Source organism: Herbaspirillum sp. CF444, from assembly GCF_000282135.1.
Taxonomy (GTDB): Bacteria; Pseudomonadota; Gammaproteobacteria; order Burkholderiales; family Burkholderiaceae_D; genus Herbaspirillum.
In genome coordinates this window covers 1-57,322 of the sequence record NZ_AKJW01000077.1, presented here as the reverse complement: position 1 = coordinate 57,322, position 57,322 = coordinate 1, and the positions used below count along the sequence as shown (strand labels likewise).

Below are 57,322 nucleotides of genomic sequence, written 5' to 3'. Positions count from 1 at the left end.
CCGCCGGGTCGTTCTGCAGTTTGTCGGCCGGGCCGTGTACGGAGATTTTGCCGTTTTCCAGTACATAGCCGTAGTCGGCGACGTTCAGTGCCGCAGCGGCGAATTGCTCCACCAGCAGCATCGTAATGCCCTGCTCTTTCAGACGCAGGATGATGCGGAACACTTCGTCGACCAGGATGGGCGCGAGACCCATCGAGGGTTCGTCCAGCAGGATGACTTCCGGATTGAGCATGACGGCGCGGGCCATGGCGAGCATTTGCTGTTCGCCGCCGGACAAGGTGCCGGCCAGTTGCGTCTGGCGCTCCTTGAGGCGTGGGAACAGTTCCAGCGCGCGTTCCAGGTCGTGGGAGATGTCGCCTTTGGGACGGGCGCGTGTGAAGCGCGGGAAAGCGCCCAGCAGCAGGTTGTCGGTGACGCTCATGGTGGCGAAGACGCGGCGGCCTTCGGGCGAATGGGCGAGACCGGCGCGCGCGATCTTGTGCGAGTCCTGGCCGGTGACGTCTTTACCGCCGAGGGTGACGGTGCCGCCCTTCGGCTTGATCATGCCGGAGATGGCGCGCATGGTGGTGGTTTTGCCGGCGCCGTTGGAGCCGATCAGGGTGACCACTTTGCCTTTCGGTACTTCCATCGAAATACCGTGCAGCACTTCAACCTTGCCGTAAGCGGCTTGCAAATTCGAAATCGTCAACATCTCAAGCTCCCGCGGTGGTTGGTGTGGCGTCGCCGGCGCTGCCGCCGAGGTAGGCTTCGATCACCTTGGGATCGGCCTGCACCTGGGCCGGCTTGCCTTCGGCGATCTTCTGGCCGAAATCGAGCACGGTGACGGTGTCGCAGATCGACATGACGACGTCCATATGATGCTCGATGAGGATGATGGTGATGCCGACATCGCGGATCTTGCGGATGATGGCGACCAGTTCCTTGATGTCGGGCGCGGTGAGGCCGGCGGCCGGTTCGTCGAGCAACAGCAGGCTGGGATTGAGGCCCAGCGCGCGGCCGATTTCGAGCAGGCGCTGTTTGCCGTACGGCAGGTTGCGCGCTTCTTCGTTGGCGAGGTCGGCGAGGCCGACGAACTCCAGGATGGCGGCGGCGCGTTCGCGTGCGGCTTGCTCTTCACGCTTGTAACGCGGACTTTGCACCATGACGTCGGCGACGTTGCTGTTGAAGGTGTGGTGCAGGCCGACCAGGACGTTTTCGGTGGCGGTCATTTCGCCGAACAGCTGGACGTTCTGGAAGGTGCGCGCCACGCCGCCCAGGGCGATGGCCGATGGCGTCTGTCCGGTGATGCCGCGGCCGTCGTATTCGACGGCGCCGTCGGTCGGACGATAGATGCCGGTGAGGACGTTCATCATGGTGCTCTTGCCGGAACCGTTGGGGCCGATCAGGCCGTGCACGGTGCCCTTGCGAACGTCGAGGTCGACCTTGTTCAGGGCTTTGAGGCCGCCGAACTGCATCAGCACCTGGTTGACCTTGAGCAGGGTTGCGCCGTTGTCCTTGACGGCGGCGGTGGTGATGACGGCTTCGGTTTTGTTGCCGGCGATTTGCTGCGCCAATGGGACGCGCTTGCTGAACATGCGGCCGAACAGGCTGCGGCAGAAACCGACGATGCCGTCCTGCAGGTAGTAGACCACGAACAGCGTCATCAGGCCGAAGATGGTGAGGCGCCAGTCGGTGATGTTTTCCAGCTTGTAGGAGAAGCCGGCCATCAGCACGGTGGCGACCACCGGGACGGCGATTTCGCGCGGGGTCTTGGTTTTCTTGACGACCGAGGCGATGCCGCCGACCACCACGATCACCGCCGCGACGGTGGCGATCTGGCGGAACAGTTCGATGTCCGACAGCAGGCTCGGCAGCATGACCACGATCAGGGCGCCGATGAGCGAACCGATGCGCGACTTGCGGCCGCCCATGATCACCGCCAGCAGGAACAGGATGGTCAGCTCGAAGTTGTAGGTATTGGGCGAGATGTACTCTTCCGAATACGCGTACAGGCAACCGGACAGGCCGGCCAGCGCGGCGCTGATGATGAAGGCGTAGACCTTGTAGCGATACACCGAGACGCCCATGCAGTCGGACGCGATCGGGCTGTCGCGCAATGCCTGGAAGGCGCGGCCGAGGTTGGAGCGCAGGATGCGATGGACCACGATCAGCGACAGCACCATAAGGATGGCGACGACGTAGAAGAACTGGACTTCCGTCATCTTGACGGCGCCGAGCATCGGCTTGGCGACCTTGATGCCCATCGGACCTTCGGTGAGGAAAGTCATTTCGTTGATGAGGATCTGGATGATGGTGCCGAAGGCCAGCGTGACCATCGCCAGATACGGACCGGTCACGCGCAGGGCAGGCAGCGCGAGGATCGCGCCGAACACGGCGGTGACGGCGATGCTGGCCGGCATCACGATCAGGAACGGCAGGCCGAGCTTGAAGTACAGCACGCCCGCGGTGTACGAGCCGATGCCGAACAGCCCGGCGTGGCCGAGCGACACCTGGCCGGTGTAGCCGACCACGATGTCCAGGCCGAACAGCAGGATCGCGTAGATGAGGATGGTTTCGGCCAGGTGCAGGTAGTAAGGATTGCGCACCACCTGCGGCAGCACCGCCAGCGCGGCGATGCCGAGGATGGAAATGAGGAGGATTTTCTTGTTCATGTTCATCAGACCTTCTTGATCGCAGTTTTGCCGAACAGGCCTGCAGGTTTGACCGCCAGCACGAGCAGGAGCAGCAGCAGCCCGGGGACTTCCTTGTAGCCGGTCGAGATGTAGAAGCCGGTGACGGTTTCGGCGATGCCGAGGATCAGGCCGCCGACGATGGCGCCCATGCCCGAGGTCAGGCCGCCGATGATCGCCACCGCAAACGCCTTGAGGCCGAGCGCGGCGCCCATCGTTGCGCCGGTCAGCGTCAGCGGCGCGACCAGCACGCCGGCAAAGGCTGCCGTTGCCGAGGACAATGCGTAGGAGAATGTGATCACCATGCTGGTGTTGATGCCCATCAGGCCGGCGGCGTCGCGGTCGTTCGATGTGGCGACGACGGCTTTGCCGTAGATCGATTTGCGGTTGAAGATTTCAACCGCGAGCATGATGGCGAGCGCGCCGACCACGACCAGGACTTGCATCGGCTGCACGTTGGCGCCGAGGATCTGGAACGGTGCGCCGGACAGCGGACTCGGGAACGGCAGGTCATCCTTGCCCCAGATGTTTTCCGCGACGTTCTTGAAGATGATCGCGAGCGCGATGGTCGACATGATCCAGCCGAATTCGGACTTGATCTTGATCGCGGGACGCACGCCTATCCATTCGACGAACATGCCTTGCAGCGCGCCGAACACCAGCACGATGGGGATCATCAGCCAATAATTGAGATAGGGGCCGCCGTGTATGTTGCCGACCACGGAAAGGCCGACCAGTGCGCCCAGCATCAACGCTTCGCCCTGGCCGAAGTTCAGGGTGCCGGAAGTGGCGAAGGTGAGTTGATAACCGAAGGCGATCACCGCGTAGATCATGCCTAACGCGATGCCGCTGAAAACCAGCTGTAACAGAATATCCATTATTTCTACCCAAGAAGCGGCTGCCATTGAATGGCGGGTTGAGCTTGCCGCGATTGTTAACCGGTAAGAACAGGAAGAACGGGAAGAATACTGCCGGGCGCCGGCAAGGAGTGGCGTACAAGCTGCTGCACGCATGCGCCCTGCCCTTGCCTTGGCGTTGCCCGACGCTGGACGCCGGACGCCCGGCCGTTTGAGCCGCTGCATTCCCGACGCCGCCGCGAACTTCCTTCACTTCCGATACAAGTTAAAAAATCGTCAACAGACCCTGCGAAAAAGGCCAGTCCCCGGATCGCAAGGACTGGCCTTTATGCTTTAACGACAAATCACACTGCCGTCAGATTTTTATTTGCCGAGGATGACGCGACCGTTTTTCACTTCGCCCATGACGACGTTGTTCGGCTTGATCGCTTCGTGGTCGGTATGGCTAAACGGTTTGTCATAGGTAGTCACGACGCCTTCGACCTTGGTGTTCAGGTTTTCCAGCGCTGCGCGGACCTTCTCGCCATCGGTGGTGCCGGCTTGCTTGATGGCGGCAGCCAGCAGGTAGATCGAGTCGTAGCCTTGGGCGGCGGACACGGCCGATGGAATACGATCGACCTTGTAAGCTTTTTGGTAGGCTTCGATGAAGGCTTTGCGCTTAGGCGTGTTGCCGTCCTGGATGAAAGTCTGCGGCATGCGGGCGCCGTTGCCGTTCTTGCCGGAATTGTCGATGAAATTGCCCATCGACAGCGGCCAGCTGCCGATGATGGGCACGTGCCAGTTCAGCTTTTCCATGCCGTTGGCGATTTGCGCCAGTTCAGGGCCGATGCCGTAGGTCAGCACGACTTGCGCGCCGCCTTGCTTCGACTTGAGCAACTGTGCCGTCATGTCGACGTCTTTGATGTTGTACTTCTCGATGGCGACCGGCGTGATCTTTTTGGCAGCCAGGACTTTTTCCAGATCCTCGCGACCGAGCTGGCCGTAGTTGGTGGAGTCGGCCAGGATCGCGACCTTGGTGAATTTTTGCTTGTCGACCGCTTCGTCGGCGATCATCTTGGCTTGAATGCCGTCAGCTGCCGAAGTGCGGAAGATGTAGTTGGCCGGATCTTTTTCGAATTGCTTGGTGATGACGCTGCCGGTGGCAACGTTATTGATCACGGGAATCTTGGCTTCCTGGTAGAAGCGTTGCGAGGCCAGTGCGACGCCGGTGTTGATGAAGCCGACGGTGGCGACGACTTTTTCCTTGTTGATCAGCTCTTGCGCAACCTGGACGCCGCGTTCGTTCTTGGCTTCGTCATCGCGCTCGATCAGTTGCAACTGACGCCCCAGCACGCCGCCGGAGGCGTTGATGTCGGCCACCGCCAGCTTGACGCCGTCGCGCATGGAGGCGCCCATCGGTGCGGAACCGCCGGTGAAGGGGCCGGACACGCCGATCTTGATCGGATCAGCGGCCTGGCTGGAAAGGGAAAGGCTAAGCAGTGCTGCTGCAACCAAAGCGTGGGTCTTGTATGACATTTGTCTTCCTCCTGGTGTAATTATCTTGGTTGGCCATCTTTATGTGGTCTAACTCAATTCTTGCCGGGCCGTCAGTTGTTTTGCGGCACCGTTATCGTCGCTGATTCTGTCCCATCTACCTTTCTCGAAACTTACAACTTCGTCAGGATTCGACGGATGCTGTCAGGCAGAGAAACCGATTTTTCTTCTTTGAAATTGACCCACACGATCTTGGCTCCGCCCTCAGCATAGATGATTTCCGGCTGGTCGACACGCCGGATCTCATAGGTAGTTTCCACACTCGAGCGGCCCGGCTCCAGGGCGAACATGCGGATCTCGATGTCGGCCGGATACTTGAGCTGGCGCCGGAAGGTGCACTGGGCATTGACGATCACCGGGCCGAGCCCGTCTTCCACCATGCCGCCGATGGCGGACTCCAGCCATTCGATACGGGTCTGCTCCATGTAGCGGAAATAGACGGTGTTGTTGACGTGACCGAAGGCGTCCATGTCGCCCCAGCGGATCTTCATGTTGGCAGTATGAATCAGGATTTTGTCGCTCATCGGGATCTTGCCTTTCTATCGAGTCGCCTGGCGGCTCAAGTCATTGTTGAATTTATTTCATCGTTGCTGCGTTTTTTCAAGACCGGAATACCCTTCGATTTTGCCGGACAGCATCATTGCCTTAATTCCATGCAAGGATAAGGGAATTGGCAAAAATCAAATAAAATATCGCGAGGCTTGGCGACGAGAACATATTTTGCGATTCAGACTAGCATTCTCTCGCAAAATACTGAACAATAGCACGATCGTTCGCAAATATTCCAACCAAAACATTACGGGACACTCCATGACTCAAACTCAAGACCTGCTGGCGCAATACGGTCCGCGCGAAGCGATGGAATACGACGTCGTCGTTGTCGGCGGCGGTCCGGCCGGATTGTCTTCCGCCATCCGGATCAAGCAACTGGCCGCCGAAGCCGGCAAGGAAGTGTCGGTCTGCGTGCTGGAAAAAGGCAGCGAAGTCGGCGCCCATATCCTGTCCGGCGCGGTCATGGATCCGCAGGCGATCACCGAATTGTTTCCCAACTGGAAAGAGCTCGGCGCCCCGCTCAATACCGAAGTCACCGAAGACCGCTTTCTTTTCCTCTCCGCCGGCAAGGCATACAAGACGCCGTCCTGGGTGCTGCCGGCTTGTTTCCAGAATCACGGCAACTACGTCATCTCGCTGGCCAACGTCGTGCGCTGGCTGGGCCAGCAGGCTGAAGCGCTGGGCGTGGAAGTCTTCCCCGGCTTTGCGGCGGCGGAAATCCTGTACAACGACGACGGCTCGGTCAAGGGCGTCGCCACCGGCAACATGGGCGTGGACCGCCATGGCGAGCCGACCGGTGCTTTCCAGTTGGGCATGGAACTGCATGCGAAATACACTTTTTTCGCAGAAGGCGCACGCGGCCATCTGGGCAAGCAGTTGATCAGCAAGTACAAACTTGACGCCGGCAAGGATCCGCAAACTTACGCCATCGGCATCAAGGAAATCTGGGAAATCGATCCGAAGATGCACAAGCCCGGCCTTGTCGTGCACACCGCCGGCTGGCCGCTCGATAGCAGCACTTACGGCGGCTCTTTCCTGTATCACCTGGAAAATAATCAGGTCGCCGTCGGTTACGTGATCGGTCTGGCTTATGAAAACCCTTACCTGTCGCCATACGAAGAATTCCAGCGTTATAAAACGCATCCGGAAATCCGCAAGTTCTTTGAAGGCGGCAAGCGTTTGGCTTACGGCGCGCGTGCGATCACGGCCGGCGGTTTGCAATCGCTGCCGAAACTGACCTTCCCGGGCGGCGTGCTGATCGGCTGCGATGCAGGCTTCCTGAACGTGTCGCGCATCAAGGGCAGCCATGCCGCCATCAAGACCGGCATGCTGGCCGCCGAGGCGGTTTTCGAGGCATTGAACGGCGGTCGCCAGTACGACGAGCTGACGGCGTACAGCGCGGCGTTTGAAAAGTCCTGGTTGCATGAAGAACTGTACAAGGCACGCAACTTCAAGCCGTCGATAAGCAAGGGCCTGTACACCGGCACGCTGCTGGTCGGCATCGACCAGGTGCTGTTCGGCGGCAAGGCGCCGTGGACCTTGCATCACTCGCATGCGGACCATGAATGCCTGAAACCGGCTGCGGACTTCTCGCCGATTGCCTATCCGAAACCGGACGGCAAGCTGACCTTCGATCGCCTGTCGTCGGTGTTCATCTCCAACACGAATCACGCGGAAGACCAGCCGATCCATTTGACGCTGAAAGACGCTTCAGTGCCGGTCGGCGTCAACCTGGCGAAGTATGCAGGCCCGGAAGCGCGTTACTGCCCTGCCGGCGTGTATGAGTTCGTGAAGAACGACGACAATACGGACCGCCTGCAGATCAATGCGCAGAACTGCGTGCATTGCAAGACCTGCGACATCAAGGACCCGACGCAGAACATCGTGTGGGTGACGCCGGAAGGCGGCGGCGGACCGAACTATTCGAACATGTAAATCAGTTTTTCGCTTCAAACAAAAAACGGCGCTTCGATCCAACGAAGCGCCGTTTTGGTTTCGGCACGGGCATGACAGCGAGGCAGTCGGATTTCATTTAGTATGGCCTTTCCCATAAAGACCACCTTCGCTGACGAGGACCATAAAAATGATACGGAGACTTGCCCTGGGCATCATCGTCCCCTTGCTGCTTTCATCTTCCCTGCTGCCTGCCGCGGCCTACGCCGCCGGCTATCCGCAGCAACGCGAAAGCGACTGGATTGCGCCCTCCTTCACCTTCCACACCGGCGAGACGCTGAACAATTTCAAACTGCATTACATCACCGTCGGGGATCCGGCCAATCCGGCGGTGCTGCTGCTGCACGGCACCTATCGCAGCGGCGCTGATTTCGTCGGCAAGGACTTCGCCGGCGAGATGCTGGGCCCTGGACAAGCGCTGGATGCAAGCAAGTACTACGTCATCATGCCGGACGCCATCGGCGTCGGAAAGTCGGCCAAGCCGTCCGACGGGCTGCGCGCAAAATTCCCGCAATACAATTACGCCGACATGGTGCTGGCGCAATATCGTCTGGTGACCGAAGGCCTGGGCATCAAACATCTGCGCCTGGTCATGGGTAACTCCATGGGCGGCATGCAGACGTGGATGTGGGGCGAGATGTATCCGTCGATGATGGACGGGCTGGTGCCGATGGCGTCGCAACCGATCGAGATGGCGAGCCGCAACTGGATGATGCGGCGCATGCTGGTGGAATCCATCAGGCAGGATCCGGCATGGAACGGCGGCAACTACACTACGCAGCCGCCCTCGCTGCGTCTGGCCAATACCATGTTCGGCATCGCCACCGCCGGCGGTACACTTGCCTACCAGGCATTGGCGCCGACGCGGGCGCAGGCCGACAAGATCGTGGATGACCGATTGAATGCACCGGTGACGGCCGATGCCAACGACTTCATCTATCAATGGGGATCGTCGGCCGATTTCAATGCCATGCCGAACCTGACGCGCATACAGGCGCCGGTGCTGGCGATCAATTCCGCCGACGACGAACGCAATCCGCCGGAGACCGGGACGATGGTCGCCGCCATGAAGCAATTGAAGAATGCCGAGTTGTATCTGATCCCGGCGAGCGCAGAAACGCGCGGCCACGGGACGACGAGCTTTTCGAAGTTCTATGCGAAACAGGTCGGCGCGTTTCTGAAAACACTGCCGCAGCGCTAAGTTGGCTGATCTCCAAAATGAAAAAGGCTTCGATGCGTATCGAAGCCTTTTGCTTTTGCGGCACGAGCGGATTGCGGATTACACACTTGGCAATGACCATTGCCCATTGATGATTTTTTCCAGCCAGAAGGCGCCGATCACGGTCTTGACGTCGGTTACCTTGCCGAGCCGGACTTGTTCCAGCAATTCGGACAGTGGCGCCTTGTAGATATCGAGGAACTCGCCTTCGTCGAGCTTGCGCTCGCCCGCAGTCAGGCCGCGCGCAAGATAGATGTCCAGATGTTCGTCCGAATAGGCGATGGCATTGTGGATGGTGCAGACGAATTGCCAGTCGGTGGCGGTATAGCCGGTCTCTTCCCGGAGTTCGCGCTTGGCGCACTCCAGATGGTCCTCGCCCGGATCGATCTTCCCTGCCGGGAATTCGATGAACACCTGATCGAGCGGATAGCGGAACTGTCTTTCCAACAGCACGGAGCCGTCTTCAAACAACGGGAGAATGACTACGGCCCCCGGATGCTTGATGTGTTCGCGCACGGCCTGCTTGCCGTCGGGCAGAAGAATCTTGTCGCGCTGGACTTTGAGGAAGTGCCCTTCGTAGACCAGCTCGCCGTCTACTTTGCTTTCTTTGAGATGAGTATCCATGCGGGACCGGTATGCAGTGAAGATGAATGAAAGAACCGAAATGCCTGCACACAGCGCACCGCAGGCGTTTCAGCATCGCTTCAAGAACTGGTTAGGCGTGACTCTTGCGCAGGTAGCGCACTACGTAGCCAGGATACGCCAGCACCAGAAACAGACAGCCGGTGACGGCATAAAATTCCCAGCCCTGCGCAAAAGCATTGCCGATGTTCGCTTCGAAGAAACGGGCAATGCCGCCGACGATGAAGTACAGCACGATGAGTTCAAGCAGTCGCACCCATACCGGCTTGCGGTATGCGGCGGACTTGCTCAGGGGAATCAGCGCGAACAACTGCTGATTAAAGAAAGGCAGGTTGGCGGCCAGGACCGCCAACAGGATGACGCACCAGCTCAGTAAGGATACGTTCACCGGTGGCTTCGCTCAGGCTGCGATGACTTTGCTCAGGAATGTCGCCAGCGTCGTGACGATGGCGCTGGTGCACGCATCCATCAGATGACCGGGCCACAGACCGATGACCAGCGCGGCCAGGCCGTTCAGGCTCAAGGCGATGCGCACGTCGAAGCTTGCCGTGATCTTGCCGCTGTCGGCAGGCTCGTCGAAGTACATGTTCTTGATGACGCGCAGGTAGTAGAACGCGCCCACCAGCGAGAACACGACTGCCAGCACCGCCAGCCAGATCTGACCGGTGCCCAGCACCGCTTGCAGCACCGACAGCTTGGCGTAGAAGCCGACCATTGGGGGAATACCCGCCAGCGAGAACATCAGGATCAGCATGATCGCGGCAAACCATGGGCTGCGTTGATTCAGGCCCTTGAAGTCGTCCAGCGTGTCGGCTTCGAAACCGGAACGCGCCATCAGCAGGATCACGCCGAAAGTGCCCAGCGTGGTCAACACGTAAGTGATGGCGTAGAACAGCGACGAGCTGTAGGCGTTGACGGCCTGGAACAGGTTGCCGTCGACCACGCCCGACATCATGCCGAGCAACATGAAACCCATGTGCGAAATGGTCGAGTAAGCCAGCATGCGCTTGATGTTGGTCTGCGCGATCGCCGTCACGTTACCGATGATGATCGACAACACCGCCAGCACCATCAGCATTTGTTGCCAGTCGATTGCCAACGGCAACAGGCCTTCGACCAGCAGGCGGAACACCATGGCGAACGCAGCCAGCTTCGGCGCGCCGCCGATCAGCAGCGTCATCGGCGTCGGTGCGCCGTGGTAGACGTCCGGCACCCACATGTGGAATGGCACTGCCCCCAGTTTGAACGCCAGACCGGCGACCACGAAGACGATGCCGAAGACCAGCACGTTGCGGTCAACGGTACCGGACACGATGGCGCGGAAGACGTCGTTCAGTTCCAGCGAACCGGTCGCGCCGTACAGCATCGAGATACCGTAGAGCAGGAAACCGGAAGCCAGCGCGCCGAGGATGAAATACTTCATCGCGGCTTCGGTCGAACCGACATTGTCGCGGCGCAGGGCAACCAGCGCATACAGCGACAGCGACATCAGTTCCAGGCCGAGGTAGATCGAGAGGAAGCTGTTGCCGGAGATCATGACCATCTGACCCAGCAGGGAGAACAGCGCCAGTGCGTAGAACTCGCCACCCAGATGACCGCCGCCGACGATGGCGCGGTCGCTGTTGTATTGACGGGCGTAGATCAGCGTCAGGCCGATGGCGAGGTAGGAGAACAGTTTCAGCAGGCTGGACAAGGGGTCCGAAACGAACATGTTGCTGAAGGTGTAGACCGTCTCGCCGCTGGCGTAGTTGGTGAAGGTCAACACTGCGCAGACCACCAGCGCCAGCAAGGACAGCAGGTAGGTGATGACGCGTTTTGCATCCGGCAAAAACATATCGATCAGCAGAATTGCGGAAGTCGCAATCAGCAGAAATATTTCCGGATAGACAGGGATCAGATTCATGTTGTTCATTTAGTTACCGCTTATTTTCGTCCGCGTATTTTGTCCGCTTACCGTTGCCGCCGTTTTCAGCCGTGAGAAACATGTGACCGGCTTGTATCGAAACGTCGTACCGAATTGCCAGTGTCGGCATAGCAATGCTGGCTATGCCGACACTTCTTGCTTAATTAATCTTGGATACCGCCACGTGCTTGAGCAGGTCCGACACCGAAGTCTGCATCGTGTCGGTCACCGGCGCAGGGTACAGACCCATCACCAATACTGCGATTGCCAGCAAGCCGAGGATGAAGAATTCGCGCTTGTTGACGTCGGTCAGTTCTTCAACATGATGATTGGTCACCGCGCCGAAGATCACGCGCTTGGTCAGCCACAACGAATAAGCAGCACCCAGAATCAGCGCGGTCGCCGACAACAGGCCGATCCAGAAGTTGAACTTGACGGCGCCCAGGATCACCATGAATTCGCCGACGAAGCCGGAGGTCGCAGGCAGACCGCAGTTGGCCAGCGAGAACAGGATGAAGAAAGCGGCAAAGCGCGGCATCTTGTTGACCACACCGCCGTACTGCGCGATTTCGCGGGTATGCATGCGGTCGTACAGCACGCCGATGGACATAAACATCGCGCCCGACACGAAGCCGTGGGAAATCATCTGTGCGATACCGCCCTGCACCGCCATGTCGTTGAACATGAAGAAACCCAGCGTGACGAAGCCCATGTGCGCAATCGACGAGTACGCCACCAGTTTCTTCATATCCTGCTGCACCAGCGCGACCAGGCCGATGTAGATCACCGCGACCAGCGACAAGGTGATCATGAAACCGGACAGCGCGTGGCTGGCGTCAGGAGCGATCGGCAGCGAGAAACGCAGGAAACCGTAGGCGCCGAGCTTCAGCATGATGGCCGCCAGCACGATGGAGCCGCCGGTAGGCGCTTCCACGTGGGCGTCCGGCAACCAGGTATGCACCGGCCACATCGGCACCTTGACCGCGAACGCCATCAGGAATGCGAAGAACAACAGTTTTTGCTCGATCATCGACAGCGGCAGTTGATGCCATGTCGGTATTTCAAAGCTGCCGCCGGAGACGATGTACAGATAGATCAGCGCGATCAGCATCAGCAACGAGCCGAGCAAGGTGTACAGGAAGAACTTGAACGCCGCATACACGCGGTTGGCGCCGCCCCACACGCCGACGATGATGAACATCGGGATCAGGGTCGCTTCGAAGAACACGTAGAACAGCATGCCGTCCAGCGCCGAGAACACGCCGATCATCAGGCCGGACAGGATCAGGAAAGCGCCCATGTATTGCGCCACGCGCTTCTGGATCACTTCCCAGCCGGCCAGCACCACGATGACCGTGATGAAGGCGGTCAGCGGAATGAACCACAGCGACAGGCCGTCGATGCCGAGGAAATAGCTGATGTTGAAGCGATCGATCCAAGGCGTCTTCTCGACGAACTGGTAACCGTGCGCGGCTGCATCGAAATGCATGACCAGCGGAATCGTGACCAGCAGGCTGACGACGGCGCCGAGCAGCGACAGCCAGCGCGCGATGGATGGATTTTCGTCGCGGCCCACTGCCAGGACGAGCACGCCAAACGCGACCGGACACCAGATCGCAAGGCTAAGGAGAGGAAAAGTTGACTGCATCATGGTTGTTTTTAACTTTACGCCAACTTATTTGGCAAACGGAAACGGCATGAACCAAACCAGGAAACCCAGCACCCCGATAATCATCACGAAAGCGTAATGGTAGATGTAACCGGATTGCCACAGGCGCGTGACTTTCGAGAACCAGTTGACTACCTTGGCGCTGCCGTTGACGACCAGGCCGTCGATCAGGCCCTTGTCGCCGACAGTCCACAGGCCGGTGCCCAGCAGGCGTGCGCCGCCGGCAAACACGACCTCGTTGAACTTGTCCATGTAGTACTTGTTGTCCAGGATGGTGTAGATCACGCTGAACTTTTCCTTGAACCAGGCCGGAACGCGCGGGTTGACCATGTAGAAGTAGTACGCCACGACGACGCCTGCAATCGCCAGCCACAACGGCGCCGATGTCAGCGAGTGCACCGCCATCGCGACAGGGCCGTGGTATTCCTCGGCCAGCTCTTCGAGCGCCTTGTGGTTTTCGCCAATGAAAATCACGTTCTTGAAGAAATCGCCGAAGATCATCGGCGAGATCGCCAGGAAACCGATGATGACCGAGGGAATCGCCAGCAGGATCAGCGGCAGCGTCACCACCAGCGGCGACTCGTGCGGCTTCTGCCCCGGGGCCAGACCGTGGTGCTCATGGTCGTCATGAGCGTGGTCGTCATGACCGTGCGCGTCGTGTGCATGATCCTCATGCGCAGCGTGTGCGGCAACCGGCGCATGGTGATCGTCATGACCATGTTCCTTGCCGAAACGCTCTTCACCGTGGAACACCATGAAGTACATGCGGAAGGAGTAGAACGCCGTCACGAACACGCTGGCCAGCACGGCAAAGTAGGCAAAACCGGAACCTGGCAGATGCGACGCGGCGGCGGCCTCAATGATGCTGTCCTTCGAGTAGAAACCGGAGAAGAACGGCGTACCGATCAGCGCCAGCGAACCGAGCAGCGACGTGATCCAGGTGATCGGCATGTGCTTGCGCAGGCCGCCCATGTTGCGCATGTCCTGATCATGGTGCATGCCAATGATGACCGAACCCGCGCCGAGGAACAGCAAGGCCTTGAAGAACGCGTGCGTCATCAGGTGGAACACCGCGACCGAATAGGCCGAGGCGCCCAGCGCGACAGTCATGTAACCCAGCTGCGACAGCGTCGAATACGCCACCACGCGCTTGATGTCGGTTTGCATCGTGCCGAGGAAACCCATGAACAGCGCGGTAATCGCACCGATCACCAGGATCACGGACAAGGCCGTATCGGACAACTCGAACAGCGGCGACATGCGCGACACCATGAAGATGCCGGCGGTGACCATCGTCGCCGCGTGAATCAGCGCGGAAATCGGGGTCGGGCCTTCCATCGAGTCCGGCAGCCAGACGTGCAGCGGGAATTGCGCCGACTTACCCATCGCGCCGACGAACAGGCAGATACATGCCACGGTCAGCAGCATCCAGTCGGTGCCGGGCAAGGTCAGTTGGGCCAGCTCGCCGCGCTTGGCGAACACTTCGCCGTAATTCATGGAACCGGCATAGGCCAGCAGCAGGCCGATGCCGAGGATGAAGCCGAAGTCGCCGACGCGGTTGACCAGGAAGGCCTTCATGTTGGCCTTGATCGCGGTCGGACGGGTGTACCAGAAACCGATCAGCAGGTAGGAGACCAGACCCACGGCTTCCCAGCCGAAGAACAATTGCAGGAAGTTGTTGCTCATGACGAGCATCAGCATCGAGAACGTGAACAGCGAGATGTACGAGAAGAAGCGGTTGTAGCCGTCGTCGTCTTTCATGTAGCCGATGGTGTAGACGTGCACCATCAGGGACACGAAGGTCACCACGCACATCATCATCGCCGTCAGGCTGTCGATCAGAAAGCCCACTTCCAGCTTCAGGCCGGCAACCGTCATCCAGGTGTACAACGTACCGTTGTAGGTCGCGCCGTCGACCACCGCCAGCAAGGTCTGGACGGAAATGATCAATGCAATCAGTACGCCGAGTATGGTCGCCGTGTGCGATACCTTGCGGCCGACTACGTTGCCGAAGAATTTCGTACCGAGCAGGCCTGCAATTGCAGAACCTGCCAACGGCGCCAGTGGTACGGCTAAAAGAAGATGTGGGTTAAGTTGCCCCGCCATGATGAACCTTATCGCTATTTGGGTTCTCTTCGAATCACGAGGACTCTCGGAGAACGCCCATCTTTAAATGAAATTTACATTCAATCCACGTGCACTGCGAATGCACCGCTACTCAACCAAGCTCAACCAGGCTGCTTATCCCTTGAGCGTATCCAGATCTTCCACGTTGATGGTGTCCAGATTGCGGAACAGCACCACCAGGATGGCCAGACCGATTGCGGACTCCGCAGCGGCGACCGTCAGGATGAAGAACACGAAGACCTGTCCGGCCGCATCGCCGAGGTAATGCGAGAAAGCAATGAAGTTCATATTCACCGCCAGCAACATCAGTTCGATTGCCATGAGCAACACGATGACGTTCTTGCGGTTGAGGAAAATGCCGACGATCGAGATCGCGAACAGGATCGCGCCGAGGATCAGGTAATGCGAGAGCGAGAGAGTCATGATTGCGCCGCTCCTTAAGATTGTTGTTCCGCGCCGGATGCCTGAGCATCGCCGCCGGTGTTGCCGTTGTTACGGGTGGATTCGGCCTTCATCTTGACCAGGCGCACGCGATCAGTGCTCTTGACCTTGACGGCTGCGGCCGGCGAGAAGTATTTGCTGTCCTTGCGGCGACGCAGCGTCAGCGCCACGGCGGCGACGATGGCGACCAGCAGGATGACGGCAGCGACTTCAAATGCGTAGACATATTCAGTGTAGATCTGCATGCCCAGCGCCTTGGTGGTGCCGATGGTATTGGATGCAGCCGGCACTTGCGCTTCAGGCGCCCAGAAGCTGCGCAGCAGGACCGCGGCCATTTCCAGCACGATGACCACGCCGATGGTTGCCGCCAGCGGAAAGTATCCCCAAAAACCCTCTCGCATCTTGTCGAGATTGATATCGAGCATCATCACCACGAACAGGAACAGCACCATCACCGCCCCGACATATACCAGCACCAGCACGATGGCGAGGAACTCCGCCTTCAGCAACATCCAGATGCCGGCCGCCGAGAAGAAGGCCAACACGAGAAACAGGGCCGCATGCACCGGATTGCGGGCCGTAATGACGCGTAGGGCAGCGAGCACGAGGACCGCTGAAAACGCATAGAACAAGACAGTTTTAAATTCCATAATCAACCAAAAGTTGGCTAAACCAGCATCAGATCATTCGATCGCTTGATCCATCGATCAAGCTACCCAACAAGCATCGGACTCAGCATCAGACTCGATCATCTCGGCGACATGCGGCAAACTAACAAGCCCGGCATGCCGTCCCGAACTCAATTAACGATATGCGGCATCTGCCGTACGCGCGGCGGCAATTTCATTTTCGTAACGATCACCGACGGCCAGCAGCATTTCCTTGGTGTAGTACAGGTCGCCGCGCTTTTCGCCGTGGTATTCGAGAATATGCGTTTCGACGATGGAGTCGACCGGGCACGATTCTTCGCAGAAACCGCAGAAAATGCACTTGGTCAGATCGATGTCGTAACGCGTGGTGCGGCGCGAACCGTCGTCACGCTGTTCCGATTCGATCGTGATCGCCATGGCCGGGCAAACCGCTTCGCACAGTTTGCAAGCGATGCAGCGCTCTTCACCGTTCGGATAGCGACGCAGCGCGTGCAGGCCGCGGAAACGCGGCGACTGCGGCGTCTTCTCTTCCGGGAATTGAATCGTGATCTTGCGCGCAAACAGATAACGGCCCGTCAGGGCCAGGCCCTTGAACAGCTCCGTCAGCATCAGGCTGCCGAAAAAATCCTTAATAGCTTCCATGCTTCTCACCTCAGCCTTTATCCATTACTTCCGAACTCATTTTCAAATCTACTTCCATATGTTCCACGGGGTCTGCATCCAGGTCGCAACGATGACCAGATACACCAGAGTCAGTGGAATGAATACTTTCCAGCCCAGACGCATGATCTGGTCATAGCGGTAGCGCGGGAACGATGCACGCACCCACACGAACAACGACACCACCAGGAAGGTCTTGATGCCGAGCCAGATCCAGCCCGGGATGAAGTCCAGGATATGAACCGGCGATGCCCAGCCGCCCAGGAACAGCAGCGATGCCAGGATCGAGATCAGGATCATGTTGGCATATTCGGCCAGGAAGAACATGGCGAACGACATGCCCGAGTATTCGATCATGTGGCCCGCAACGATTTCCGATTCGCCTTCGACCACGTCGAACGGATGGCGATTGGTTTCAGCGATGCCCGAGATCACGTAGATCACGAAAATCGGCAGCAGCGACAGCCAGTTCCACGACAGGAAGCTCAGACCGTGATCGGCGAAAAAGCCCTTGCTCTGGCTGGTGACGATATCGATCAGGTTCAGGCTGCCGGAAACCATCAGCACCACGACCAGGCAGAAACCCATCGAAATTTCGTAGGACACCATCTGCGCCGATGCGCGCATCGCGCCGAGGAAAGCGTACTTCGAGTTGGACGCCCAGCCGGCGATGATGACGCCGTAGACTTCCATCGACGTGATCGCCATGACGAACAACAGGCCGGCGTTCACGTTTGCAATTACCGCTTCAGGTCCGAACGGAATCACCGCCCATGCGGCCAGCGCCGGCATGATCGTCATGATCGGCGCGATGAAGAACAGCACCTTGTTGGCGCGCGACGGCGTCGTGACTTCCTTGAAGATCAGCTTGAGGGCGTCGGCGATCGGTTGCAGCAAGCCGGCCGGGCCGACGCGGTTGGGGCCCAGGCGGACGTGCATCCAGCCGATCAGCTTGCGCTCCCAGTAAGTCAGGTAAGCCACGCACAGCAGCAGTGGAACCATCACCACCAGAATCTTGAGCAAGCTCCAGACGAAGGTCCACACATACGGCCATGCCGTCCCCAGATAATTGGGGCCAACTGCATTGATATTGGCAATCAGTTGATCCATTACGCTTTCTCCACAACGATTGCGCCAAACATGCTGCCCAGATTGGCTGTGCTTGCATGGGCTGCCGCTACACGTACGACGTTTTCCGGCAATGTCTTGTCGATATCCGCAGTCAGCAGCGCGCTGCCCTGCCCTTGCTTGACGCTGACGCGGTCGCCTGCAGCGATGCCGAGCTTTTGCGACAAGGCTGCGGACAACCATGCCTTCGGCGCTTGGCCGTCTTGCGTTTGCAGCAGCGCCGGCGAACGGCGTGCGATGGCGTCGGCAAAGTGGATAGGCACGTCGGCGACGCGTTCCAGCGCGCCGTTGGCGGCACCGTTAGTACCGCCATCGGCTTGCAGGCTCAGCTTGGAAACGTTGTTCAGGCGTGCAGCCAGATTGGTTTCGGCGCCGATGACTTCGCTGCGGATAGCTTCCGATGTTTCGTAATCGAAGTTTGTCAGACCCAGCAGGTTGCCCAGCACGCGCAACACCTTCCATGCCGGACGGGCGTCGCCCAGCGGCTTGACGGTGCCGTTGAAGCTTTGCGCGCGGCCTTCGGCATTGACGAAGGTGCCGGAGGTTTCGGTGAACGGCGCGATTGGCAGCAAGACGTCGGCGTAATCCGCGCCGTGCTTGTATGCCGACATGACGACGACCATTTCGGCTTGCTTCAGCGCGGCTGCAGCGGCTTGCGGATCGTGGCTGTCGAGTTCTGGTTCTGCATTCAGCAACAGATAGGCTTTGCGCGGTTGTGCAAAGGCTTGCAGCGCGTTGGCGCCGTCCTTGCCCGGGATCGCGTTGGCCAGGTAACCGCCGACTGTGTTGCCGCCTTCCGTCAGATAGCCGAACTTGGCTCCGGTTTGCTCGGCGATCCATTGTGCGGCGGCGTGCAATTGCGATGCTTGCGGATGTTGCGCGGCGGCGTTGCCCAGCAAGACTGCCTTGGATTCGCCGGACAGCAGGCTGGCGGCTGTTTGCTTGGCCGCTTGCGATGCCTGCACGCCTTCGAAACCGACCGGTGCGGCGACGCCCTTGGCTTGCGCCACGGCGGCAACGACTTCGCTCAGCGCGGACAGCCATGCGGATGGCGCGGCGATGATCTTGTTGGCGATCGGCATCAGCAGATCGTCGTCGGTCGCATGCAGGATGCTGACCTTGGCGCCGCTCTTGACGGCCTGGCGCAGGCGCGCGGTCAGCAGCGGATGATCCTTGCGCAGGAACGAACCGATGATGAAGGCGCGGTTCAGTTGCGAGAATTCGACGATCGACATGCCCAGCCACGGATTGACCTGGTGGTCCAGCGCGAAGTCGGACTGACGCAGGCGGAAATCGATGTTTTCGGACCCCATGCCGCGCACGACTTTTTGCAGCAATGTCAGTTCTTCCAGCGTCGAGTACGGCGTACCCAATGCTGCGATGGCGCCGGCGCCGTGTTCGTGACGAATGTTACGCAGGCCGTGCGCGACGTATTCCAGCGCGACTTGCCATTCGACTTCCTGCCACTTGCCGTCTTGCTTGAGCATAGGCTTGGTCAGGCGCTCTTCGCTGTCCAGCGCTTCGTAGGCAAAACGGTCTTTGTCGGAGATCCAGCATTCGTTGACTTCTTCGTTTTCCAGCGGGAGGACGCGCATGACCTTGCCGCCCTTGACCTGGACGATCAGGTTGGAACCGAGGCTGTCGTGCGGGCTGACCGACTTGCGGCGCGACAATTCCCAGGTACGCGCAGCATAGCGGAACGGCTTCGATGTCAGTGCGCCGACCGGGCACAGGTCGATCATGTTGCCGGACAGTTCGGAGTTGACGGTCTTGCCGACGAATGTGGTGATTTCGGAGTGCTCGCCGCGACCCAGCATGCCCAGTTCCATGACGCCGGCGACTTCCTGGCCGAAACGCACGCAGCGTGTGCAGTGAATGCAACGATTCATTTCCTTCATGGAGATCAGCGGGCCGACGTCCTTGGGAGGAACGACGCGCTTTTCTTCTTCGTAACGCGAAGCCGAGCCACCGTAACCGACGGCCAGATCCTGCAATTGACACTCGCCGCCCTGATCGCAGATCGGGCAATCCAGCGGATGATTGATCAGCAGGAATTCCATGACGCCTTTTTGCGCCTTGACCGCCTTGTCGCTGGCGGTACGGACGATCATGCCGGCGGTCACCGGTGTGGCGCAGGCCGGCAACGGCTTCGGCGCCTTCTCTACGTCGACCAGACACATGCGGCAGTTGGCCGCAATGGATAATTTTTTGTGATAGCAAAAATGAGGAATGTAAGTGCCGACCTTGTTGGCAGCATCCATAACCATGCTGCCTTCTTGCACTTCAACTTTTTTGCCGTCTATTTCGATTTCAACCATGGCTTTTTGCCCAAGCTAAGTATTCTTTTGACCTTGAAGACATGCGCCCTGCGCTGTTGCCGGATGCATGTCTTGCCGCGCTGCTCAACTCTATCGTTTAACTCTGTCGCTCAACTCGCCGATCAGATATAAGCCGGCACCAAGCAGTGTTTATGCTCGATGTGATACTCAAATTCTTCGCGGTAATTCTTGATGAACGCACGCACCGGCATCGCCGCCGCATCGCCCAGTGCGCAGATGGTGCGGCCCTGGATGTTGTCGGCAACCGAATTGAGCACGTCGAGATCTTCCAGCTTGCCGTGGCCGTTTTCGATGCGTTCGACCATGCGGTACATCCAGCCCGTGCCTTCGCGGCATGGCGTGCATTGACCGCAGGATTCTTCGTAGTAGAAGTAAGCCAGGCGCAGCAAGGACTTGACCATGCAACGGGTTTCGTCCATGACGATGACCGCGCCCGAACCCAGCATCGAGCCGGCCTTGGCGATGGCGTCGTAATCCATGGTGGTGTCCATCATGACTTCGCCGCGAATCACGGGAGCGGACGAGCCGCCTGGAATGACCGCCTTGATCTTCTTGCCACCACGCATGCCGCCGGCCAGTTCCAGCAATGTGGAGAATGGCGTGCCGAGCGGAATTTCGTAGTTGCCCGGACGTTCGACGTCGCCCGAGATCGAGAAGATCTTGGTGCCGCCGTTATTCGGCTTGCCGATGTCGGCATAGGCTTGCGCGCCGATCTTGAAGATGAACGGAACGGCTGCGAATGTTTCGGTATTGTTGATCGTGGTCGGCTTGCCGTACAGGCCGAAGCTGGCCGGGAACGGCGGCTTGAAGCGCGGTTGGCCCTTCTTGCCTTCGAGCGATTCCAGCAAGGCGGTTTCTTCGCCGCAGATGTAGGCGCCGTAACCGTGGTGACCGTGCAGCTGGAAGCTGAAGTTGGTGCCGAGGATGTTGTCGCCCAGGAAGCCGGCTGCACGCGCCTCTTCCAGCGCTTCTTCAAAACGCAGGTAGGCGTCGAAGATTTCACCGTGAATGTAGTTGTAGCCGACCGTGATGCCCATTGCGTAACCGCCGATGATCATGCCTTCGATCAGCGCGTGCGGGTTGTAGCGAATGATGTCGCGGTCCTTGAATGTGCCCGGTTCGCCTTCGTCGCTGTTGCAGACCAGGTATTTTTGGCCCGGGAACTGGCGCGGCATGAAGCTCCATTTCAGGCCGGTCGGGAAGCCCGCACCGCCGCGACCGCGCAAGCCCGAAGACTTGAGTTCGGCGATGACTTGTTCAGGAGTGATGTTTTCAGACAGGATGCGCTTGAGCGACTCATAGCCGCCGCGCTTGACGTAATCCGCCAGGTGCCAGTTCTGGCCATCCAGATCCGCCAGAATCAGCGGGTTGATATGACGATCGTGCAGACAAGTCATTTCTTCAGTTCCTCCAGCAGCGCGTCGATCTTGTCGTTCGACATCCAGCTGCACATGCGGTGGTTATTGACCAGCATGACAGGTGCGTCGCCGCAAGCGCCCATGCATTCGCCTTCGACGATCGTGAACTGACCGTCGGCCGTGGTTTCCTTGTAGCCCACGCCGAGCTTGTGCTTCAGATGATGTGCAGCGCGCTCGCCGCCCGACAGCAGGCATGGCAAATTCGTACAGACCGTGATCTTGTGCTTGCCCTGCTGGCGGGTGTTGTACATGTTGTAGAACGTGGCGACTTCCTGCACCGCCACCGCAGGCATGCCGATGTAGTCGGCGATTTCCTGTTGCAGCTCGGCAGGCAGCCAGCCGTGTTCATCCTGGGCGATGCGCAGCGCGGACATGACCGCAGACTGGCGTTGGTCCGCCGGATATTTCGCGAGTTCGCGATCGATTTTCTTTAGAGCGTCTTGACTTAACAGCATATCGTTGGCCATCCGTGCGCATGGTTTTTTGAGAACCCGCGCGGGTTTATCGGACATTCCCCAGAACCTAATGGGTTTTCAAAAACATCCGGTGATCGGCTTTCATCACCGGTTATCGGTCGATCTCACCAAACACAATGTCTTGCGTGCCGATGATGGTTACGGCATCGGCAATCATGTGACCCTTGGCCATTTCGTTCAGACTCGACAAATGCGCAAAACCCGGCGCGCGAATCTTCATGCGGTATGGCTTGTTGGCGCCGTCGGACACCAGATAGATGCCGAACTCGCCCTTCGGATGTTCAACCGCGGCATACGTCTCGCCCGGGGGCACGTGGAAGCCTTCGGTGAACAATTTGAAGTGGTGAATCAGATCTTCCATGTTGGACTTCATGTCCATACGCGGCGGCGGTGCAATCTTGTGGTTGTCGATGATGACCGGGCCCGGATTGTTGCGCAGCCATTCGACGCATTGTTTGATGATGCGGTTGGACTGGCGCATTTCTTCCACGCGCACAAGGTAACGGTCGTAGCTGTCGCCGTTCTTGCCGACCGGGATGTCGAAGTCGAGCAGGTCGTAGACTTCGTACGGTTGCTTCTTGCGCAGATCCCATTCGATGCCCGAACCGCGCAGCATCGGACCGGTGAAGCCCATTGCCAGCGCACGCTCCGGCGAGACCACGCCGATGCCCACCAGACGCTGCTTCCAGATGCGGTTGTCGGTCAGCAGTGTTTCGTACTCGTCGACGTATTTCGGGAAGCGGTTGGTGAAGTCTTCAATGAAGTCCAGCATCGAGCCCTGGCGGTTTTCATTGAGTTGCTTGATGGCCTTGTCGTTGCGCATGATCGATGCCTTGTACTGCGGCATCGTGTCGGGCAGGTCGCGATAGACGCCGCCCGGACGGTAATAGGCGGCATGCATGCGCGCGCCGGAAACGGCTTCGTAGCAATCCATCAGGTCTTCGCGCTCGCGGAAAGCGTACAGCAGCACGCCCATCGCGCCGACGTCCAGACCGTGCGCGCCGATCCACATGAGGTGGTTCAGGAGACGGGTCATTTCGTCAAACATGACGCGGATGTACTGGGCGCGCAGCGGCACTTCGATGCCGAGCAGCTTTTCGATCGCCATGACGTAGGCGTGCTCGTTGCACATCATCGACACGTAGTCGAGACGATCCATGTACGGCACCGATTGCAGATAGGTTTTTTGCTCGGCCAGCTTTTCGGTCGCGCGATGCAGCAGACCGATGTGCGGGTCGGCGCGCTGGATGACTTCACCGTCCAGCTCCAGCACCAGACGCAACACACCGTGCGCTGCAGGATGCTGAGGACCAAAGTTCAGCGTGTAATTTTTAATCTCAGCCATTATTTGATCCCGTAGTTTTCTTCACGAATGACACGCGGCGTAATTTCACGCGGCTCAATCGTTACGGGTTGATAAACCACGCGTTTTTGTTCGGCGTCGTAGCGCATTTCGACGTAACCCGATACCGGGAAGTCCTTGCGGAACGGATGTCCGATGAAACCGTAGTCGGTAAGGATGCGGCGCAAGTCGTCGTGACCATCGAACAAAATGCCGAAGAAATCGAAGGCTTCCCGCTCATACCAGTTCGCCGCGGACCAGATACCGGTCACCGACGCCACCAGCGGCAATTCGTCATCAGGAGCAAAAACACGGACGCGGACGCGCCAGTTGTGGCTGATCGACAGCAGATGGGACACCACGGCAAAACGCGGACCATCCCAGACGCCGTCGCCATACGTGGAGTAATCCACGCCGCACAGGTCGATCAGTTCTTCGAAACGGGTGTCGGCATGATCGCGCAGGACGCGCATCGCCGACAGGTAATCGGCCTGCTTGACCACGATCGTGATCTCGCCCAAAGCCGTTGTCAAATTCTGAAGATACCCCCCAAGCGCATTGCGCAAGGCAGCTTCGAGAGTTTCCAATTTTGTCGTCATTCTGACCCTTCCACTCTCTTCTTAGCGCGCAATGGTATTGGTACGCTTGATCTTGTTCTGCAACTGGATGACGCCGTACAACAATGCTTCCGCTGTCGGCGGGCAACCCGGCACGTACACGTCCACCGGCACGATGCGGTCGCAGCCGCGCACAACGGAATACGAGTAGTGGTAATAACCACCGCCGTTGGCGCAGGAACCCATCGAAATGACCCAGCGCGGCTCGGCCATCTGGTCGTACACCTTGCGCAAGGCCGGCGCCATCTTGTTGCACAGCGTGCCTGCCACGATCATCAGGTCGGACTGACGCGGCGACGGACGGAACACCGCGCCAAAACGATCCAGATCGTAACGCGATGCGCCGGCGTGCATCATTTCAACCGCACAGCAAGCCAGACCAAAGGTCATCGGCCACAGAGAGCCGGTGCGGGTCCAGTTGATTACCTTATCCAGCGAGGTGGTAACAAACCCTTCGTTTAATACGCCTTCAATTGACATGGCTTACTCCCAATCCAGGGCACCCTTTTTCCAGATGTACCAAAAACCGACAACAAATTCGGCGATGAACACCATCATCGTCGTGTAGCCAGACCAGCCCAAGTCGCGCATGGAAACGCCCCAAGGGAAGAAAAATGCAGTTTCGAGATCGAACAGAATGAACAGAATGGCGACGAGGTAATAACGCACATCGAACTTCATGCGCGCATCTTCAAAAGCCTCGAATCCGCATTCGTAGGGAGAAGTCTTTTGCGGGTCAGGCCTGTGGGGGCCAAGCAAACGACCGAGTAACTGAGGAGCGACACCGACACCGATGCCGACTAGGATAAACAATAGAACTGGAAAGTAATTTTCGAGGTTCACGATTAGGCGTAGGTTTGTTGATAGTTTGTGAAATAATTCGCGGAATGATTCTCAATATCAAACAGCTTTTTCCTCGACAAAAAGCCAGCTCGGGATTGTGTCCTTTGCTGGCTTTTCTCAGTATTTCAATGGTGCCGACGACGAGACTCGAACTCGTACAGCTTTCGCCACTACCCCCTCAAGATAGCGTGTCTACCAATTTCACCACGTCGGCTTGAGTCTGCAATTGTAACCCGTTTTGATGCTCTTGTTCAATGCACAATCGCACTAAAACTTCATAAACTGCTTTAAGTTTCGCGCATTATTACACCATGCGCAAAAGACTATTTCGGAATCTGATTTGATTGATCTGCAGGATTCGCAGGCGCCGCGGCCGGCGCGCCCGATGCAGCCGGCGTTGCCGGAATTGCTGCGGCCGGAGCAGGCAGATTATCCATGACGCCGCCGCTTTGCGAAACGTGGTGATTGCCGACGAATGCCAGCGCAAGCGTCGCGATAAAAAAGATCGCAGCTGCAACGCCGGTCGACTTGGACAGGAAGTTGGAAGAACCGGTGGCGCCGAACAAACTACCCGACGCGCCGGAACCGAAAGCAGCCCCCATATCAGCCCCTTTGCCGTGCTGCAGCAACACCAGACCGATGATCGTCAGCGCCGCCAGCACCTGGACCACAACAATAACAGTAAATAAAGTATTCATATAGCCATCTTCAATTTAAAACAACAACGATCAGTTACCTTGGGCAGCCTGGACAATCGCCAGGAAATCCGCCGCCTTCAAGGCCGCACCACCTATGAGACCACCGTCGATATCCGACATGGCCAACAATTCTTTTGCGTTATCCGGCTTCATGCTGCCGCCATACAGAATCTGCACTTTGACCGCGGCGTCAGCATTCCTGGCCGACAATTTCCCGCGCAGTTTCGCATGCACGTCCTGCGCCATCTCCGGCGTCGCCGTCTTGCCGGTGCCGATCGCCCAGACCGGCTCATAAGCCACCACGATCTTTTCGACTTCCGCGGCATCCAGCGCCGCCAGCACCGCATCGATCTGGCGACCGACCACTTCATCGGTCCGATCGGCCTCGCGCTCGGCAAGCGTTTCCCCGACACACACAATCGGCGTCAGACCCGCTTTCAGCGCCGCCACCGCCTTGGCAGCCACGACGGCATCGGTTTCGCCATGATAAGCGCGACGCTCCGAATGGCCGACGATGACATATTGGCAGGCAAACTCCGCCAGCATCGCGCCGGACACTTCGCCGGTGTAGGCACCGCTTGCATGCGCGGAAACGTCTTGCGCCCCCAGCGCCAGCGCAGAACCCGCAACCGCTGCCTGCACTTGCGCCAGATAAGGCGACGGCACGCAAACAGCGACATCGGCCTGCGCACCTGCGACAGCCAAGCCTGTTTTTACGTCGGCGATCAAGGCCGCATTGGCGGCCAGTCCGCCATTCATCTTCCAGTTACCGGCAACTAATTTACGGCGCATAAGAATGAGTATTTTGAATAACCCCGCATTCTATCGCGCCGCGGCAAACCCGGTCAAACCAATAGCCCGGTATTTCCTCATCAGATCTGCCGCTGAAGCAGCGTATTTCAGCTTACTGTCAGCATGATCTTGCCGACATGGGCGCTCGACTCCATCAGTGCATGCGCCTGCGCAGCCTGCGCCAGCGGGAAAGTCCGGTAAATCACCGGCTTCACCTTGCCGTTGGCCAGCAATGGCCACACGCGCTCTTTCAACTGCGCGGCGATATAGGCTTTGAACTCGACCGGACGCGGGCGCAATGTCGAGCCCGTCACCGTCAGACGCCGGCGCAAGATCTGACTCAGATCCAGCTGCCCCTTGGCGCCGCCGAGCAAGGCAATCACTACGAGCCTGCCGTCATCGGCCAGTGTCTTTATCTCGCGCGGCAGATAGTCGCCGCCCACCATGTCCAGAATAACGTCGACGCCGCGCCCTTGCGTTGCCGTTTTGACGACTTCTTCAAAATCCTCGGTGCGGTAGTTGATGCCCAGCTCAGCCCCCAATTCTTCACAGGCGCGGCATTTGTCATCGGAACCGGCCGTGGCGAAGACGCGGTGCCCCAAAGCGGTAGCGATCTGAATCGCCGTGACGCCGATGCCCGAACTGCCGCCCTGGACCAGCAAGGTTTCGCCCGGCGACAGGCGCGCGCGCTCGAATACATTGCTCCATACGGTAAAAAAAGTCTCCGGCAACGCCGCCGCCTGCAATGCAGTCAATCCGGCCGGCACCGGCAGACACTGTGCCAGAGGCGCCGCGCAATATTCGGCGTAACCGCCGCCCTGCACCAGCGCGCAGACCAGATCGCCCTTGCGGAAACCGCTATCGCCCAGTTCGCCGTCGACGATTTCACCCGCCACTTCCAGCCCCGGCAGGTCGGACGCTCCGGGCGGCACCGGATAATTGCCCTGACGCTGGAAAACATCGGGGCGATTCACGCCGGCCGCATGCACCTTGATCAATATTTCGCCGCTTTTCAGTTGCGGCAACGGGCGCTCGCACAATTGCAATACTTCAGGAGCACCGAATTTGGTGATTTCGATGGCCTTCATGTCTGTCCTTTTTTACCTGATTCGCGCACGAACAGCGCCCCGGCCGTCAGAGCGAAGCCGCCGCACGCGCCGCCGTGTCGTACAAGCCGGAAGCGCTGCGCAGCAGTTGGGCCGCCTCGCCGATCGCCTGATTCTGGATACCGCTGTCGACCTGCACCTCGATCAGGCAGCGCTCGCGCACTTCCTTGTATTTCATGCACAGCGCCTGCCCCTCTTCGGTGGTCGAAAACAACAGCTCCTTGCCGGCCTTCTCGCTCTTGACGTAACCGGCCTTGACCAATTTCTTCAGCGCGTAAGTCACAACGTGGGTATCCTCGATATTCAGGACAAAGCAAATGTCGGCAAGTTTCTTCTTCCGCTCGCGGTGGTTCACGTGATGCAACAAAGAGACTTCGATCGCCGTCATGTCTTTTGCACCCGCAGCAAGCATGCAGCGCATCATCCAGCGATTGAACGCATTGCCGGCCATGATCAGGGCATATTCGAGTTCGGACAGCTCGGCGCTGCGCTCGGAAACGAGATGATTCGACGAAACGATTTTGGTCGGCGATTTTTTGGTCACAGCCTTCTCCGGCGTGAATTCTAGGGATTTGTCATTCATAAGCTATTTTCTACATTTTGAAGATATTCGTACATATTCGTACAACCAACGACACTATATAGCAATCTTAAATAAATAATTTATCCATATATTGTTTATACCTTGCTGAAAATGTATGATCCACGGGGATTAACAGGCCCCGCCCACGCACGATCTGGATGACAATGATTCAACCGCAAATTCATTTTTTGGGCGACAGCGCGTTGCTATGCAACCTGCCTTCTCCTGCCACGCTCCCCCATCAGCAACGCATCTGGAGCATCGCCGAACAAGCGGCAGGCTGGCCCGAGGTCAGCGAAGTGGTTCCCGGCATGAACAACCTGACGCTCATCCTTTCCCGGCCGGTAGTTGACATGGATACCGTCTCCCAGCGCATTCTGGCACTGTGGCCGCAAGTCGACGCCAGCCATGTGGCGGGACGCGAAATCGACATTCCGGTCGCCTATGGCGGCAAGGACGGCCCCGACCTGGATATCGTCGCGCGCCATACCGGCTTGTCCACCAAGGAAGTCATCCAACGTCACAGCGACGCCGACTATGTCGTTTATTTCATCGGTTTCATGCCCGGGTTCGCCTACATGGGCGGCCTCGATCCTGCACTGGCCACGCCGCGCCAGGACGAACCCCGCCTGTCCATCCCTGCCGGCTCGGTCGGCATCGGCGGCGAACAGACCGGCATCTATCCGCTCGCGTCGCCCGGTGGCTGGCAACTGATAGGCCGCACCACACTGCCGCTGTTCGATCCGACCCGGACCCCACCAACCCTGCTGCGTCCGGGTGACCGTGTCCGCTTTACCGTGGAGCGCATCGCCAAATGATACAAATCCTCCAACCCGGCATGCTCACTTCAGTGCAAGACCTTGGCCGTCCCGGCCACCGTCAGCTCGGCATCAATCCCGGCGGCGCATTGAACGGCCTGGCGTTGAGTGCCGCCAATCTGCTCGTCGGCAACGCCATAGACGCCGCCGGCCTTGAAATCACCATGGGCGCTTGCGAAATGCGCTTTACCGTCGATACGCGCATTGCACTCGGCGGCGACGACTTCGATGCCCGGCTCGACGGCAAATCAATCACTCCTTACTGGAGCGTGCCGGTTCGCGCCGGTCAGATTTTGAAGCTGGCGCACGCCGGCCCCAACGCCACGCAAGGCATGCGAAGCTATCTGGCCATCGCCGGCGGCATCGACGTTGCAGAAGTCCTCGGCTCGCGCAGCACGGATTTGAAAGCCAACTTCGGCGGTCATGAAGGACGCGCCTTGCGCAAAGGCGATCGCTTGCCCCAAGGACCTGCGACCATGGCAATCGCAGGCCCGGCTTTCGGCGTTCGTTCGCCGGCATGGAGCGGCGTCGGCACACAGACGCAAGACGGCAGCAAGCTGATTCACCTGCGTGTTTTACCTGGCCCTGAATTCGAACAATTCACTATCGCAGCAAAAAATGCGCTGTGGCTCGACAAATGGCGCATCACCCCCAACAGCAACCGCATGGGCTATCGCCTCGAAGGCCCGGAACTCAAACGCAAGCAAAGCCGCGACCTGCTCTCGCATGGCGTAGTACCCGGCGTGATTCAGGTGCCGCCATCGGGCCAGCCTATCATCCTGATGGGCGATGCACAAACCACCGGCGGCTACCCCAAGATCGGCGTCGTCATCCAGGCCGACATGTGGAAGCTGGCGCAAGCGCCTCTGAACGCGCAGTTGCAATTGCAGCCCTGCGATCTGGAACAAGCCTTGCATGCATGGGAAGAACAGCAGGCCTACCTCGAAGGCATCCGGCAGACGCTCGCCGCCCTCGACTGGTCGCGCGCCACGCAATACAAGAAGTAGGCCCGGAAGCAAAAACAAAAGTAACGGCGAGACAAGAAGGAGTAGACAAGGATCATGCAAATCGACCTCAACGCCGACCTCGGAGAAGGTTGCAACAACGACGAGATGCTGCTGACGCTCGTCAGCTCGGCCAATATCGCCTGCGGCTGGCATGCCGGCGACGCCAACACCATGCGCCAGAGCGTGCGCTGGGCGATCAAGAACCATGTCGCCATCGGCGCCCACCCCAGTTTCCCCGATCGCGAAAATTTCGGCCGCAGCGCGATGCAATTGCCGCCGGAAGAAATCATCAGCGGCATGCTGTATCAATTGGGTGCACTGGACGCCATCGTGCGCGCCGAAGGCGGTCGCATGGTGCACGTCAAGCCGCATGGCGCGCTATACAACCAGGCAGCAAAAGACGCCGTGCTGGCCCATGCCATCTGTTGCGCCGTACGCACGTTCAATCCGGAACTGGCGTTATTCGGCCTGGCCGGCGGCGAGCTCATCAACGCGGCCAAACAAGCCGGCCTGACCGCCATTGAAGAAGTCTTCGCCGATCGCGCTTATAACGCCGACGGCAGCCTGGTCAGCCGCACCTTGCCCGGCGCCATGATCGAAGACGAAACGCAGGCCATCGCGCAAACGATTTCACTGGTCAAGGATAAACAAGTCACCGCTCTGGATGGCAGCGTCGTCAAGGTGAATGCGCAAACCGTCTGCCTGCACGGAGACGGTGCGCACGCCCTGGAATTTGCACGCCGGATTCGTGCGCGCCTGAACAGCGAGCACATCGCCATCCGCCCGCCGTCCTGAATTCTTTTTCGTCGTGTTTCGGCTTTTCGTCGTCGGCAGTCAATTAACAACAACCATTCTTACCTGGGAGATAGTCCATGGATAGCTCGATTTTGCTACCGTTGATCGGGATTCCGATCGTCGTTGCAGGCTTCGCACTCCGTTTCAATCCGCTGTTGGTCGTCACCGTTGCAGGCCTTGCCACCGGTCTTTCTGTCGGCATGGATTTCGGCATGCTGCTGGAAACCTTCGGCGAAAAATTCGTCAACAGCCGTTCGCTGGCGACCTTCCTGCTGATCCTGCCGATCATCGGCCTGCTTGAACACTATGGCCTGAAGGAACGGGCTCAAGCCTGGATTTCCAGCATCGCCAGCGCGACCTCGGCGCGCATCCTGATGCTCTACTTCCTGGTGCGTGAAGGTACTGCGGCATTGGGCCTGATCTATCTCGGCGGACAAGCGCAAACGGTACGTCCGCTGCTGGCGCCCATGGCCGAAGGCGCCGCCGTCAGCGCCTACGGCGAAGACCTGCCGCAACATATCCGCGACAAGATCAAGGCGCACTCGGCGGCCTGCGACAACATCGCGGTGTTCTTCGGCGAAGACATCTTCATCGCCTTCGGCGCCGTCTTGCTGATGGACGCCTTCCTCAAGGAAAACGGCATCACCAACATCGAACCGCTGCACATCGGCTTGTGGGCCATCCCGACCGCATTGAGCGCACTGATCATCCACATGTTCCGCCTGACCCGCCTCGACGCCAGCATCCGCCGCGATGTCGATGCATGGAAGAAAACCGACAACAACCAAAACAAGGTGCCGGCATGACAACTCTGATCACCATCAACCGCATCTATTATCTGGTCGGTTTCATCGTCATGCTGCTGGTCGGCATGACGCTCAAGGACAAGGGCAATCCCAAACGCTACACCACGGCCTTGTTCTGGTTCCTGTTCGGCTCGATTTTTCTGTTCGGCGACATCATGGTCGACCAACTGGGCAAATCGCTGGCGTATCGGCTGATCGGCGTCATGGTCATCCTGATCGCATTGATCGCCGGTACCGGCATGCTGTCGACCGGCTCCTATCAGACCTCCACCGACGAAGAGCGCAAGGCGTCGTCGGGCCGTTTCGGCAACTGGCTGTTCTTTCCGGCAGTGCTGATCCCAGTGATCACGGTAGCCTGTACCGTACTGCTCAAGGGCGTTTCGGTCGGCGGCATGTTCCTGCTGGATCAGAAACAACTGACGCTGGCTGCGCTGTGCGTCGCCTGTATCTGCGCGCTGCTGGCAGGCTGGAAACTGACCGGGGGCACGCCTTTGCAAGCGGTGCGTCAATCGCGCCGGTTGGTGGACTCCATCGGCTGGGCGGCGATTCTGCCGCAAATGCTGGCGATGCTGGGCGGCGTGTTCGTCGCGGCAAAAACCGGCAACTCGGTGCAGCAGGTCGTCAGCATGTTCGTCGATCCGGACAACCTGTTCCTGGTGGTGGCGATCTACTGCGTCGGCATGGCCTTGTTTACGATGGTCATGGGCAATGCCTTCGCGGCCTTCCCGGTCATGAGCGCCGGTATCGCGCTGCCTTTCCTGATCGTCGGTCACCACGCAAATCCGGCACCACTGGTTGCCATCGGCATGTACTCCGGTTATTGCGGTACCTTGATGACGCCAATGGCGGCCAACTACAACATCGTCCCCGCGGCGTTGCTTGAGCTCAAGGACAAGTACCAGGTTATCAAGGTGCAAATCCCGACTGCGCTGACGCTGCTGACCGTGAATATTTTCCTCATGTACTTCCTCGCGTTCCGTTAATGCATGCCGCGGCCGGTCGGCTCCCGCCGGTCGCGAACACGCTTCAACAACGTTGATCTGAAAACCGGAAACTCCCATGCAACTCACTATCGAACTGGCCACTGCATACACCGAGATGCCGCTGACCTATCTCCGCCAGGAATATCCCAATCACATCATGCACGTGCTTAACAGCGCCGACGACGTCTTGTCGCCGCGCGCCTTGCATCCCGTGTTTTACGGTTGCTACGACTGGCACTCGGCCGTCCACGGCTACTGGCTGCTGCTGCGCTGCGCCAGGCTGTATCCGTCTTTACCGACGCAAGACAAGATCACGGCGATCTTCGACGAGCACTTCACGCCGGAATTGATGACGCAGGAAACCGCCTACTTCCAGGTCGGCGGTCGCGCCTCTTTTGAACGCCCTTACGGCTTCGGCTGGATTCTCGGACTGGCGCAGGAACTGGCGGAATCGCGCCATCCGCGCGCGGCAATCTGGCATGCCGCCATGCAGCCGCTGACGTTGGAAATCCGCAAGCGCCTGCTGGAATATCTGGGCAAACTGACCTATCCGATCCGCGTCGGCACGCATTACAACACCGCGTTCGCGCTGGCATTGGCAATCGACTATGCACGGGCGGCGAAAGATGGCGAACTTGAAAGCGCCATCGTGCAAGCCTCGCAACGCTACTACGGCAAGGACGTCGACTATCCGGCGCACTACGAACCGGGCGGCGACGAATACATCTCCGCAGCGTTGACGGAAGCGCTGTTGATGAGCAAGGTATTCGATGCATCGGCATTCCCTGCATGGTTCAGCCGGTTCCTGCCGCAGATCGACAAGGTCGGGCAGTTGATGCAGCCGGCCCAGGTCAGCGATCGCACCGATCCCAAGATTGCCCATCTCGACGGCCTCAATCTGAGCCGCGCCTGGTGCATGAAGCATATCGCCCGTCATTTGCCGTCCGACCATCCGGCGCAAGCCGCGCTGGCAGGCGCCGTGCAGCGCCATCTGCAAGCCAGCCTCGACCATGTCGTCGGCAGCCACTACAGCGGCGGCCATTGGCTCGCCAGCTTCGCATTACTGGCGCTGGAAGGTTGATTCTTTCATCCATAAAAAAGGCCGGCGCAGATGCAGGCCTTTTCATTTCCGCTGGCAAGCTTTACTGGCTTGGCGCGTCGTCGGGCTTTTCCACCGGCGTATCGATGGCACTGGAAATCACGCGCGCACTGCGCTTGAAGGTCAGATACGCCCACGCCCAGTCGCTCATCACCAACAGACGATTGCGGAAACCGATCAAAAAATATACGTGCACGAACAGCCAGAACAGCCATGCCGGATAGCCGGAAAACTTGAACTTGCCGACCATTGCCACTGCCGCCTTGCGACCGATCGTCGCCAGCGAGCCGTAGTCCTGATAGACAAAACTTTCGAGCGGTTTGCCGTTGATCCGATTGAGGATGTTGCGTGCAGCGACACGTCCCATTTGCTTCGCCGCAGGTGATACGCCAGGCACCGGCTTGCCGTCCGATATGGCGGCAGCAAGGTCGCCGATGACGAATACTTCAGGATGATCCGGGATCGACAATTCGCTGCCGATGATGACGCGCCCCGCCCGGTCGAGCGGCACGTTAAGCGACTTGCCCAGAGGCGATGCCGCCACGCCAGCAGACCAGATGACCGTACGCGAAGCCAATCGCTGCTCGCCGCCTTGATCGGCATAGCGCACGCATTCCTCATCGATATGCGTAACGCGACTGCCGGTGCGCACGTCGACGCCCAGCTTGAGCAATTGCGTTCTCGCCTTCTCGGACAAATCGGGAGGATAGGCGCCGAGCACGCGCTCGGAACCTTCCAGCAAGACGACTTTCGTCTGTTGCGGATCGATACGGCGAAACTCGCCGCGCAAGGTATGGCGCGCGATCTCAATGAGCGTGCCGGCCATTTCGACGCCGGTGGCGCCGGCGCCGATGACGGTGAAGGTCAGCCATTCCGCGCGACGCACCGGATCGGCTTCGCGCTCCGCGCGTTCAAACGCCATGAGGATGCGGCGCCGGATGTCGAAAGCATCGGCAAGCGTTTTCAGGCCAGGAGCCAACGGCGCCCATTCGTCATGACCGAAGTAGCTGTGCGTGGACCCTGCCGCCACGATCAGATAGTCGTAGGCAATCTCGCTGCCATCTTCCAATGCGATCGTCTTGCGCGTGACGTCGATCTTGCTGACGGCCGCCATCAGGCTGGTGAGATTGCGCTGCGTCGCCAGGATGCTGCGTATCGGCGCGCTGATGGCCGGCGCCGACAAGCCTGCCGTCGCCACCTGGTACAACAGAGGCTGAAAAAGATGATGATTGCTGCGATCGATGATGGTGATGTCGACCTTGGCATCGGCCAGTGCGCGTGCGGCGGCGAGGCCGCCGAAACCGCATCCGACGATGATCACGTGAGGCATGGGACTCCTTTCAGATTCTGATGAAATGATGCTCCCCAATCGTCCTGATTATTTCCCAATCATTCTGCGATGACATCCGCATTGTCTCAAAAGAACAGGAATCAGCCTAATGCCGGTTTGCGTTGCGGACAAGGTGTAACGAACCGAATCTGTGTACCGCCGATGGCGGCGATGGCGGCATATGACGCTCTCCGGCAAATGCTCCGCATAAAGACGTACATAAGCACGCGCAGAAACACGCGCAAAAAAACAAAATCCCCCGGGACTTTCGCCCCGGGGGATCCGATACTACGTCAGCGTTGCCAGCGGATGAGGAGTTAGCTGCATCCGGCTACACATTACTGTGCGTCTTGCGACGCAGGCGCTTCCGCACCTTCTTCCGACTGGGCTGCCTTCATCGACAGTTTCAGACGGCCGCGGTCGTCGGTTTCCAGAACCTTGACACGGACTTGCTGGCCTTCCTTCAGGTAATCGGCAACGGCGTTGACGCGCTCGTTGGCGATCTGGCTGATGTGCAGCAAACCGTCTTTGCCCGGCAGGACCTGAACGATCGCACCGAAGTCCAGCAGCTTCAGCACGGTACCTTCGTAGACCTTGCCGACTTCGACGGAAGCGGTCAGTTCTTCGATACGGCGCTTGGCTTCCTGGCCGGCGGCAGCGTCGACGGAAGCGATGGTGACCACGCCTTCGTCGCTGATGTCGATCTGGGTGCCGGTTTCTTCGGTCAGCGCGCGGATGACGGCGCCGCCCTTGCCGATCACGTCACGGATTTTTTCCGGATTGATCTTGATGGTGATCAGGCGCGGTGCGAAGTCGGACAGTTCTGCCTTGCCGGCCGGAACGGCTTCCTGCATCTTGCCCAGGATGTGCACGCGGCCTTCCTTGGCTTGTTCCAGCGCGACCTGCATGATTTCCTTGGTGATGCCCTGGATCTTGATATCCATTTGCAGTGCGGTGATGCCGTTGGCAGTGCCCGCCACCTTGAAGTCCATGTCGCCGAGGTGATCTTCGTCGCCCAGGATGTCGGTCAGGACGGCGAACTTGTTGCCTTCCTTGATCAGGCCCATGGCGATACCGGCAACGTGCGATTGCATCGGCACGCCGGCGTCCATCAGTGCCAGGCAGCCGCCGCAGACCGAAGCCATCGACGAAGAGCCGTTGGATTCGGTGATTTCCGAGACCAGACGCACCGAATAGCTGAACTCTTCAGCCGGCGGCAGTGCCGCGATCAGCGCGCGCTTGGCCAGACGGCCGTGACCGATTTCACGGCGCTTTGGCGTACCAACGCGGCCGGTTTCGCCGGTAGCGAACGGAGGCATGTTGTAGTGGAGCATGAAGCGGTCCGAGTACTCGCCCATCAGCGCATCGATCTTTTGCTCGTCGCGCGCAGTGCCCAGGGTCGCGATGACCAGCGCCTGTGTTTCGCCGCGGGTGAACAGTGCCGAACCGTGGGTGCGTGGCAGCACGCCGGTGCGGATGGTGATCGGACGCACGGTGCGTGTGTCGCGGCCATCGATACGCGGCTCGCCGTCGAGGATCTGCGAGCGCACGATCTTGGCTTCCAGATCGAACAGGATGCCGCCGACTTCTGCGGAGTCCGCTGCCGATGTGCCCGCTGCCGCTGCATCTGCCGCCAGTGCTGCGTTGACTTCGGAAGTGACGGTCTTCAGCTTTTCGGTACGCGCCTGCTTGTCCTTGGTCTGATACGCTTCGCGCAGCTTGCCGTCAGCCAGTTCGGTGACGCGTGCGATCAGCGGCTCGTTCTTCGCAGGAGGAGCCCATTGGACTTCCGGCTTGCCGCCGTCGCGCACCAGCTCGTGGATGGCGTTGATGACAGCCTTCGATTGCTCGTGACCGAACACGACTGCGCCCAGCATGACTTCTTCGGACAGTTGCTGCGCTTCGGATTCGACCATCAGCACGGCGGTTTCGGTGCCGGCGACGACCAGATCCAGTTGCGAGGTCTTCAGTTGCGTTGCGGTTGGGTTCAGGATGTACTGGCCATCGATGTAACCGACGCGTGCGGCGCCGACCGGGCCGTTGAACGGGATGCCGGCGATCGACAGGGCAGCCGACGAACCGATCATCGCGGCGATGTCCGGATCGATTTCAGGATTGACGGACAGAACGTGCACGATGACTTGCACTTCGTTCAGGTAACCCTCCGGGAACAGCGGACGAATCGGGCGGTCGATCAGGCGCGATGTCAGTGTTTCCTTTTCGGATGGCTTGCCTTCACGTTTGAAGAAGCCGCCGGGGATGCGACCCGCAGCGTACGTCTTTTCAATGTAGTCGACGGTTAATGGGAAAAAGTCCTGACCTGGCTTGGCATCCTTGCGCGCCACGACCGTTGCCAGCACAACAGTGTCTTCAATCGAAACGACGACTGCACCGGAAGCCTGGCGAGCGATTTCGCCGGTTTCCAGCGTGACCTGGTGTTGTCCATACTGGAAGGTTTTAGTAACTTTATTAAACACGGTATTTCCTTTCTATATTGAACCCCTGCGTTGCCTTGCTTGGCGGGGATTCTTTTTTGCCGACAGATTTTCAGGCGCTGTCGTTCACCTCACCACGGATGCCCGTCACCGGCAAAACGACTGCCGTTGCAAGACACCTTACGAATCACGATCATTGGATGGGATCGCGGTACTGCAAAGAAGTTTTGCGAACCGAAATAAACACCAACACAAGCAAAACGGAATCGCAAAAAACAAAATGCCCGCGTCAGAGACTGACGCAGGCATTTTGGCTATGAACCCTGAACCGGAATGGTACGAGGGAACAAGATTACTTACGCAGACCGAGTTTTTCGATCAGTGCGCGATAACGGTCGGCGTCCTTGCCCTTCAGGTAGGACAGCAGGCTCTTGCGACGGTTAACCATCTTGATCAGGCCACGACGGGAGTGGTGATCCTTGCTGTGTTCTTTGAAGTGACCGTTCAGGTCGTTGATGCGTGCCGTCAGCAGCGCAACTTGAACTTCCGGGGAGCCGGTGTCGTTTTGACCACGGGCGTTATCAGTGATAATGGCAGCCTTGGCTGCTTTTTCGATCGACATGCTATACCTTTCACAAGCGGTGTGCGGAGTGCTTACCCTGCATACCGTGAACAAAAATTAAAACTGGCCGAAATGACCAGAGGCGCAAGTATATAGCAAAAGGCCAGCAGATTCAAATACTTACCGGAAAAGCGTAGAATCGTAGTCCTGCCGGGAAATTATTCCCACAAACTTTTCTCCAACTGTTTATGAAACGCATCATTCTTCCTGTTTTAGCCGCTGCCGCCCTGTCCCTGAGCGGTTGCGCCTCCCTGCTCGCGCCGCCGGTCAATCCCGGCGATACGGAAGAACAGGTCGTCGCCCGCCTCGGCCGGCCGACCGGCGTGTATCCCGACGGCAACACGCACCTGCTGGAATATGCTGCCGGCGCTTTCGGCCAGTACAGCTACATGGCGCGCATCGGCCCGGACGGCAAGTTGATTTCTTATCAACAAGTCTGGACCATGGAGAACTTCCAGTCGATCAAAGTCGATCAAGCGACCAAGAACGATGTGCTGCGCCTGGTCGGCCGCCCGACTGAAGTGACGCGCTATGCGCGCATCCCATTTGAAGCGTGGAATTACGGCTTCAAGGAAAGCGGCGTCTGGAACTCGCAAATGACCGTCTACTTCGACGACAACGGCATCGTCCGCAAAGTGGAAAACGGTCCCGATCCGCGCTTCGACGACAGTCGCATGCGCTTCTGATTGTCATTGCCACATAAAAAAAGCCGCTTCGAAAAGCGGCTTTTTCTTGCCCGAAGAAACTGAACAAATCAGAGCACGGTCGCCAATGCCAGGGTGAACAGCAAAGCCAACACCGAAATGAGCGTTTCGCACACCGTCCAGGTCTTGAAGGTTTGCGGCACGGTCATGTTGAAGTACTCCTTGACCAGCCAGAAACCGCCGTCATTGACGTGCGACAGGATCAGCGAACCGGCGCCGGTTGCCAGCACCATCAATTCCGGACGCGTACCGCCGACCGACGACACGATAGGCGCCACGATACCGCAAGCGGTCGTCATCGCGACGGTCGCGGAACCGGTCGCCACGCGAATCAGCGCCGCCACGAACCAACCCAGTAGCAACGGCGACAAGTGCGCGTCGGTGGCGATGCCGACGATGGCCTTGGAGACGCCGCCATCCATCAGGATACGGCCAAAGCCGGCGCCGGCGCCCACCACCAGCGTGATGCTGGCGATCGGGCCCAGACATTCGTTGGTGAACTTGAGAATCGCTTCTCGATTGAAACCGCGCAGCTTGCCGAAGGTATAGAAGCTCACCAGCGTGGCAATCAGCAGCGCGATCACCGAATTGCCGATCAGACGCAGGAAGTCGTTGGCGAAAGTCTTCGGTGCGAAGAACAGGTCCGCCCAGCTGCCGATCAGCATCAGCGCCACCGGCAACAGGATGGTGAACAGCGTGATGCCGAAGCCCGGCAATTCGCGCTTAGCGCCGCCTTGGTCAACGAACTGGCCGATCAACGGATTGTCCGGATCGGGAAACACCACCTTCGACATGAGTTTGCCGAAGATCGGACCGGCGATGATTGCAGTCGGAATACCGACGATCAGCGCAAACAGGATCGTCCGGCCGATGTCCGCGTTATACGCAGTCACCGCCAGCAGCGCCGCGGGATGCGGCGGGATCAGCCCGTGCACCACCGACAAGCCCGCCACCATCGGAATACCGACCAGCACCATCGAAGTGCCGGTACGCTTGGCGACGTTGAAGGCGATCGGGATCAGCAGCACGAAGCCGACTTCGAAGAACACCGGCAAGCCGACGATGAACGCCACTGTCATCATGGCCCAATGCACGTTCTTTTCACCGAAGGCATTGATCATGGTGGTGGCGATGCGCTCGGCGCCGCCCGACTCCGCCATCATCTTGCCCAGCATGGTACCCAGCCCGACCACCAGTGCGATATGTCCCAGCGTGTTGCCGACGCCGGTTTCAAACGATTTGACGATCGCGCCCATCGGCATGCCGACCGACAAACCCAGGATCAGCGACACCACGATCAGGACGATGAACGGATTCATCTTGAACTTGGCGATCAACACGATCAACGCGATCACCGCGACCAGCGCGTAGATCAACAACATGCTTCCTTGTACTGCTTCCATTTTTTGGTCTCCTCACCCCAACCAGGGCGTCACTCAACTAGGCGATCAGCGCTTGAAATCAGCGCATGAACTTAGCGTTTAAACGCCACGCAGTCCACTTCAACCTTGCAATCCACCACCATGGCCGATTGCACGCAGGCACGCGCAGGCGGATTGGCGCCGAAGTATTCCTTGAAGACTTTGTTGAACGACTGAAAGTCGCGGGTGTCGTCCAGCCAGACGCCGCAACGCACGACGTGCTCGGGACCGTAGCCGGCTTCCTTGAGGATCGCCAGGACGTTTTGAATGGTCTGGTGCGATTGCGCGACGATGCCGCCGTCAATCACTTCGCCGTTGACCATGGCCACCTGGCCGGAGACGTACAGCCAACCGTCCGCTTCCACCGCGCGTGCAAAGGGCAGATGCTGACCGCCGGTACCGGTGCCGCCGTCGACGCCATATCGTTTGATGCTCATTGTGTCACTCCTTCAGAAAAATGATCCGGAGCGCGGCGTGTTGATCGCCCCGCCCCGACGTTGCAAAGAATTAATTTGCTGCGGCTTCCGCCGCTTCCACCGGTATGCGGTTGCGCGCGAGGAAGCGTCCTGCGCGTTGACCGGTTGCCTTCTTGTCCGCGCCGCGATACGACAGCACGCCGTTGACCCAGACCGCTTCGATGCCGTGCGCCGGTTGCATGGGATCGGTGAAAGTCGCGGCGTCGCGGATCGTCGTCGCATCGAACAGCACCAGATCAGCCCAATATCCCTCTTTCACCAGGCCGCGGTCGCTCAGGCCGAAACGCGAGGCCGACAAGCCCGTCATCTTGCGCACCGCCACGGTGAGCGAAAACAGTTGCTGTTCGCGGCTGTAGTAGCCCAGCACGCGCGGGAAGGCCCCCCACAAACGCGGATGCGGCAAAGGATCGTTGGGCAGGCCGTCGGAACCGATCACGGTCGAGGGATGACGCAGGATGCGATTGACGTCGTCGTCGGACATGCAGTGATAGACAGCGCCTGCCGGCATCAGGCGACGCGCAGCTTCGGTCATGTCGACGCCCCACTCTTCGGCGATCCTGGCCAGCAGCTTGCCGCCCTGCTCCGGATGCGGCTCCGACCAGGTCACCTGGATGTCGTAGGTGTCGGTCACTTGCTTGAGGTCCAGCGTGGAAGAGCTTGCGGTATAGGGATAGCAATCGCAGCCGACATGCTGATGCTTCTCGGCCTGCTCCAGCGCGGCCAGCACTTCGCTGCTGCGCCCCCAGTTTTCCACGCCGGCGCATTTGAGATGGGAAATCACCACCGGCACGCGCGCGTGCTTGCCGATGCGGAAGGCCTCGTCCATCGCATCGAGGATGTCGGCGAATTCACTGCGCAGATGCGTGGCGTACATGGCGCCGTATTGCGCCAACGGCTCCGACAGCGCCAGCACTTCCTCGGTCGGCGCATTGATCGCGTTGCCATAGGCCAGACCGGTGCTCAAGCCCAGCGCGCCATGCTCCAGCGCCTCGGTCAGCTGATCGCGCATGCCCTTGATTTCAGCATCGGTCGCGGCGCGGTCCAGGCGGTCCATATGATTGCTGCGCAGCGCCGTGTGGCCGATCAGCGCGGCCACGTTCACGGACGGTTGTGCCGCTGCGATCGCTTCGACGTAGCTGGAAAATGTCGGGTAAGAAAATGCGCTCGACTGCCCCAGCAGATTCATCGGATCCGGCGGATCGCCCTTGAGCGTCACCGGTGCCGCACTGATGCCGCAGTTGCCGACCACGACCGTGGTGACGCCTTGCGACAGTTTCGGGAACATCTCCGGCATGCGGATGACGTTGGTGTCGTCATGCGTGTGCGCATCGATGAAGCCCGGGCTCAATACCTTGCCGGCGGCGTCGATCACATGATCGGCTTGCCAGCCTGCCAGAGAACCGATGGCGGCGATGCGACCGTCGACAACAGCCACGTCGGCGACGACCGGATCGGCGCCGCTGCCGTCAATCACGAAAGCATTGCGGATCAGCGTATCGCAATGTTGGGAAGATGAGGAAGTAGTCATATCAGTCTCCGAGCGGCTGGCGGTCGCCGCCGCCGCGATGCATGTCGAGTACATACTTGAGGCGCCGCAACTGCTCCTGGCTGCGATCCTTTTGCAGCAGCGCCAGTTCCAGCACCAGCATGTCCAGCGCCATCATCATGGCGTAGCGCGATGACGACGGCTTGAAAATGAAATCGGTCTCCAGCGCCTTGATCGGCAGCAGCACGTCGACCATGCCCGCCAGCGGCGAACCCAATGCGGTGATGGCGATCATCTTGACGCCGTACTCCTTGGCGACCTCGCAGTTGGTGAGCAGCTCGGGCACGTTGCCCGTGGTGGAAAACACCAGCAAGACGTCATTCTTGTCCAGCGTGGCGGCAACCATGCGCTGCAACAAGGCGTCGTGGTAAGTCGCCACCGGCCGGCCCAGACGCACCAGGCGATAGCGCGCTTCATCCGACATCATGGTGGAACCGCCGCCCATGCCGAAGGAATAAATCATGCGCGCGTCGCGCAACAGTTCGGCGGCGCGCTGCAGGGCCTCGGGATTGAGCAAGGCGCGGTTCACCTCAAGCACTGCATGTATGTCGTTATAGACCACATCGGCGAGCTCAGGGGGTTGCCCCGGCGGGATGGTCTTAATGCCATCAAAAAATCGTTGCCCGACGGCAACCGCCTGCGCCAGCATGAACTTGAATTCGCGTACGTCGCGGCAACCCATCGCTTTGGCGAAGCGCGTCACGCTGGCCAGACTCACGCCAGCTTTTTGCGCCAGTTCGCCGATGCTGGCGCTGGCGGCGGTGGACAAATCGCTGAGAATCGCTTCGGCGACTTTTTGCTCCGCCAGACGCAATTGTCCGCTACGCTCGGTAATGCGTGAAACAATGTCGAAAGCTTGTGCCATGGCGTTGAATGAAGTCTCGATGGTGATTCCGTGCTTTCCCGAGCAGGCTTCACGAGGCTTGAACGGGGCATGGAAGAATTTTTCGTGTTAGTTTATAACACACTTCCAACATAGTAAATTCAGGACTATCATTACGTCAAATCAAATTTTCGAGGAGAAATTCAAGATGAGTGATACAAACTACCAGAACACTTGGCAAAGCGGCATCATCGACCCGCTCAACAAGGGTATCGGCACGCTGGTCGCGCCTGTGGCGCCGAATGCGGCCAACGCCCTGCCCTGGAATCTCCTCCAAGAAGACCTGAGCCTGCCGACCGCCGTCTTGTATGAAGAACGCCTGTCGCACAACCTCGACTGGATGCAGCGCTTCGTCACCGAATACGGCGTCAAGCTGGCGCCGCACGGCAAGACCACCATGGCGCCCAAGCTGTTCGCCCGCCAGTTGGCCACCGGCGCCTGGGGCATCACGCTGGCGACCGCGCACCAGACCAATGCAGCCTATCACCATGGCGTACGTCGCGTTCTGATGGCCAATCAGCTGGTCGGCAAACAAAACATGGCGATCATCTCGCGCCTGCTGGAAGATCCCTCCTTCGAATTTTTCTGCCTGGTCGATTCGGCCGATCTGGTCGATCAGCTCGGCAGCTTCTTCTCCGAGCGCAGGCAAACCCTGAACGTCTTGCTGGAACTCGGCCCGGTGGGCGGCCGCACCGGCGTGCGCAACAACGAACAGCAGGACACCGTGCTGGCTGCCGTCAAACGCTGGCAAGGCAGCATCGCATTGTCGGGCATCGAAGTCTACGAAGGCGTCCTGAAAGAAGAAGCCGACATCCGCCTGTTCCTGCAACGCGCGGTGCAATGCGCCAAGGATCTGGCCGGACAAGGCTATTTCAGCCACCGCTCGGCGCAAAAACCGGTCGTGCTGACCGGTGCCGGCTCGGCTTGGTATGACGTGGTCGCCGAAGAATTCGCCAGCGCCGACATCGGCGTCCCGCTGGATGTGGTGCTGCGTCCCGGCTGCTACCTGACGCACGACGTCGGCGTCTACCGCGCCGCCCAGGAACAGATCCAGACGCGCAATCCGGTGGCAAAAAAGATGCGCAGCGAATTGCTGCCTGCGCTGCAATTGTGGGCTTACGTACAATCGATTCCGGAATCCGACAAAGCCATCATTGCACTTGGCAAGCGCGATGCCGCCTTCGATGCCGGCCTGCCGCTGCCGGTCAAACGATTCCGCCCCGGCCTGGATACCATGCCGGTCAATTCGCCGTTGCACTGGGAAGTCACCGGCATGATGGACCAACACGCCTACCTGAAGATCAACGCAGGCGACGACATCAAGGTCGGCGACATGATCGCCTTCGACATCTCGCACCCCTGCCTGACCTTCGACAAATGGCGTCACCTGCCGGTGCTGGATGGGCAGTTCAACGTCATCGACATCGTACAAACCTTCTTCTAAGCAACGGCATCGCATCATGAGCAAGAAAATCCTCGCCTACGGCGAAGCAATGGTGGAATTCAATCAGAGCATCGAAGACCCGCGCTATTACCTCGAAGGTTTCGGCGGCGACACGTCCAATTTCTGCATCGCGGCAGCGCGTCAGGGCGCAGACACCGGCTACGTCAGCGCCGTCGGCGACGACCATTTCGGCAAGAGCCTGCAGGCGCTGTGGCAAACCGAAAAAGTCGACACGACGCATGTCGGCGTGATGCCGGGCGTGGCGTCCGGCGTCTACGTCGTCACGCACGACGACGCAGGACATCATTTCAACTACCTGCGCACCGGCTCCGCCGCCAGCCGCTACACCACCGCGCAATTGCCGCTGCAAGCGATTGCCGACGCCAAGGTGCTGCATCTGTCGGGCATCAGCCTGGCCATCAGCGAAAACGCCTGCGACGCCGGCCTGGCTGCCATGGCGCATGCGCGCAAGAACAACACCCTGACCTCGCTCGACACCAACCTGCGTCTGCGCCTGTGGCCACTCGAACGCGCGCGCGCCAAAATGGCCGAAGCTTTCGCTTTGTGCGACATCTGCCTCCCAAGCTGGGAAGACGTCAGCGCGCTGACCGGACTGGACGACCGCGACGCCATCGTCGATAAATTGCTGGCCTACGGCATCAAGCTGGTGGCGTTCAAGCTGGGCAAAGAGGGCTGCTATGTCGCCACGCCGACGGAGCGCCGCCTGGTGGCGCCGCACATTGTCGATGCGCTGGACGCCACCGGCGCCGGCGATTGTTTCGGCGGCGCTTTCATTGCGCAGATCGTCGAAGGCAAGGATCCGTTTGCAGCAGCGCGCTACGCCAACGTCGCGGCAGCCATTTCAACCACCGGTTATGGCGCAGTGGCGCCGATCCCGATGGCGGACCAGGTCAATACCGTAGTGAGCCGACTGGGTTGATCGTCACGATTGCCGCAATAAAAAAGAGCGACGAGGTGCAAACCCGCCGCTCTTTTTTGTTCGCAGACGCCTGCCGGAACATCAACTCCTGCGCTGCGCCACGGCCACCATGCCCAGCACCGGTTGCCGGATTTCCTCCCGCAGCACCACGTCCTTGATGCTCAGCAACTCAAAACCGAACTGATTCAGGCAGCGCGCGACATATGCCGGATCGTGGCGATAGCGGCCGCTCGGGTGCAGCGAAAACCCGACGCTTTGCGCCCCCTCTTCTGCGGCCGTCTCCACCGTGAACAGAAAGTAGCCGTTCTCCCTCAGCGTACTTGCCACTTTCCCGAACACTTTTTCCAGATCGCCGAAATAAATCATCGTGTCAGCCGACAGCACCACGTCGGCGGTTCCCGGCTTTCCAGCCATGTACTCGGTGATTTCCTGCTTGAACAGTTGATCGTAACCGCCACGCGCCTCGGCCTGTTCGAGCATCTTTCCGGACAGATCGACGCCGATCAGCGAGCGCGCGTAGGGCGCGATGATCGGCTCGCACAAGCCGGTGCCGCAACCGATGTCGAGTACGTCGAATTGTTTTGCCGGCGCGCCGATGATTTGCAAGGCCTGCTGCATCAGTTCCGGGCCGCGATACGCCAGGCTGTCGAGCAGATTGGCGTTGAAGGTTTCGGCATAACGGTCGAAATGCTTTTCGATGTAATTGTCCGATGCGCGCTCCGGCACGTCCTGCTGGGCGCAGGCGGCAAACATGTGTGCGGCAATCGGATTGTCGGGCTCTTCCCGCATCCACTCGCGGTAATGGTCGGCGGCTTCCTGCAGACGGCCGAGGAAGTAATACGAAATGCCGAGCATCTGCTTGGACTTGCCTTCATGCGGGGGCAGCACGAACGCGCGGCATTGGTAATGCGCGCTATTCATTTTGTCGCCGGCGGCTTCGTAGATATTGCCGAGATGAATCAGGGCCGGGCCGAAATCGGGCGCCAGCTCAAGCGTCTGTTTGAACGACTGTATCGCGTCTTCGGTGTCGCCATGCTGGAGTTGCGACGAACCCAGATTATTCCAGACGATGTGGTCGCCCGGATCCGCGTCCAGCGCTGCCTGATAAGCCTCGGATGCTTCTTCGAACTCGCGCAAGGCAAACAGCACATTGCCGAGATCATTGTGCCAGCTGGCGTTTTCCGGTTGCAATGCGCAAGACAGGCGGATATTCTGCACGCCCTCTTCGTCCTGGCCGTTCTGATAGAGAAAAATACCGAGATAATGCAGCGCAATCGGATGGACCGGATCCCGCGCCAGCACGTCGCGATAAATTTTTTCCGCCTTCTCGAGATCGCCGGCGGTATGAAAACCGATTGCCTGCTGCAAGGACTGCAGCAGCGCATCACTACCAGTCCCCACCTGGGAAAGAGACTCCATAAGCATGTTCCTGTGACTTATTCCGATTCGGAGATACGTTTGCCCGGCAGCAACACACTGAAATCTGAACACCTCAGCACAATGCATCAATCGCAAGACAAGCAGCTGGTGGTTCGTCGCAGGGACACGCCACATTCTTACAATATTTTCTGCAAGAAGCAAAAAAAGCTTTCGGACGCGAGTCGGAAAGCTTTTTGGATGGCAGGCGAGTCGGGCTAAGCCAGAAGTTGCCCGGTGATCACGCCGAGCTTGCGCAAGGCTTGGTCGAGCTCGCGCGTGAACGGCTTGCCGCAGCACAGCCGCAGATAGTGGTCAAAGCGGTCCGAGTTGGAAAAAATCACGCCCGGCGATACGCCGATGCCCTCATCCAATGCTGCAGTAAACACTGCATTCGATGACAATCCACGCGGCAGTTCCACCCACAGGCCGACGCCGCCATTGGGAACGCTCAGACGGGTTTCATCGGGAAAGTATTCGGCGATCGCCTCGGCCATCTGCTCGCGCTGATCCTTCAGCGTGCTGCGCAGGCGGCGCAGATGACGATCGTAGGCCGGCGATCCCATGTAGTTGGCGGCGGTGATCTGGGTCCATTCTTCGTTGGCGCGGGTGTAGGCGAACTTGAGCATCTTGACCCGCTCATTCCATTTGCCGCAAGTCATCCAGCCCAGCCGCATGCCGGGCGCCAGCACCTTGTTCAGGGAGGAGCAATAAATGACGTTGCCGCTCTTGTCCCAGATTTTTGCCGCAGAAGGAGCGACCTCGCCATCGGCCAGTTCGCTGTAGGCGTCGTCCTCGATCAGCGGCACCCCTTGCCGTTCGCACAGCGTGACCAGACGCTCCTTGTGGCTGTCCGACATGATGCAGCCCAGCGGATTTTGCAGGGTCGGCACCACCACCACCGCCTTGATGTTGCCGTAGGTCTGCATCGCCAGTTCCAGCGCTTCGATGGAGATGCCGGTATGCGGACTGGTCGGGATTTCCAGTGCGCGCATCCCCAGGCTTTCCAGCGTCTGCAACAAGCCGAAATAAGTGGGCGATTCCACCGCAATGGTGTCGCCCGCTTGCGCCACGGCTCGCAACGCCAGATTGAGCGCTTCGATGCAGCCGTGCGTGACCACCACGTCGTCGGCGCCGATGCGGATGCCGGCATTGAGCGCGCGCCGCGCCACCACTTGCCGGAAATGGATGTTGCCGTTGATCGGCATGGGACTGGTGAGCAAGGTCGGCTGCTCGCGCAGCGCCTTGATGGCGGCATTCTTGAGGGCATCGACCGCATACAGTTCAGGCGCACAGCTCATGCCGCTCAGGTCGATGGCGGGCATCTTCAACTGGCGGCGCGCAATGAAGTCGGAGACCTGTTCGTGGATGCCGACGTACTGTGCCGGGTCCAGCGGCGTAGAAATATTCGGCTCGCCCACCGGTCGGATCACCGCGCGGCGCGGCTGGCGGACGAAATAGCCGGAACGCGGACGGGCTTCGAGCCAGCCGCCTTCTTCCAGATAACGCAAACTTTGCAGCGCCGTCGACAGGCTCACGTGGTGCTGGCGCATCAGATCGCGCACCGATGGCATGCGGTCGCCCGCGACCAGCGTCCCGGCCTGGATCGCAGACAGATAGTGCTCGGCAAGGCGCCGGTAAATCGGCTGGCCGGCGGAGATCAGTGCAGAGGCGGCAGGTGCGGTAACCGCGGTAACAAGAGGTGGTGGTTGCATGTCCATGGTTGAATCTTCAGCTTTCCCCTGTTGCGGCGATAGATACAGAGCCGCCGAAAACAGACGATAACAGATCAAAAAAATGCCCGCTGTTTCGATTCACATCGCTACCGCCTGTGTCTGTTTCGCAAAGCCTGTGCTGCCTAGACTATCCCTACGCCAACCAAACAGGAAAAGACCATGCGCACCGAAGACAGGCAAGCCGCTCCCAGCAAGATTCAACTGAGCGCCGGACAGAGCCACTATCTGTGGACCGGCCGCGATACCGTTCTGTTCATCCAGTCGGGCAGCATCCGACTGCGCGAATCGCCCGAGTGGATGAGCGACACCATTCTGAGCACGCTGTCGACCTTGCGGGAAGGCCACCACTACCAGATCGAACGCGGCGGCCGGACTTGCCTTTACGCAACACAAACGGCAGAAATATTGTGCTACCCCAGCATGAAGCCGCGTTATTTCTTGCTGGATTTCGTGGTCCGCCTGCTGAGTGCGCCAACCCGGCGCTTGCGCACCATGGCGACCCGATTCATGGCGTCGAAATAGCCGGGCAAGGGCCGCACAGGCAGACCCTGAGCGGCTTGCCTGTGCCACATCAAAAAATCGCCAATCAAGCCTGAAGAATGCGTGCCCATTGCAATAAAGGCATTACACTACCGCATCGCCCATCCATCTTCATCGTTATGCAGAATGAAATCCGCTCCTCAGACGCTGCCGCAGCAAGCACACCAAGCAGCGACGACTTCATCAACGCGGACATGTTTGAACTGGCTCCCGTTTCCATGTGGCTGGAAGATTTCAGCGGCGTCAAAACACTTCTCGAAGAATGGCGCGCCGCCGGCGTCACCGATTTGCGCAGCTATTTGCAAGCCGATTTGTCGCGCGTGCATGCCTGCACACTCAACATCCAGGTATTGCACGTCAATCAAAAAACGCTGCAGCTGTTTGAAGCGGATGACATCGCGCACCTGATCGCCAACCTCGACAAGGTTTTCCGCGACGACATGCTGCACACCCATATCGAGGAACTGTTGCAGGTATGGGAAGGCAAAACCGAATTCTCCAGCCACAGCGTCAATTACACGCTGTCCGGAAAGCGCCTCGACATCCAGCTCAATGCACGCATCCTGCCGGGCTACGAAGACAACTGGGGCCGCGTGCTGCTCGCTGTCGAAAACGTCACCGAGCGCGAAACCGCCCGCCGCAAACTCACGCACAGTGAAAATTACGCGCGCGGCCTGTTCGAGTACTCGCCGATTTCCCTGTGGGTCGAGGATTTCAGCCAGGTCAAACGCCTGTTTGGCGATTTGCGCCAGATCGGCATCAAGGATTTTCGCGTCTTCACCGATGTGCACCCCGAGTTCGTCGAACGTTGCATGCAGGAGATCAGGGTCATCGACGTCAATCAGCAAACGCTGACGATGTTCCACGCGCCGGACAAGACTACTCTGCTGTCGCGCCTGGGTGAAGTGTTCCGCGACGACATGCGTCCGCATTTCAGTGAGCAGCTGAGCGAGCTGTGGCATGGCAATCTGTTCCATCAGCGCGAGGTGGTCAACTATGCGCTCAACGGCGAACAACTGCATGTGCATCTGCAGTTCTCCGTATTCCCCGGCCATGAAGACGACTGGAGCCTGGTGCTGGTGGCCTTGACCGACATCACCGCCCGCAAGAAGGCCGAAGCCTATCTGGAGTTCCTCGGCAAGCATGACGAACTGACCAAGCTGCATAACCGCGCTTTCATGGTCGATGAAATGAACCGGCTTGAGCGCAAGGGGCCGTTCCCTGTCAGCGTCATCATGATCGACCTCAACGGCCTCAAGGAAATCAACGACCAGCTCGGTCACGCCGCCGGCGACGCGCTGCTGCGCCGCGTCGGCGAAGTATTGGGCAAAGCCGCCGACAAGCCGGTCTATGCCTCACGCATCGGCGGCGACGAGTTCGCCATCCTGATGCCTGCCACGGACGAACGCGGCGCCGCGGCCATGCTGGAAAACATCCAGAAGCTGATCGATATCAACAACCAGTACTACTCGGGCTCCCCGCTCAGCCTGTCGATAGGTTACGCCACCAGCCAGCATGGCGAACGCCTGGAGGCGACCGTGCAACGCGCCGATGCCTTGATGTATGAAGACAAGCGCTCGTATTACGCCAAAGTGCCGACGCATGACCGGCGCCAGCCTGCCGACGAATGAGCGCGCCTCGTTTCGAACTGCAAGTCGACGATGAAGCCATCGTCGGCGATGTCTTGGGCGACCAGCATCAGTTGCGCGCACTGTTTCTGCACGGCGCGGGCCAGAGCCATCGGTTGCGCCAGCGGCAACTGCGCGAGGAACTGGCGCGCTCCGGATTCGGCAGCGTTGCGCTGGATTTTTCCGGGCATGGCGAGAGTAGCGCCAACAGCGCCGGCTCGTTGAAAAAACGCCTGCGGCAAGCGCAATGCGCTCTGGATCATGCCGACGCCGGCCGCACCATCCATACCGTCGTCGGCACCAGCATGAGTGGCGAGATTGCCCTGCGCCTGGCCTGCCGGACGCAAAGTCGCCTTGGTCATATCGTCCTGATTGTCGGCGCCATTTACGACCGCGCCGCCTTCCCCATTCCTTTCGGGGCGGAGTTTTCAAACGTGATTCGCCGGCCGCAAAGCTGGCGGCAAGCCGAGACGCTGGAAATGATCCGGGATTATCGTGGCGGCCTGACATTGATCCGGGCGCTGGAGGATGCCGTCATTCCGCATGAAGTCGCTGATTTGCTGGAGCAAGCTGCCGTATCGGCGCGTTTTCGGCGCATCATCGATCTGCCCGGAACCGATCATCGCGTCAGTGAAGCAATGGCGAATGACATGGCGCTGCTTCAGCGCATTGCCGCCGCAATCAAAGAAGAAAAGTAGAATGTTCAGGCGCTGGTGCTGACCAGCGTACCCACCACGCCCTGCGCGACCGCATCGCTGACGGCCACGGAAGACAAACCGGGATTGCTGCTCAGGACATCGGCGAAATTGGCGGAAATGCCGCTGGTCGGCGTGAAAATACCGCTGCCGTCATAGACGCCGTCCGTCGAACCAGAAGAAGTCGAATCGGAATTGTTCAGGGATGCCAGGATGCCCTTGCCGAGGGCCGCAGTTTCTTCGTCAGGCGTGGTCGGCTTCGAAGTCGCCGTGCCGGCACGGGCAAGTATATGCAGAAGACCCGACGCGGTGTACGTCACCGCTCCCTTGGGTGCACCTGGCAGACTCAACACCACGGATCCCGCATCGGCGAGTGCAACGGCCGTACTGATCACTCCCGGACTTTGGCCGAGATCGATGACCGGCGCATTCCCTCCGAACACATAGGGAACGGTAGCGGTGAACGAACTGTTGACTGCAATTGCCATAAAACAATTCTCGCGAAAAATGCGTAGTTGTTAATGTAGATTAGCAGCAATTAGGGCGAATTTCGATACCATGATGGCAACATCACACCTGCTGCGGGTTCAATTTGTCCGATTTTGAATACAGTTTGTTCAATGCCGACAGGTAGGCTTTTGCCGAAGCGACAACAATGTCGAGGTCGGCGCCCACGCCATTGACGATCCGCCCCGATTTGGCCAGACGCATGGTCACCTCGCCCTGCGATTGTGTGCCTGTGGTGATCGCATTGACGGAAAACAGCAACAGCTCGGCGCCGCTGGCGGCGTTCGATTCGATGGCGTTGACGATGGCGTCCACCGGACCGTTTCCTTGTCCGGAGCAACTCACCTCCTTGCCGCCGACGGTAAAGACGATCGTGGCGCTCGGGCGCTCGCCGGTTTCCGAATGTTGCGACAGGGAGACGAAGCCATAATGCTCGCCTTCGTGACTATGCTGCTCATCGCTGACCAGCGCCATGATGTCTTCGTCAAAAATCTCAGATTTGCGGTCGGCCAGTTCCTTGAAGCGGGCGAAGGCGGCATTGACCTCGCCTTCCGACTCCAGCGCGATGCCGAGTTCTTCCAGCCGCTGCTTGAACGCGTTGCGGCCCGACAGCTTGCCCAGCACGATCTTGTTGGCGGTCCAGCCGACGTCTTCGGCGCGCATGATTTCATAGGTATCGCGCGCCTTGAGCACGCCGTCCTGATGGATCCCGGACGCATGTGCAAAGGCATTGGCGCCGACCACGGCCTTGTTCGGCTGCACGGCAAAACCGGTGATCTGCGACACCAGCTTGGAAGTCGGCACGATCTGCGAGGCATCGATGCCCAACGTCAGGTTGAAATGATCGCGGCGCGTCCTGACCGCCATGACGATTTCTTCCAGCGCCGTATTGCCGGCACGTTCGCCCAGGCCATTGATGGTGCATTCGACCTGGCGCGCGCCGCCGATCATGACGCCGGCCAGCGAATTGGCGACAGCCATGCCGAGGTCGTTGTGGCAATGCACAGACCAGACCGCCTTGTCGGAATTGGGAATGCGTTCACGCAGGCTCTTGAGCATGTTGCCGTACAGCTCAGGCACGGCATAACCGACGGTATCGGCAAAGTTGATGGTGGTCGCGCCTTCGGCGATCACGGCTTCGAGTACCCTGCACAGGAAATCCATATCGGAGCGGCTGCCGTCTTCCGGACTGAACTCGACGTCGTCGGTGAACTGGCGCGCATAGCGCACCGCCAGCCTGGCCTGCTCAAAGACCTGATCGGGCGTCATGCGCAACTTCTTTTCCATATGCAGCGGAGAAGTTGCGATAAAGGTGTGAATGCGCTTGCGTTGCGCCGGCGCCAGGGCCTCTGCAGCACGCGCGATATCGCGATCGTTGGCGCGCGACAGGGAGCAAACGACGGAATCCTTGATCAGCCCGGCGATGGACTTGATCGCCTCGAAGTCGCCGGGAGACGCGGCGGCGAAACCGGCTTCGATCACGTCGACCTTCATGCGCTCAAGCTGGCGAGCGATGCGGATCTTCTCTTCCTTCGTCATCGATGCGCCAGGCGACTGCTCGCCGTCGCGCAAGGTGGTGTCGAAAATGATGAGCTTTTCTGCTGACATGGCAACTCCTCGGGCTAGTCTGCAATCCATTCTATTCCTCTCGCATAATGTTGCAACAGCGGTGCAGTAGCAGCGCGATAACGATAGCGGGAAGCAGGCGTAAAAAAACCGCCCGATGGTACGTGGGCGGTTTTCGGAGAGTAGTACAGGGACGTTTATTTTTCCTCGTGTTCCGTCTGGACGATGCTGACGGGCTTGCCTTTGATCTTGCGCCAGGCATAGACGATGTAGCCGGAAATCCCATACAGCACGAACAAGCCGAACAATACCTTGGACGGATCGCTCGAGATCGCCACCAGCACCACGACCACCAGCAATGCCGCAATGAAGGGTACCGGCTTGCGGAAGTTGATGTCCTTGAAACTGTAGAACGGCACGTTGGTCACCATGGTGATGCCGGCATACAGCGTGATCACCCAGGAAGCCCAGCTCAGGTCCGTGCCGGCAAAACGCAAGTCGTCCATCAGCCAGATAAAGCCGGCAACCAATGCAGCAGCGGCCGGGCTCGGCAAGCCCTGGAAATAGCGCTTGTCGACCACCGCGATGTTGGTGTTGAAACGCGCCAGACGCAAGGCGCCGCCGACGCAATACACGAATGCCGCCAGCCAGCCCAATTTTCCCATGCCGCGCAACGACCATTCATAGACCACCAGCGCCGGTGCAGCGCCGAAAGACACCATGTCCGACAGGCTGTCGTATTGCGCGCCGAATTCGCTTTGCGTATTGGTCATGCGCGCCACGCGGCCGTCAAGACTATCCAGTACCATCGCCACGAAGATCGCAATCGATGCATGGTCGAACTTCAGGTTCATGGCCATCACGATGGCGTAGAAGCCGCAAAACAGCGCCGCCGTCGTAAAAGCGTTCGGCAACAGATAGATGCCGCGCGAACGCCGTGGACGCACGATCGGCGCACCGTCTGCGTCTTCCAGCTGGGCCGGATACATCGGTGTTTTATGGCTGCGCAAGGATTTCGGGAAAGGAATCGCGCCCTTGTTTTTGCGTCTGCGGAAAGTTGCCATGTAGAGTCCGTCTCAATATGCGTCAGGTGTTCAGAATTCGGCCAGGATCGTTTCCGTCGCCGAAACCTTTTCACCCACGCTCACTTTCGGTGTCGCAGTCAACGGCAGATAGACATCGACGCGCGAACCGAAACGAATGAAGCCGTAACGCTGACCGCGCGCCAATACGTCGCCGGCCTTCACATAGCAGAGGATGCGGCGGGCAATCAAACCTGCCACTTGCACGCATGTCACGCTCTGGCCATTGGCTGCGGTGATGGCCAGCGCGTTGCGTTCGTTTTCCAGCGAGGCCTTGTCCAGGTCTGCATTGACGAATTTGCCGGGGAAATATTGCACGGTCTCGATCTTGCCATCCACCGGTGCGCGGTTGGAATGGACGTTGAACACATTCATGAACACGCTGATCTTCAGCGCTTCACGATTGGTGTAGGGATCATGGGCCTTGGCGACCACCACGATGCGGCCATCGGCAGGCGACAGCACGGCATTCGGATTTTGCGGAATCGTGCGTGGAGGATCACGGAAAAACTGCAATACAAACAGCGCGATGATCCAGAAAGGAAGCGACCAGGCGCCGCCAATCAGCGTAACGACAACGGCGACAACGACAGCGATGCCCAGGAAAGGCCAGCCTTCGCGGGCAATAATAGGATGTGGGTAATGATTGTTCAACGTTGCTCCGATAGTCGCTGATGGATTTCAAAATGGTAAAGCGTGCTTATTCTAGACGAGCGCCTAAGAAATGTAACGCGCCGCAAATCAAATCAACGGATATTTACCCGTTGAAAGCGAATGACAGCCAGGGATGCCAGCTTATGCCAAGGCGGAGGGACCTGTTGGCCTGAAAGAGCCATTCTTTTTTTGATAAGCGGGTATTTTATCGCGAACCGCGGCAAAACAGGACAGGAACGGCAAATGAGTGGGGTTCAGCGCCTGTTTCCGGAACTCGGAACGAAGCAAACGGCGGGCACAGGAAAATAGCGAATGATGGCAAGATCGCCAGCCCACCATTCTGCAAAACAGGCGGCAAGGACAAGTGCCCTGCCGCCGTTTCGATACGGCGCTTACTTGAATCGCACCTTGCCGACCAGATGCATGCCGACCGTCGACTCGCCCGGCTCGAAGCTCGGTTCCGCCACGGCTTCCTGAGGAGCATCCGCCATCGCGCGCATCATCATCGCCTTCGGAGCTGCTGCCGCCTGCACATAATTGCCGGAACCCTCGAAATCGACCGTTTCCACAACGGCGTCGCTGCTGCGGCGGCCCATTGCAGTCGCAATCGAGGAAATGCGCTCGTTGAGGTTTTTGTAAGTAGCATTGATCAGGTCAGCGTCCAGTTTCTTGCTGGTCGCGGGGCTCAAACCGAATTGCAGATTGTTCAGCCCCAGGATGTTCTGCGTCGCAGCGACGGTCTTCGGCAAGCCGTCCAGATTCGTCGTCGTCACTTCCAGATATTGACCGACGCGCCAGCCGACGATCGTGCGCGGCTTGTTGTTGGAACGCGGAGCCTCTTCGGAATAAACGGCATAGGTATAGTAGCCGCGCGTCTTCAGCTGCGCTTGAGGATCCTGCTTCTTCACGATCTCGATGCCCTGCTTCATCTTCTTGTTGACGCGCGAAGCGGCAGCGCCCTTGTCCTTGTCCTGCTCCTCGACATTCAGCGTGGCGCGCGCTTCATCGTTCGGCACCACCAATTCCCCCGATGCCGGAACGACCACAAGAGTCCCTCCGGTTTGTACTGCTTGCGCATGCGCGGCCATTGTTGCTGTGGCAAGGACGGCGGCAAATAAGAGTTGGCTTGAGCGCGACATAAAACCTCCAAAGTAAAACTTGTTTGATATGTGTTCTGAGTGCTCCGACGATCCGGAGACTGCGTTTGGATGCTGATGGATGGAGTTAGTTCGTTATGGCAATGTGATGATTGTGACAATGTGCAAGCAAGGAAACGCGTTCAACTCTTCGAACACAGTCATTCCTGCCCCGCAAATAAAAAAGGACGCCAAGGCGTCCTTTTCGTTCATCGACAACGATGTCGATTAGTTCTTCGACTGATCCACGAGTTTATTGGCCTTGATCCACGGCATCATCGCGCGCAGCTTCTCACCCACGATTTCAATTTGGTGTTCCGCATTGATGCGACGACGCGACAGCAATGTCGGTGCGCCTGCCTTGTTTTCCAGGATGAAGCTCTTGGCGTATTCGCCGGTCTGGATGTCGGTCAGCACTTGCTTCATGACCTTCTTGCTCTCTTCGTTGATGATGCGTGGGCCGGTGACGTATTCGCCGTATTCCGCATTGTTCGAGATCGAGTAGTTCATGTTGGCGATGCCGCCTTCGTAGATCAGGTCGACGATCAGCTTCAGTTCGTGCAGGCATTCGAAGTACGCCATTTCGGGCGCGTAACCGGCTTCCACCAGCGTTTCGAAACCGGCCTTGATCAGTTCGACGGTGCCGCCGCACAACACAGCTTGCTCGCCGAACAGATCGGTTTCGGTTTCTTCGCGGAAGTTGGTTTCGATGATGCCGGCACGGCCGCCGCCGTTGGCGGTGGCGTACGACAGCGCGACGTCACGGGCAGTGCCGGACTTGTCTTGATAAACCGCGATCAGGTGCGGCACGCCACCACCCTGGGTGTAGGTCGAAC

54 protein-coding genes and 1 tRNA gene (1 of these 55 cut by a window edge) are annotated in these 57,322 nt (G+C 59.0%); 14 read left to right on the top strand and 41 right to left on the bottom strand.

What is annotated here, in order from left to right; genetic code table 11:
* From PMI16_RS17475 to PMI16_RS17455, 5 genes are all read right to left on the bottom strand, one after another.
* Positions 1-691: the 5' portion of an ABC transporter ATP-binding protein gene (locus tag PMI16_RS17475; RefSeq protein WP_007881982.1), read on the bottom strand. The gene continues 38 nt to the left of window position 1, outside the view; the window shows 691 of its 729 coding nt (coding positions 1-691); the start codon lies at positions 689-691; the stop codon falls past the left edge of the window.
* 1 nt (position 692) lies between these two features.
* Complete coding sequence (locus tag PMI16_RS17470; RefSeq protein ID WP_193365741.1) at positions 693-2,651, bottom strand: branched-chain amino acid ABC transporter ATP-binding protein/permease; 1,959 nt, start codon at positions 2,649-2,651, stop codon at positions 693-695.
* 5 nt (positions 2,652-2,656) lie between these two features.
* On the bottom strand, positions 2,657-3,547 hold the full coding sequence (locus PMI16_RS17465) for a branched-chain amino acid ABC transporter permease (RefSeq protein WP_007881976.1): 891 nt from the start codon (positions 3,545-3,547) through the stop codon (positions 2,657-2,659).
* 342 nt (positions 3,548-3,889) lie between these two features.
* Positions 3,890-5,041: an ABC transporter substrate-binding protein gene (locus PMI16_RS17460; RefSeq protein ID WP_007881975.1), complete on the bottom strand. Its 1,152-nt coding sequence runs from the start codon at positions 5,039-5,041 to the stop codon at positions 3,890-3,892.
* A gap of 131 nt (positions 5,042-5,172) precedes the next feature.
* A complete protein-coding gene (locus tag PMI16_RS17455; RefSeq protein WP_007881974.1) occupies positions 5,173-5,583 on the bottom strand; it encodes an acyl-CoA thioesterase in 411 nt (136 codons plus the stop codon).
* Between the two features lie 286 nt (positions 5,584-5,869).
* Between PMI16_RS17455 and PMI16_RS17450 the strand changes: the two genes are divergently transcribed.
* A complete protein-coding gene (locus PMI16_RS17450) occupies positions 5,870-7,546 on the top strand; it encodes an electron transfer flavoprotein-ubiquinone oxidoreductase (protein ID WP_007881971.1) in 1,677 nt (558 codons plus the stop codon).
* Positions 7,547-7,694: 148 nt separating this feature from the next.
* Complete coding sequence (locus PMI16_RS17445) at positions 7,695-8,765, top strand: alpha/beta fold hydrolase (protein ID WP_007881970.1); 1,071 nt, start codon at positions 7,695-7,697, stop codon at positions 8,763-8,765.
* A gap of 78 nt (positions 8,766-8,843) precedes the next feature.
* Here PMI16_RS17445 and PMI16_RS17440 read toward each other — a convergent pair whose 3' ends face one another.
* The 21 genes from PMI16_RS17440 to PMI16_RS17340 all read right to left on the bottom strand — a co-directional run bounded on the left by PMI16_RS17440 (position 8,844) and on the right by PMI16_RS17340 (position 28,217).
* Positions 8,844-9,407: an NUDIX domain-containing protein gene (locus PMI16_RS17440; protein ID WP_007881969.1), complete on the bottom strand. Its 564-nt coding sequence runs from the start codon at positions 9,405-9,407 to the stop codon at positions 8,844-8,846.
* Positions 9,408-9,498: 91 nt separating this feature from the next.
* The gene (locus PMI16_RS17435; RefSeq protein ID WP_007881968.1) at positions 9,499-9,813 is read right to left on the bottom strand and encodes a DUF2818 family protein; all 315 of its coding nucleotides are present in this window, start codon (positions 9,811-9,813) and stop codon (positions 9,499-9,501) included.
* A 12-nt stretch (positions 9,814-9,825) separates the two neighbouring features.
* Positions 9,826-11,337 carry an NADH-quinone oxidoreductase subunit NuoN gene (gene nuoN, locus PMI16_RS17430; RefSeq protein ID WP_007881967.1) on the bottom strand — a complete coding sequence of 504 codons (1,512 nt, stop codon included), beginning with the start codon at positions 11,335-11,337 and terminating at the stop codon, positions 9,826-9,828.
* A 151-nt stretch (positions 11,338-11,488) separates the two neighbouring features.
* Positions 11,489-12,979: an NADH-quinone oxidoreductase subunit M gene (locus tag PMI16_RS17425; RefSeq protein ID WP_007881966.1), complete on the bottom strand. Its 1,491-nt coding sequence runs from the start codon at positions 12,977-12,979 to the stop codon at positions 11,489-11,491.
* Between the two features lie 24 nt (positions 12,980-13,003).
* A complete protein-coding gene (gene nuoL / locus PMI16_RS17420) occupies positions 13,004-15,103 on the bottom strand; it encodes an NADH-quinone oxidoreductase subunit L (protein ID WP_007881965.1) in 2,100 nt (699 codons plus the stop codon).
* 135 nt (positions 15,104-15,238) lie between these two features.
* Positions 15,239-15,547, bottom strand: a complete 309-nt coding sequence (nuoK, locus tag PMI16_RS17415) for an NADH-quinone oxidoreductase subunit NuoK (protein ID WP_007881964.1) — start codon at positions 15,545-15,547, stop codon at positions 15,239-15,241.
* Positions 15,548-15,561: 14 nt separating this feature from the next.
* The gene (locus PMI16_RS17410) at positions 15,562-16,215 is read right to left on the bottom strand and encodes an NADH-quinone oxidoreductase subunit J (protein ID WP_007881963.1); all 654 of its coding nucleotides are present in this window, start codon (positions 16,213-16,215) and stop codon (positions 15,562-15,564) included.
* Positions 16,216-16,368: 153 nt separating this feature from the next.
* The gene (gene nuoI / locus PMI16_RS17405; protein WP_007881962.1) at positions 16,369-16,857 is read right to left on the bottom strand and encodes an NADH-quinone oxidoreductase subunit NuoI; all 489 of its coding nucleotides are present in this window, start codon (positions 16,855-16,857) and stop codon (positions 16,369-16,371) included.
* A gap of 48 nt (positions 16,858-16,905) precedes the next feature.
* Positions 16,906-17,985: an NADH-quinone oxidoreductase subunit NuoH gene (gene nuoH, locus PMI16_RS17400; protein ID WP_007881961.1), complete on the bottom strand. Its 1,080-nt coding sequence runs from the start codon at positions 17,983-17,985 to the stop codon at positions 16,906-16,908.
* On the bottom strand, positions 17,985-20,321 hold the full coding sequence (gene nuoG / locus PMI16_RS17395) for an NADH-quinone oxidoreductase subunit NuoG (protein WP_007881959.1): 2,337 nt from the start codon (positions 20,319-20,321) through the stop codon (positions 17,985-17,987). The genes nuoH and nuoG overlap by 1 nt, the downstream gene beginning before the upstream one ends.
* A gap of 122 nt (positions 20,322-20,443) precedes the next feature.
* Entirely contained in the window at positions 20,444-21,739 is a 1,296-nt protein-coding gene (gene nuoF, locus PMI16_RS17390; protein ID WP_007881957.1) for an NADH-quinone oxidoreductase subunit NuoF, read from the bottom strand.
* Positions 21,736-22,227: an NADH-quinone oxidoreductase subunit NuoE gene (gene nuoE, locus PMI16_RS17385; RefSeq protein WP_034381088.1), complete on the bottom strand. Its 492-nt coding sequence runs from the start codon at positions 22,225-22,227 to the stop codon at positions 21,736-21,738. The genes nuoF and nuoE overlap by 4 nt, the downstream gene beginning before the upstream one ends.
* Before the next feature lie 100 nt (positions 22,228-22,327).
* A complete protein-coding gene (locus tag PMI16_RS17380; protein ID WP_007881953.1) occupies positions 22,328-23,581 on the bottom strand; it encodes an NADH-quinone oxidoreductase subunit D in 1,254 nt (417 codons plus the stop codon).
* The gene (locus PMI16_RS17375) at positions 23,581-24,177 is read right to left on the bottom strand and encodes an NADH-quinone oxidoreductase subunit C (protein ID WP_007881952.1); all 597 of its coding nucleotides are present in this window, start codon (positions 24,175-24,177) and stop codon (positions 23,581-23,583) included. Before PMI16_RS17375 ends, PMI16_RS17380 begins: the two co-directional genes overlap by 1 nt.
* A gap of 21 nt (positions 24,178-24,198) precedes the next feature.
* Positions 24,199-24,675, bottom strand: a complete 477-nt coding sequence (locus PMI16_RS17370; protein ID WP_007881947.1) for a NuoB/complex I 20 kDa subunit family protein — start codon at positions 24,673-24,675, stop codon at positions 24,199-24,201.
* A 3-nt stretch (positions 24,676-24,678) separates the two neighbouring features.
* Positions 24,679-25,038: an NADH-quinone oxidoreductase subunit A gene (locus PMI16_RS17365; RefSeq protein ID WP_007881946.1), complete on the bottom strand. Its 360-nt coding sequence runs from the start codon at positions 25,036-25,038 to the stop codon at positions 24,679-24,681.
* 129 nt (positions 25,039-25,167) lie between these two features.
* Positions 25,168-25,252, bottom strand: a tRNA-Leu gene (locus tag PMI16_RS17360).
* Between the two features lie 109 nt (positions 25,253-25,361).
* Positions 25,362-25,736 (bottom strand): preprotein translocase subunit SecG, encoded by a 375-nt coding sequence (gene secG / locus PMI16_RS17355; protein ID WP_007881945.1) that lies wholly within the window; start codon positions 25,734-25,736, stop codon positions 25,362-25,364.
* Between the two features lie 30 nt (positions 25,737-25,766).
* Positions 25,767-26,528 (bottom strand): triose-phosphate isomerase, encoded by a 762-nt coding sequence (gene tpiA / locus PMI16_RS17350; protein WP_081493434.1) that lies wholly within the window; start codon positions 26,526-26,528, stop codon positions 25,767-25,769.
* Positions 26,529-26,635: 107 nt separating this feature from the next.
* A complete protein-coding gene (locus PMI16_RS17345; protein WP_007881943.1) occupies positions 26,636-27,616 on the bottom strand; it encodes an NAD(P)H-quinone oxidoreductase in 981 nt (326 codons plus the stop codon).
* A 46-nt stretch (positions 27,617-27,662) separates the two neighbouring features.
* Entirely contained in the window at positions 27,663-28,217 is a 555-nt protein-coding gene (locus PMI16_RS17340) for a winged helix DNA-binding protein (protein ID WP_007881942.1), read from the bottom strand.
* Between the two features lie 164 nt (positions 28,218-28,381).
* Here PMI16_RS17340 and pxpB point away from each other — a divergent pair, with 164 nt between their 5' ends.
* The 6 genes from pxpB to PMI16_RS17310 all read left to right on the top strand — a co-directional run bounded on the left by pxpB (position 28,382) and on the right by PMI16_RS17310 (position 33,707).
* Positions 28,382-29,035, top strand: coding sequence for a 5-oxoprolinase subunit PxpB (gene pxpB, locus PMI16_RS17335; protein ID WP_007881940.1), 654 nt, complete (start codon positions 28,382-28,384; stop codon positions 29,033-29,035).
* Positions 29,032-30,042: a biotin-dependent carboxyltransferase family protein gene (locus PMI16_RS17330; RefSeq protein WP_007881937.1), complete on the top strand. Its 1,011-nt coding sequence runs from the start codon at positions 29,032-29,034 to the stop codon at positions 30,040-30,042. Before pxpB ends, PMI16_RS17330 begins: the two co-directional genes overlap by 4 nt.
* A 54-nt stretch (positions 30,043-30,096) precedes the next feature.
* Positions 30,097-30,837, top strand: a complete 741-nt coding sequence (gene pxpA / locus PMI16_RS17325) for a 5-oxoprolinase subunit PxpA (protein ID WP_007881936.1) — start codon at positions 30,097-30,099, stop codon at positions 30,835-30,837.
* 77 nt (positions 30,838-30,914) lie between these two features.
* Positions 30,915-31,643 carry a DUF969 domain-containing protein gene (locus PMI16_RS17320; RefSeq protein WP_007881934.1) on the top strand — a complete coding sequence of 243 codons (729 nt, stop codon included), beginning with the start codon at positions 30,915-30,917 and terminating at the stop codon, positions 31,641-31,643.
* Complete coding sequence (locus tag PMI16_RS17315) at positions 31,640-32,626, top strand: DUF979 domain-containing protein (RefSeq protein WP_007881933.1); 987 nt, start codon at positions 31,640-31,642, stop codon at positions 32,624-32,626. The genes PMI16_RS17320 and PMI16_RS17315 overlap by 4 nt, the downstream gene beginning before the upstream one ends.
* Positions 32,627-32,702: 76 nt before the next feature.
* Positions 32,703-33,707, top strand: coding sequence for a DUF2891 domain-containing protein (locus tag PMI16_RS17310; protein ID WP_007881930.1), 1,005 nt, complete (start codon positions 32,703-32,705; stop codon positions 33,705-33,707).
* 61 nt (positions 33,708-33,768) lie between these two features.
* Here the strand turns inward: PMI16_RS17310 and PMI16_RS17305 are convergent, their stop codons facing one another.
* The 3 genes from PMI16_RS17305 to rpsO all read right to left on the bottom strand — a co-directional run bounded on the left by PMI16_RS17305 (position 33,769) and on the right by rpsO (position 38,112).
* Positions 33,769-35,055, bottom strand: coding sequence for an NAD(P)/FAD-dependent oxidoreductase (locus PMI16_RS17305; RefSeq protein WP_007881928.1), 1,287 nt, complete (start codon positions 35,053-35,055; stop codon positions 33,769-33,771).
* 338 nt (positions 35,056-35,393) lie between these two features.
* Positions 35,394-37,532 (bottom strand): polyribonucleotide nucleotidyltransferase, encoded by a 2,139-nt coding sequence (gene pnp, locus PMI16_RS17300; RefSeq protein ID WP_007881926.1) that lies wholly within the window; start codon positions 37,530-37,532, stop codon positions 35,394-35,396.
* A 310-nt stretch (positions 37,533-37,842) separates the two neighbouring features.
* Positions 37,843-38,112, bottom strand: coding sequence for a 30S ribosomal protein S15 (gene rpsO, locus PMI16_RS17295; RefSeq protein WP_007881925.1), 270 nt, complete (start codon positions 38,110-38,112; stop codon positions 37,843-37,845).
* A 188-nt stretch (positions 38,113-38,300) separates the two neighbouring features.
* Between rpsO and bamE the strand changes: the two genes are divergently transcribed.
* Positions 38,301-38,798: an outer membrane protein assembly factor BamE domain-containing protein gene (gene bamE, locus PMI16_RS17290; protein ID WP_007881924.1), complete on the top strand. Its 498-nt coding sequence runs from the start codon at positions 38,301-38,303 to the stop codon at positions 38,796-38,798.
* Between the two features lie 68 nt (positions 38,799-38,866).
* On the opposite strand, the gene PMI16_RS17285 is transcribed toward bamE, so the two are convergent.
* The 4 genes from PMI16_RS17285 to PMI16_RS17270 all read right to left on the bottom strand — a co-directional run bounded on the left by PMI16_RS17285 (position 38,867) and on the right by PMI16_RS17270 (position 43,124).
* Positions 38,867-40,219, bottom strand: coding sequence for a GntP family permease (locus PMI16_RS17285; RefSeq protein ID WP_007881923.1), 1,353 nt, complete (start codon positions 40,217-40,219; stop codon positions 38,867-38,869).
* A 71-nt stretch (positions 40,220-40,290) separates the two neighbouring features.
* Entirely contained in the window at positions 40,291-40,674 is a 384-nt protein-coding gene (locus tag PMI16_RS17280) for a RidA family protein (RefSeq protein ID WP_007881921.1), read from the bottom strand.
* A gap of 70 nt (positions 40,675-40,744) precedes the next feature.
* Positions 40,745-42,241: an N-acyl-D-amino-acid deacylase family protein gene (locus tag PMI16_RS17275; protein ID WP_007881920.1), complete on the bottom strand. Its 1,497-nt coding sequence runs from the start codon at positions 42,239-42,241 to the stop codon at positions 40,745-40,747.
* Between the two features lies 1 nt (position 42,242).
* On the bottom strand, positions 42,243-43,124 hold the full coding sequence (locus PMI16_RS17270) for a MurR/RpiR family transcriptional regulator (protein ID WP_007881919.1): 882 nt from the start codon (positions 43,122-43,124) through the stop codon (positions 42,243-42,245).
* Between the two features lie 166 nt (positions 43,125-43,290).
* Here PMI16_RS17270 and PMI16_RS17265 point away from each other — a divergent pair, with 166 nt between their 5' ends.
* Both PMI16_RS17265 and PMI16_RS17260 read left to right on the top strand, forming a co-directional pair.
* Positions 43,291-44,586 (top strand): amino acid deaminase, encoded by a 1,296-nt coding sequence (locus PMI16_RS17265; protein WP_007881918.1) that lies wholly within the window; start codon positions 43,291-43,293, stop codon positions 44,584-44,586.
* A gap of 16 nt (positions 44,587-44,602) precedes the next feature.
* Positions 44,603-45,526 (top strand): sugar kinase, encoded by a 924-nt coding sequence (locus PMI16_RS17260; RefSeq protein WP_007881916.1) that lies wholly within the window; start codon positions 44,603-44,605, stop codon positions 45,524-45,526.
* 81 nt (positions 45,527-45,607) lie between these two features.
* Here the strand turns inward: PMI16_RS17260 and PMI16_RS17255 are convergent, their stop codons facing one another.
* Both PMI16_RS17255 and PMI16_RS17250 read right to left on the bottom strand, forming a co-directional pair.
* Positions 45,608-46,945: a tetratricopeptide repeat protein gene (locus PMI16_RS17255; RefSeq protein WP_007881914.1), complete on the bottom strand. Its 1,338-nt coding sequence runs from the start codon at positions 46,943-46,945 to the stop codon at positions 45,608-45,610.
* 215 nt (positions 46,946-47,160) lie between these two features.
* Positions 47,161-48,663, bottom strand: a complete 1,503-nt coding sequence (locus PMI16_RS17250; RefSeq protein WP_007881912.1) for an aminotransferase-like domain-containing protein — start codon at positions 48,661-48,663, stop codon at positions 47,161-47,163.
* A 174-nt stretch (positions 48,664-48,837) separates the two neighbouring features.
* Between PMI16_RS17250 and PMI16_RS17245 the strand changes: the two genes are divergently transcribed.
* The 3 genes from PMI16_RS17245 (at position 48,838) to PMI16_RS17235 (ending at position 51,544) form a co-directional block, all read left to right on the top strand.
* Entirely contained in the window at positions 48,838-49,200 is a 363-nt protein-coding gene (locus PMI16_RS17245) for a hypothetical protein (protein ID WP_007881910.1), read from the top strand.
* A gap of 137 nt (positions 49,201-49,337) precedes the next feature.
* Positions 49,338-50,849 (top strand): sensor domain-containing diguanylate cyclase, encoded by a 1,512-nt coding sequence (locus PMI16_RS17240; RefSeq protein ID WP_007881908.1) that lies wholly within the window; start codon positions 49,338-49,340, stop codon positions 50,847-50,849.
* On the top strand, positions 50,846-51,544 hold the full coding sequence (locus PMI16_RS17235; protein ID WP_007881906.1) for an alpha/beta fold hydrolase: 699 nt from the start codon (positions 50,846-50,848) through the stop codon (positions 51,542-51,544). The genes PMI16_RS17240 and PMI16_RS17235 overlap by 4 nt, the downstream gene beginning before the upstream one ends.
* A 5-nt stretch (positions 51,545-51,549) precedes the next feature.
* Here the strand turns inward: PMI16_RS17235 and PMI16_RS17230 are convergent, their stop codons facing one another.
* From PMI16_RS17230 to ilvC, 6 genes are all read right to left on the bottom strand, one after another.
* Positions 51,550-52,029: a hypothetical protein gene (locus PMI16_RS17230; protein WP_007881904.1), complete on the bottom strand. Its 480-nt coding sequence runs from the start codon at positions 52,027-52,029 to the stop codon at positions 51,550-51,552.
* Between the two features lie 82 nt (positions 52,030-52,111).
* On the bottom strand, positions 52,112-53,656 hold the full coding sequence (locus tag PMI16_RS17225; RefSeq protein ID WP_007881899.1) for a 2-isopropylmalate synthase: 1,545 nt from the start codon (positions 53,654-53,656) through the stop codon (positions 52,112-52,114).
* 155 nt (positions 53,657-53,811) lie between these two features.
* The gene (gene pssA / locus PMI16_RS17220) at positions 53,812-54,678 is read right to left on the bottom strand and encodes a CDP-diacylglycerol--serine O-phosphatidyltransferase (protein WP_007881897.1); all 867 of its coding nucleotides are present in this window, start codon (positions 54,676-54,678) and stop codon (positions 53,812-53,814) included.
* 30 nt (positions 54,679-54,708) lie between these two features.
* Positions 54,709-55,350, bottom strand: a complete 642-nt coding sequence (locus tag PMI16_RS17215) for a phosphatidylserine decarboxylase (RefSeq protein ID WP_007881896.1) — start codon at positions 55,348-55,350, stop codon at positions 54,709-54,711.
* 392 nt (positions 55,351-55,742) lie between these two features.
* Positions 55,743-56,489, bottom strand: coding sequence for an SIMPL domain-containing protein (locus PMI16_RS17210; RefSeq protein ID WP_007881894.1), 747 nt, complete (start codon positions 56,487-56,489; stop codon positions 55,743-55,745).
* 225 nt (positions 56,490-56,714) lie between these two features.
* Positions 56,715-57,322, bottom strand: a 608-nt coding sequence (ilvC, locus tag PMI16_RS17205; RefSeq protein WP_007881893.1) for a ketol-acid reductoisomerase, incomplete at its 5' end; no start/stop codon positions are given.

What these genes read in the sequence shown, in the direction of transcription:
- PMI16_RS17470 (WP_193365741.1), bottom strand. Translation starts at nt 2,651, where the DNA reads ATGAACAAGAAAATCCTCCTCATTTCCATCCTCGGCATCGCCGCGCTG.
- PMI16_RS17465 (WP_007881976.1), bottom strand. Translation starts at nt 3,547, where the DNA reads ATGGATATTCTGTTACAGCTGGTTTTCAGCGGCATCGCGTTAGGCATG.
- PMI16_RS17460 (WP_007881975.1), bottom strand. Translation starts at nt 5,041, where the DNA reads ATGTCATACAAGACCCACGCTTTGGTTGCAGCAGCACTGCTTAGCCTT.
- PMI16_RS17455 (WP_007881974.1), bottom strand. Translation starts at nt 5,583, where the DNA reads ATGAGCGACAAAATCCTGATTCATACTGCCAACATGAAGATCCGCTGG.
- PMI16_RS17450 (WP_007881971.1), top strand. Translation starts at nt 5,870, where the DNA reads ATGACTCAAACTCAAGACCTGCTGGCGCAATACGGTCCGCGCGAAGCG.
- PMI16_RS17445 (WP_007881970.1), top strand. Translation starts at nt 7,695, where the DNA reads ATGATACGGAGACTTGCCCTGGGCATCATCGTCCCCTTGCTGCTTTCA.
- PMI16_RS17440 (WP_007881969.1), bottom strand. Translation starts at nt 9,407, where the DNA reads ATGGATACTCATCTCAAAGAAAGCAAAGTAGACGGCGAGCTGGTCTAC.
- nuoN (WP_007881967.1), bottom strand. Translation starts at nt 11,337, where the DNA reads ATGAACAACATGAATCTGATCCCTGTCTATCCGGAAATATTTCTGCTG.
- PMI16_RS17425 (WP_007881966.1), bottom strand. Translation starts at nt 12,979, where the DNA reads ATGATGCAGTCAACTTTTCCTCTCCTTAGCCTTGCGATCTGGTGTCCG.
- nuoL (WP_007881965.1), bottom strand. Translation starts at nt 15,103, where the DNA reads ATGGCGGGGCAACTTAACCCACATCTTCTTTTAGCCGTACCACTGGCG.
- nuoK (WP_007881964.1), bottom strand. Translation starts at nt 15,547, where the DNA reads ATGACTCTCTCGCTCTCGCATTACCTGATCCTCGGCGCGATCCTGTTC.
- PMI16_RS17410 (WP_007881963.1), bottom strand. Translation starts at nt 16,215, where the DNA reads ATGGAATTTAAAACTGTCTTGTTCTATGCGTTTTCAGCGGTCCTCGTG.
- nuoI (WP_007881962.1), bottom strand. Translation starts at nt 16,857, where the DNA reads ATGGAAGCTATTAAGGATTTTTTCGGCAGCCTGATGCTGACGGAGCTG.
- nuoH (WP_007881961.1), bottom strand. Translation starts at nt 17,985, where the DNA reads ATGGATCAACTGATTGCCAATATCAATGCAGTTGGCCCCAATTATCTG.
- nuoG (WP_007881959.1), bottom strand. Translation starts at nt 20,321, where the DNA reads ATGGTTGAAATCGAAATAGACGGCAAAAAAGTTGAAGTGCAAGAAGGC.
- nuoF (WP_007881957.1), bottom strand. Translation starts at nt 21,739, where the DNA reads ATGACTTGTCTGCACGATCGTCATATCAACCCGCTGATTCTGGCGGAT.
- nuoE (WP_034381088.1), bottom strand. Translation starts at nt 22,227, where the DNA reads ATGGCCAACGATATGCTGTTAAGTCAAGACGCTCTAAAGAAAATCGAT.
- PMI16_RS17380 (WP_007881953.1), bottom strand. Translation starts at nt 23,581, where the DNA reads ATGGCTGAGATTAAAAATTACACGCTGAACTTTGGTCCTCAGCATCCT.
- PMI16_RS17375 (WP_007881952.1), bottom strand. Translation starts at nt 24,177, where the DNA reads ATGACGACAAAATTGGAAACTCTCGAAGCTGCCTTGCGCAATGCGCTT.
- PMI16_RS17370 (WP_007881947.1), bottom strand. Translation starts at nt 24,675, where the DNA reads ATGTCAATTGAAGGCGTATTAAACGAAGGGTTTGTTACCACCTCGCTG.
- secG (WP_007881945.1), bottom strand. Translation starts at nt 25,736, where the DNA reads ATGAATACTTTATTTACTGTTATTGTTGTGGTCCAGGTGCTGGCGGCG.
- tpiA (WP_081493434.1), bottom strand. Translation starts at nt 26,528, where the DNA reads ATGCGCCGTAAATTAGTTGCCGGTAACTGGAAGATGAATGGCGGACTG.
- PMI16_RS17345 (WP_007881943.1), bottom strand. Translation starts at nt 27,616, where the DNA reads ATGAAGGCCATCGAAATCACCAAATTCGGTGCTCCTGAAGTATTGCAA.
- PMI16_RS17340 (WP_007881942.1), bottom strand. Translation starts at nt 28,217, where the DNA reads ATGAATGACAAATCCCTAGAATTCACGCCGGAGAAGGCTGTGACCAAA.
- pxpB (WP_007881940.1), top strand. Translation starts at nt 28,382, where the DNA reads ATGATTCAACCGCAAATTCATTTTTTGGGCGACAGCGCGTTGCTATGC.
- PMI16_RS17330 (WP_007881937.1), top strand. Translation starts at nt 29,032, where the DNA reads ATGATACAAATCCTCCAACCCGGCATGCTCACTTCAGTGCAAGACCTT.
- pxpA (WP_007881936.1), top strand. Translation starts at nt 30,097, where the DNA reads ATGCAAATCGACCTCAACGCCGACCTCGGAGAAGGTTGCAACAACGAC.
- PMI16_RS17320 (WP_007881934.1), top strand. Translation starts at nt 30,915, where the DNA reads ATGGATAGCTCGATTTTGCTACCGTTGATCGGGATTCCGATCGTCGTT.
- PMI16_RS17315 (WP_007881933.1), top strand. Translation starts at nt 31,640, where the DNA reads ATGACAACTCTGATCACCATCAACCGCATCTATTATCTGGTCGGTTTC.
- PMI16_RS17310 (WP_007881930.1), top strand. Translation starts at nt 32,703, where the DNA reads ATGCAACTCACTATCGAACTGGCCACTGCATACACCGAGATGCCGCTG.
- PMI16_RS17305 (WP_007881928.1), bottom strand. Translation starts at nt 35,055, where the DNA reads ATGCCTCACGTGATCATCGTCGGATGCGGTTTCGGCGGCCTCGCCGCC.
- rpsO (WP_007881925.1), bottom strand. Translation starts at nt 38,112, where the DNA reads ATGTCGATCGAAAAAGCAGCCAAGGCTGCCATTATCACTGATAACGCC.
- bamE (WP_007881924.1), top strand. Translation starts at nt 38,301, where the DNA reads ATGAAACGCATCATTCTTCCTGTTTTAGCCGCTGCCGCCCTGTCCCTG.
- PMI16_RS17285 (WP_007881923.1), bottom strand. Translation starts at nt 40,219, where the DNA reads ATGGAAGCAGTACAAGGAAGCATGTTGTTGATCTACGCGCTGGTCGCG.
- PMI16_RS17280 (WP_007881921.1), bottom strand. Translation starts at nt 40,674, where the DNA reads ATGAGCATCAAACGATATGGCGTCGACGGCGGCACCGGTACCGGCGGT.
- PMI16_RS17275 (WP_007881920.1), bottom strand. Translation starts at nt 42,241, where the DNA reads ATGACTACTTCCTCATCTTCCCAACATTGCGATACGCTGATCCGCAAT.
- PMI16_RS17270 (WP_007881919.1), bottom strand. Translation starts at nt 43,124, where the DNA reads ATGGCACAAGCTTTCGACATTGTTTCACGCATTACCGAGCGTAGCGGA.
- PMI16_RS17265 (WP_007881918.1), top strand. Translation starts at nt 43,291, where the DNA reads ATGAGTGATACAAACTACCAGAACACTTGGCAAAGCGGCATCATCGAC.
- PMI16_RS17260 (WP_007881916.1), top strand. Translation starts at nt 44,603, where the DNA reads ATGAGCAAGAAAATCCTCGCCTACGGCGAAGCAATGGTGGAATTCAAT.
- PMI16_RS17255 (WP_007881914.1), bottom strand. Translation starts at nt 46,945, where the DNA reads ATGGAGTCTCTTTCCCAGGTGGGGACTGGTAGTGATGCGCTGCTGCAG.
- PMI16_RS17250 (WP_007881912.1), bottom strand. Translation starts at nt 48,663, where the DNA reads ATGGACATGCAACCACCACCTCTTGTTACCGCGGTTACCGCACCTGCC.
- PMI16_RS17245 (WP_007881910.1), top strand. Translation starts at nt 48,838, where the DNA reads ATGCGCACCGAAGACAGGCAAGCCGCTCCCAGCAAGATTCAACTGAGC.
- PMI16_RS17240 (WP_007881908.1), top strand. Translation starts at nt 49,338, where the DNA reads ATGCAGAATGAAATCCGCTCCTCAGACGCTGCCGCAGCAAGCACACCA.
- PMI16_RS17235 (WP_007881906.1), top strand. Translation starts at nt 50,846, where the DNA reads ATGAGCGCGCCTCGTTTCGAACTGCAAGTCGACGATGAAGCCATCGTC.
- PMI16_RS17230 (WP_007881904.1), bottom strand. Translation starts at nt 52,029, where the DNA reads ATGGCAATTGCAGTCAACAGTTCGTTCACCGCTACCGTTCCCTATGTG.
- PMI16_RS17225 (WP_007881899.1), bottom strand. Translation starts at nt 53,656, where the DNA reads ATGTCAGCAGAAAAGCTCATCATTTTCGACACCACCTTGCGCGACGGC.
- pssA (WP_007881897.1), bottom strand. Translation starts at nt 54,678, where the DNA reads ATGGCAACTTTCCGCAGACGCAAAAACAAGGGCGCGATTCCTTTCCCG.
- PMI16_RS17210 (WP_007881894.1), bottom strand. Translation starts at nt 56,489, where the DNA reads ATGTCGCGCTCAAGCCAACTCTTATTTGCCGCCGTCCTTGCCACAGCA.